This window comes from Bacillus hominis, assembly GCF_018332515.1.
GTDB lineage: Bacteria > Bacillota > Bacilli > Bacillales > Bacillaceae_G > Bacillus_A > Bacillus_A hominis.
Map to the genome: position 1 here is coordinate 1 of NZ_BOQD01000045.1, position 52,782 is coordinate 52,782.

Consider the following 52,782-nt stretch of genomic DNA (forward strand, 5'->3'; position numbering starts at 1 on the left):
CCCTCTTTCTTTATTATATATTACGCCTTATGACACTCTGGACAAACGCCATAAATTTCTAAGCGATGACTATTAATAACGAAGCCTGTCGTTTTCGCAGCTTCCTCTTCAAGCAGTTCCAAGCCTCCATAAGGAAAATCAACAATTTTACCACATTTTTCGCAAATCACATGATAATGTTGACTTGTAACATAATCAAATCTACTTGAAGCGTCTCCATAAGTTAATTCCTTTACAAGCCCAACTTCTTTAAACACACGTAAGTTGTTATAGACAGTTGCAACACTCATATTTGGAAACTTGCCTTCTAATGCTTTATAAATGTCATCCGCTGTTGGGTGCGTCATAGATTCCACAAGGTACTCTAAAATAGCATGACGCTGTGGAGTAATGCGTACACCCGTATTTTTCAGCATTTCTAGCGCTTCTTTTAATTCTTCTTTGACCACCGTCATGCACCCCGATTCTATACGGATTATTATTTTATAATTCTTATAAAGAGTGTACTCTTTTTCTTATAAATCGTCAATATTTCTACTATAAGTATGTGGTTTATTTTTGTATATAGCCTTATTCTTATGTATCTTCCCCCATTTCCTATACATTTACATAGAAAAAAGTGCGACATAATCGCACTTGGAATACTATCATCTGAGGAGGTATGCCCTACACTTTCACTTTATGTATCGCAAGAAAATATGTATAGACGCATGCCTTACATATGTATTTTTTCTCCTCATTAATATGGATGTATTTTATCCCGCTATTTGCGGGCTAATAATCAGTGGAGATAGACACCTCCTGATTAAAATTTCACTTTATATAAGAAAGAACGTCCTCAATATGTCCTTTCACTTTCACTTTACGCCATTCTTTTACAAGTTCACCATCTTTATTGATAAGGAATGTAGAACGCTCGATTCCCATGTACTCTTTCCCAAAGTTCTTTTTTAACTTCCAAACATCGTACAATTCTGCTACTTTATGATCTTCATCTACTAAAAGTACAAATGGAAGCTCATGCTTCTCGATGAATTTCATATGTCTGTTCACAGAATCAGGACTTACACCAAGGATGATCGTGTCCTTCTCTTGAAATAATCCGTATGCATCACGAAAATCACATGCTTCAGTTGTACATCCTGGAGTCATATCTTTCGGGTAAAAATATAGAACTACATTTTTACCTCGGAAGTCAGCTAAGCGAATTTGTTCTCCGGTACTTCCCTCTAATGTGAATTCCGGTGCTATTTCTCCTACTGTGATCATTGTTATCACTCCTTTTCTTTTCTATTACTATAACAAATGCTACCTTATTTTTCATTGTCCATTACAGTCCTTACCACAAAGGCAAACGGTAATGTATATCCAATTAGCGCTTCTCCAATTGCAATCCATCTTCCGATTCCAATCGGAGCTATATCACCATATCCAACGGACAATAAAGTAACCGCGCTAAAATATAAACATATTTCAACAAGTTGAAAGGAATGAGCACTTAGCCTATCCCCATCTTCTTTCAAAACTGCAAAACCCATTTCCTCTAGCACAACATAACTTAATCCAAACGCAATCAGTACCGTTGTATAAATTAAAAACAACGTAGCTAAATTGTACAGCGAAAAGAAACGATTGGAATTTGAATATGAACTCCATAATAATTGGACACTTCTCAAAATAGCAATTGCTGCAATTAATAGAATAAATCCCCATAACATGTCCTCCACCTCATTTTATATGTATGAGGACTATAGCTGATTTATCCCTTAGAAACGAACATGCTTCTATAATTAATTTCCTGCGCCACGATATCGTTTAACCCCTTGATTCCATAGGGTAATTGCAATAGTAAAACAGATAACACCAACAATTGGCGTTGCGAAAGCATAGCTATTCCACTCTGTTTTTCTTAAAAAGTATGCTGCTGGATATACCCCAACAAATGCAAACGGTAAAACAAACGTTAAAACAAAGCGAATAACACGGTTATAAATATCAACAGGGTAGCGTCCATAATTCCCTATGTTATACATAAGCGGCATAATGGAACTTTTCGCATCCGACCAAAAGCCAAGACTTGCAAGCGTAATAAATATCCCGCCATATACCAGTGCCCCTCCCGCTACCATGAATAGGAATAAGAAGAAATCATACCAGTAAAAAGATAATTGCAGCTCCATTGCTGCATAACCCATCACAATAATCCCCGTAATAGCTCCAATTAAAGATTCAAGTTCCATTCTTTCTAATATAATTTGAAATAAACTATGAATCGGTCTCGTTAATATACGGTCCATTTCCCCTTTAATAATGTAACGATCATTAAAGTCCCATATATTAAAGAAAGCTGAAAAAATGGCAAACGGTACTAAAAAGAAACCATAAATAAAGATCACTTCTTCTCGGCTCCACCCTTTTAGTGCTTGGGTATGCCCAAACACAACGAGAATGAAGATTAAATTAACAGCTTGTAGTGATAAATCTGAAAGTAATCCGACGATAAAATCGCCACGATACTCCAATTTTGTTTTTATATATTGACTTGCATATTGCAAAAATAATTTTATATATATCATCTCGTCATCCCCCTTGTACGATTAGACGTTTTCTCGCCGTTTTCCACATCAGTACAATTGGAATAATAAGTATAATTGCCCAAATCACTTGAAATAATAAAGCTTCATATAACTTACTTCCTTGTATACCTTCAGAGAAAATCATACTCGGAATATAACTAATTGCTTGAAACGGTAAAAACACCATTGCTTTTTGGGCCCATAACGGATAAAAACTAATCGGTAATAATAAACCAGAAAATAAATCGATAACAACACGTTTCGCATACATAATTCCACTATTATTAAATAAGAAGAATGTAAGCATTCCTGTCATTAAATTTATTTGTGTATTAATGATAAAACTAAATATTAAAGATAAGAAGAAATATAGCCACGTTTGAAAATTCGTTGTAATTTGTAATGAAAATAATAACGTAACAATAACCATACCCGGAATTGAAAAGAAAGCAAAACGAAATATCCCTTCTCCAAGCCCTTGCATAACTTTCATACCTAAATAGTTGTACGGACGAATTAGCTCTACCGCCACACGTCCTTCTTGAATTTCCATCGCAATTTCTCTATCTATATTATTGAAATAAAAAGCGCGTGCCATCCATGCGATCGCAATATACGTAGTCATTTGTGAAATAGATAAACTTTCAATATTCTCTTTCCCACTATAAATTGCTTGCCATAAAAAATAATACGCACCAATGTTAATCGTATAAATTAAAATCCCGCTGTAATAATTTGTACGATAAGCAAGCATCATTAAAAAGCGAATCCGAATCATCTCAATATACTTACCCATGCATAATACCTTCTTCATAAATGTTACGAATAATTTCCTCTGTAGACACTTCGTTAATTTTCAAATCTTTAATTTGAAAGGCTTGTACTACTTTAGAAATCAGCATAGAAATGATAACTTCTTCATTCGGTATTTTTGCAACCCATGCGTTTTCTTCTTTCGCTTTTGACCAAACGACATGACTATCTGGCATAACCATTGATAACTCCTGGTATGAAACTGGAGCAACAAACTGAAAATGTATTTCCTTTTCTGCTCCCCACTGTGTGCGAAGGTTATTTAAAGAACCGTCATACATAATATTTCCTTCATCAAGCATGATAACGCGTTCACATAAAGCTTCAATATCAGTAATATCATGTGTCGTTAATAAAATTGTTGTTTTATAACGTTCATTCATCTCTTTTAAGAATTCTCTTATTTTCAATTTCACAAGAACGTCCAGCCCAATTGTTGGCTCATCTAAAAATAATAACGGCGGATTATGAATTAATGCTGCTGCTAATTCACAACGCATCCTTTGACCAAGAGATAACTTTCGTACCGGTTTATCTAATAAAGGACCGATATCTAACGTTTCAATCACATGCTCCATATGCTCCTTATACTGAGCGTCTGATACACCGTACACTTTTTTGAGTAATCGAAACGATTCTTGTACAGCGATATCCCACCAAAGCTGCGAACGCTGGCCAAACACAACACCAATTGTTCTTACAAATTCTTCTCTCTGTTTGTGTGGATTCATTCCATTCACTGTAATTTGTCCTGATGTCGGAGTCAAAATCCCTGTAAGCATTTTAATCGTCGTTGATTTACCAGCACCATTCTCACCAATATAACCAACCATTTCACCTTGCTTTACAGTAAAAGAAACATCATTTACTGCTGGTACTATTTTATAATTACGATTTAATAAATCGCGAAACGCACCCTTTAAGCCCGGACGACTTGAATAGGCTGTAAACTCTTTACGTAACCCTTGTACCTCAATTACCGATTTCATAATCGGACCCCCTTCCTAAATGTCACAACGAATAGTTTACCCAACTGCTCCTTCTATCACAAACAATACGTCTTTTCAAAAAACATGTTAGAATAATACATAGATTTTTGTAAGGAGATGAATTGTAGTGAATTTCACGAAATCAGAAGCGTTACATAAAGAAGCTTTAGAACATATCGTTGGTGGTGTTAATAGTCCTTCTCGCTCTTTTAAAGCAGTTGGAGGCGGTTCCCCTGTTGCAATGGAACGCGGGAAAGGTGCTTATTTCTGGGATGTAGATGGAAATAAATATATCGACTATTTAGCAGCGTATGGCCCTATTATTACTGGACATGCTCACCCACACGTAACAGAAGCAATTAAAACAGCGGCTGAAAACGGTGTACTATACGGTACTCCAACAGCATTAGAAGTAAAATTCGCAAAAATGTTAAAAGAAGCAATGCCTGCTTTAGATAAAGTCCGCTTCGTTAACTCTGGTACAGAATCCGTTATGACAACCATTCGTGTCGCTCGCGCTTACACGGGCCGCACAAAAATTATGAAATTCGCCGGTTGTTACCACGGTCATTCCGATTTAGTACTTGTAGCAGCTGGCTCTGGTCCTTCTACTCTTGGAATTCCTGATTCAGCTGGTGTGCCACAAAGTATTGCCCAAGAAGTTATTACTATTCCATTTAATAATGTAGAAACTTTAAAAGAAGCGTTAGATAAATGGGGCCATGAAGTAGCAGCTATCCTTGTAGAACCGATCGTTGGAAACTTCGGTATTGTAGAGCCAAAACCTGGCTTCCTCGAAAAAGTAAATGAACTTGTTCACGAAGCTGGCGCACTAGTAATTTATGATGAAGTTATTACTGCTTTCCGCTTTATGTACGGTGGTGCTCAAGACTTACTTGGCGTAACACCAGATTTAACAGCACTTGGTAAAGTTATCGGCGGCGGACTTCCAATTGGTGCTTACGGTGGTAAGAAAGAAATTATGGAACAAGTTGCTCCGCTCGGCCCTGCATACCAAGCTGGTACAATGGCTGGGAACCCTGCGTCTATGGCATCAGGTATTGCCTGCCTAGAAGTACTTCAACAAGAAGGCGTATACGAGAAATTAGATGCACTTGGCGCAATGCTTGAAAAAGGAATTTTAGAACAAGCTACAAAACATAACATCGACATTACAGTAAACCGTCTAAAAGGTGCATTAACTGTATACTTCACGACAAATACAATTGAAGATTACGATGCAGCCCAAAATACAGATGGTGAAATGTTCGGGAGATTCTTCAAGCTGATGCTTCAAGAAGGTATTAATTTAGCACCTTCTAAATATGAAGCATGGTTCTTAACGACAGAACATACAAAAGAAGATATTGAATATACAATTGAAGCTGTTGGCAGAGCATTTGCTGCTTTAGCAGACAATAAATAACCCCTGTAATTAAAAGGAAAAAAGAAAGCAACCTTTCTTTTTTCCTTTTTTCTATTTCATAAATCCCTTATTAATAGTATAATTATTCATAATTATCTGTTTTATATTCTTTTATATCCTTACTATCCCTGTATACAAGGCAGTTCACGCCTTAAATAGTAAGATTATTCAAAATTCATTTTCCAGAGGGGGGATTGACGGATGCTCAATAAAAAAAATAAATGGACACCGTCTTTATTTCGGAATTATAAAAATGCAGAACATGATGCGTGTGGAATCGTTTCCGTTATGGAAAAACGAAGAATTCCTACCAAAGAAAACATCGATCTTTGTATACAATCACTAGTCAAAATGAATCATAGAGCTGGTTTCATTAATGGCGAAGGAGATGGTATCGGAATTCATATCGACATGCCAAAAGCACTTTGGAATGAAAAACTGAAAAGTAGCGGATATAATCCAACGATTGTGGATCATCCCCACTTTATCGTTGGACATTTTTTTCTAAACAAAAAAGAAAACATTGCTGAGTTAAAAGATTACATTCGTACGCAACTAAACAATGAAAACTTTACAATTGTTCTCGAAAATGATGATGTAATAAACTCAGATGCACTCGGTCCTCTTGGTAAACAAGAAGAACCTTTATTTTGGCAAATTGCCCTTATCGCCGAAAGTGAAGTTAAAAATATGGAACAAACATTATTTTCTGTAACAATAAAAATCGAAGAAAATGAAGCAATTCATGTTGCCTCATTAAGTCATGAACATGTCGTATATAAAGTTCTCGGCGCTGGTGATACACTCGTTGCTTATTACAATGATTTACAACACCCACTTATCGCTTCAACTATGACACTAGGACATAATCGCTATTCTACTAATACGTTATCTAATTTTTTTCGTGTACAACCATTTAGTATTCTCGGACATAATGGTGAAATTAACACGATTGCAAAATTACGCGATCAAGCTGAAATGATTAATGTACCACTTACTGCCGGAGGCAGCGATTCCCAAGATTTAAACCGCACCTTAGAAACCCTTCTCGTTCAGTATAACTACAGTTTATTTGAAGCAATGGATATATTATTTCCACCAATTATTAATGAAATTAAACTTTATGAAACACATTTACAAGATTTATATACGTATATACGTGAAGCATGGGGTCATTTTGCACAAGGGCCAGCTGGCATCATTTCCCGTTTTAAAGATGAAGCTGTTTTCAGCGTTGATTCCCTTGGACTACGACCAGTATGGAAAGTAGAGACAGAGAGCTCTTATATTTTCTCTTCTGAACCTGGAGTTGTATCACCAACTGAATATGTAGCAGAACCAAAACCACTCGCTCCTGGAGAAAAAGTTGGATTAAAATGGAATGAACAAGATGAACTCGTTCTCTATGAATACAATAATTATCAAATTGAAGTATACAACCGTTTTAAGAAACGAATCGATGTTACCAACTATCATGTAAACTTATCTATCCCTAAAACGAAAGAAACCCAGGGATTATGTGATTCTGTTCAAGTTGAAACGAAGCAATACGTCGCTTTCGGCTGGGATCGAGAACATATTCAACTCCTTGAACAGATGGCGACAAAAGGCGTCGAACCAATTCGGTCACTTGGGCATGACTCACCACTTGCCGCACTTGATACAGATAGACGAAATATTGCTGATTTCATTAAGGAAAGTGTAGCCGTTGTTACCAATCCAGCAATCGATCGTGATAGAGAAGTCGAACACTTCTCCACACGTACTGTACTCGGAGAGCGTCCGAGTTTATTAGATAACTCTAAACAACCATTTGTAATCGAGATGCTTTCACCCATTATTTTAGAAGGAAATTTAGCTCAATCTATCGCGGCAGACTTACACACGATTACGTACGAACAACTTATACAGCTATTCATTACTCATAGCTCTGTATCTACAATTCCTGTTACATTTAGTCCATCAGAAACTTTACAAAGCGCATTAAATCGAATTAGTTCCGAAGCGATAGCAGCCGTTAAAAATGGGGCTTCCCTATTATTATTAGATGACGCTAACTCTCATCAAAATGAACTATTATGGATTGATCCACATTTAGTTACTGCCAAAGTACATCAAGCATTAACTGAAAATAAATTACGCCGGAAATGCTCTCTCGTTATACGTTCTGGTGCCCTTCGCTCCTTACACGATATCGTCACGCTATACGGATTAGGGGCAGACGGTATTAATCCATATTTATTGTTCGCAACTGTAAATGATGGAACAAAAGCACCAATTACTAATTTGTATACCGCACTTAATAAAGGACTAGAGAAAGTAATTTCAACGATTGGAATTCATGAATTACGCGGGTATGGTCGCCTCTTCTCCTCTATTGGATTACATGAGGAAATCGCAAATATATTACAAATTACAAACTTCTTCGGTTCAAATGGTTTAGCTTTTTCACTTGAATCACTTACTGAAGATGCAAAAATTCGTGCGATTGATTATAACAATCCAAAAGTTAGAATGAGAAAATCATTTCATATATTCCCGCGGATTTGGAAAGCAATTGGTGATGTCGCAAAAGGAAACTCTTATGATGATTACCGCGAAAAGTTAAGTGAGTTAGAAAACAATAATCCGATTGCAATTAGACACCTTGTTCAAACAAAACAAACGAAGCACGTCGTTCCTACTGAAGAAGTTTCTATTAACATTCAAAATCACGATCTACCGTTTATTATTAGTTCCATGTCATTCGGTTCCCAAAATGAAATCGCCTTTCGTGCATATGCAGAAGCTGCGGATCAACTAAATATGATTAGTTTGAACGGTGAAGGCGGCGAAATTAAAGATATGATTGGTAAATACCCACATACACGCGGGCAACAAGTTGCATCTGGCCGATTTGGAGTAAACGCGGAACTACTAAATTCATCAAACTTAATTGAAATAAAAATCGGTCAAGGCGCAAAACCTGGTGAAGGCGGACATTTACCAGGTTCCAAAGTAACCGCAAAAATTGCTGAAGCACGAAACGCTACAATTGGATCGGATTTAATTTCACCTTCTAACAACCATGATATTTATTCAATTGAGGATTTAGCTCAAATGATTACAGAAATTAAAACGGCTAATCAACTTGCAAAAGTAGCTGTAAAAGTTCCTGTCGTTCCTAACATCGGAACAATTGCTGTTGGTATCGCAAAAGCTGGTGCTGATTTTATTAACATTAGCGGATTTGATGGTGGAACAGGCGCTGCACGTATTCACGCATTGCAACATGTAGGTCTTCCTGTAGAAATCGGTGTTAAAGCTGCTCACAATGCGTTACTAGAAGCAGGTATGAGACATAAAGTAGAAGTTTGGGCAGATGGTGGTATTCGAAGTGTAAATGACGCCTTAAAAATCATGCTTCTTGGAGCAAACCGAATTGGATTTGGTACATTATCAATGATTGCAATCGGCTGTACAACTTGCCGTGGTTGCCATCTAGATACTTGTCATGTTGGAATTGCAACACAAATTGAATCTGAAGCTCAAGCGAAAGAACATGGATTACGCCGCTTTGTCCCTCGCGAATTAGAAAGTGCAGTTGCGGGGCTCTTAAACCTATTCACTACTTTCGGTATAGAACTGAAACAGTTAACAGGGCAGCTCGGTTATACAAATTTACAAGAAATTGTCGGGCGTTCCGATTTATTAGAACAAGTTCGAGGCCAAGATTTGTTAGAATTATGTAATTTACTGCAAACGATAGAAAATTCAACTGTTACAACAACAGTATCTGTACAAGAAAAACAATTTGAAACAGCTCATTCTCCTCACTCAAAAGAATTAGTAGGAGTTGGTGTAGAACAACGAGTTATGGGCGGTTTAGAATCTTGTTATCGCGTTCGTAGTAAATTATACGAAGACACAAAGCTTGAACCACTTACATTAAAGTATACAAATGGCTCTGTTCCTGGAAACGGATTAGGCGCTTACAATAGCGAAAACTTATTTATACATGTAAATGGCGGTGCACAAGATGGTATCGGCAAAACTTCCTTTGGCGGTGGTATTTATATAACGAAAGCAAAAGGAAAAGATGGAGGCTATTATAACGGTTCTGTAGGAAAAGGATTTGGATACGGTGCGCAAAAAGGAGCACTATACGTGCAAGGTAACGCCGACGCTCGCGCTGGCATTCGCCTTTCTGGAGCAGATATGATAATTGGAGGCAGAATTACAAAACCACTCCGCGAAAAAGAACAAGGAAATATCGGAGTATATTCTAATATAAAAGGATTTGCTTTTGAATATATGACAAATGGTCGCGCTCTTGTTTTAGGAGATCCTGGTCCATGGATTTGTGCCGGCATGACTGGTGGTGTTGTTTATTTACGTCATGATTCAAACTTAGGTTTAACAGAACAGGCCTTAAAACGAAGAATCGCAAAAGGGGCAAATGTTACATTACAACCAATTAGTACAAATGGCAGGCAAGATGTGACTGAATTATTACTAGACTATATTCGTGTATTAAATGAGCATGAGCAATACGAGGAAGTCGCTTTGTTAACACCGTTACTCGATGATATTCAGCATCAGTTTTTTGAAATTATTCCGAAAAAAGAGCAGGCTGATCCGTCTATCTCAACAGAGTGATATGCCTAATTTTCATTTTTAAGAAAAAATTGACGAAGTACACTTCTCATAGTAATCTATAGTAACAATTTGAAACCTGCTGAAATTCAGCAGGTTTTTTCACTAAAAATTGATGTTTAAAAAGAATTAGGAAAAAGTATAAATGAATCTTAATTTCTTTTGAATGTCACTAAAATATCACTTGCTAACATATTGTAATGAATGTATAGTATCATGTTGTACATTCATTATGACAAGAGAAAGGATATTAATAAGGGTATGAAACTTGGTGCTCGCATTTTAAAAACGGGTATTGCCATTACATTAGCTTTATTTGCTTGTATTTTACTTCAATTACCGAGTCCAGTATTTGCCGGAATCTCAGCTATATTCGCTGTTCAACCGTCTGTATACCGCTCGTATTTAACTGCTCTTGAGCAAATTCAAGCAAACGTAATTGGTGCCGTATTCGCTATCGTATTTGCTACTGCTTTTGGACATAATCCTTTTATTATTGGATTAACATGTATATTAGTAATTGCTCTTACACTACAATTACGTTTAGAAAACACAATATCAATCGCTTTAGTAACAGTTATCGCCATTATGGAGTATCAAGGCGAAGACTTCTTTAGTTTTGCCTTACTTCGATTTGCGACAATTATGACCGGAATTATTGCGGCTTCACTTGTAAATTTAGTATTTATGCCGCCAAAATATGAAACAAAACTTTACCATCGCATCGTTGATAATACAGAGGAAATTGTGAAATGGATTCGTATGAACAGCAGGCAAGCTTCTGATTTTACAACGTTAAAAACTGATATTGATCGTATGAAAGAAAAAATGATTAAACTAAACCATTACTATTTGCTGTATAAAGAAGAAAGAAGCTACACGAAAAAAATACAATTCGCAAAAATTCGTAAGCTCGTTTTATTCAGACAAATGCTAGCGACAACAAGCCGTGCTTTAAGTACGTTAAAATCATTACATCGTACTGAAAATGAGCTGCGCTATATGCCAGAAGAATTTCAGGAATCTATCCAAAACGAACTTGACTCATTAACGCATTATCATGAACAAGTTTTATTAAAATTTATTGGTAAAGCAAAGAAACAACAATCCGTTGAAATGCTTGATGAAGTTGAAACAGGTAAACAAGAATTAATTGATATCTTTATGGATTATCAAAACAAAGATGATGAGGAAGCATATAAAACATGGCTGCATCTCTTCCCTCTTATTTCTGCAATTATTAACTATAGTGAAGAAGTAGAGCATTTAGATTTACTTGTGGATAGCTTCTACACATACCATAAACCAGAAACAGAACTCAAAATCGACGATAAAAAAGAAGACGAATAAAAAACAGCTCCTTTTACGCTAAAGGAGCTGTTTCTGTTATATGCTGAAGCTGATATAAATTGTAATAAAATCCTCTTTTTTTCATTAACTCTTCATGAGAACCCTTTTCTTTTATTTCACCATCTTCAACGTAAATAATTGTATCAACATGCGTAATCGTCGCTAATCGATGCGCAATAATAATTGTTGTTCGATCTGCAGCTAACATTTGCAGTGCCTCTTGAATATATCGTTCATTCTCTAAATCTAGAGCTGAAGTTGCTTCATCTAATATAAGTAACGATGGATTCTTTAGAAAAACTCGTGCGATTGCTACACGCTGTCTTTGTCCACCAGATAATTTCACACCACGTTCCCCAACGACAGTATCATAACCATCTGGCAACTCTGTAATAAAATCATGAATTTGCGCAGCTCGGGCAGCCGAAACCACTGCCTCCTTTGTAGCTTTCGGATTTCCGTATAAAATGTTAGCACCGATTGTATCACTAAATAATAAATTATCTTGTAGTACAATTCCAATATTACTACGCAAATTTCTCATATCATACTTTCTTACATCTATCCCATCTACATAAACTGCGCCTTCAGAAACATCATAGAAGCGCGGAATTAAACTAGCAAGAGACGACTTTCCTCCACCACTCGCTCCTACAAGCGCCACCTTCTCTCCCGGGCGCATAGTTAATGACAGATTATGCAATATTTCTTTTTCATCCGCATTATAACGAAAAGAAACATTATCAAATATAACTTCGCCATTTAACTTTTTAGTTTGTACCGCATTTGGCACATTAACAATATCGTATTTTTCATCTAATAATTCAAACACTCGATCCATCGAAGCGAAAGACTGCGTTAATGTTGTAGATGAATTAACGAGGCGACGAAGTGGACTATATAGACTATCCATATATCCAACAAAGGCAACCATAGTCCCGAGTGTTAACGAGCCTTGAATTACTTCATATGCTGCAAAACCAATAACAAGTAACGGTCCTAAATCCGTTAACGTATTCACTGTCGAAAACGTTCTCGCCGTCCAATTCGTATGAGTTAGTGCTTTCGTTAAAAACTCATTATTTCTCTTTTCAAACTGCCCTCTTTCATACTCTTCTAATGCAAAACTACGTGTCACTTGCATTCCTTGAATACGTTCATGTAAATACCCTTGCATTGTTGCTAACGCCTGTGAGCGCTCTTTCGTCAATTTTCGAAGACGCCCGAAAAAATATTTCACTGCAACTACATAAATCGGTAAGATTAATAAAGCAACAAAGGTTAATTTTATATTCATAGAAAACATCACAATAATGGCAATAACAATTGTCGCAGTATCTAACCAAACATTCATGAGACCAGTAATTACAAAGTCCTTCGTTTGTTCTACATCATGAATTACACGTGAAATAATCTCTCCTGTTTTTGTATTCGAATAATAACGTAAGCTCAATTTTTGCAAGTGACCAAAAATATGTTTTCTTAAATCGTATAGTATTGTATTTGCAATACGCTGCGCGAAATATTGACGATAATATTCTACCGGTGGCCTTAATACTGCAAAAATAAAAAAAGCAATCCCAATTGCGGTTATTAATTGGGACGTTTTTTCTTGAAGCGAGCCCACGCCCTGAATAACATCATCAATAATATACTTTAATAACCACGGCATAATAAGCGGGATACCGAACTTAACAAGACCAATAATAATCGTAATAGCAATGAGCCATCGATATGGTTTAACAAATTGTAAATATCTTTTTATACCCTGCACGTAATCCCCCCTCTAATAGGACAAACCTGCCGGGAAGTCCCCTGCAGGTTTGTTTTAATTTCTGTACATTAAATATCTCTCGTACCACATATCTACGAAATCAGGTGCAAATGGACCTTTTCTTTGATGAATCCACTGTGTTAAATGCGCTACATTTCGTTTTAAAATTGTATCAATAACAGGTGGATATTGCATGATTTGACTATGCTTTTCATACTCATCTTCATCTAAAAGTGTATATGTCATATCTGGATACACTTTAATATCTAAATCGTAATCAATATACTTTAATGCCTCAGAATCATATGCAAAAGGAGAGCTTAAATTACAATAATAATATACTCCCTCTTCCCTTAGCATTCCAATCACATTAAACCAATAGTTTGCATGAAAATAACAAATTGCTGGTTCACGAGTAATCCATGTTCGGCCATCTGATTCTGTAACTACTGTACGATCATTCGCTCCGATCACAAGACTCTGTGTCCCTTTTAAAATTGTTGTTTCTTCCCACATTCTATGAATGGAGCCATTATGTTTATAACTATGTATTTGCACCTTTTCTCCTTCTTTGGGAAATCCCATATATGCTCCCTTCTTTCAACTGCAAATGCCCTTCTTAAGTTGTCTTAACTACCCCTTGAACTGCATTCACTTTTTTTCTATTATAACTTTTTTGTCAAAATTTTAAAACTAAAGCGATAGGACACTTGTTTCCATGAGGAATATAATGAAGTTTGTATCATTGAATACCACATCACCAACCCTTTTAATAAAGGTAAATTTCCTATGAATTAGCAATACGTATTTCAGAAGATTAAACGAAGATATAACAAAAAGAAAAGTCCCTCTCATCTCTGTTTAAGAAAGGACTTTCCCTCTAAAATCAACAACATATCTCACCTTTAATTTTAAATTATTTTTTCGGTTTCAAAAGATTGAATCACATTACTCGTTTGCTGCTCAAATTTTTCATGCAAAAGTTTTAATGCTATTTCTGTTCTGTATATTTCTTGACGGATAAAATGCAATTCTTTTTTATCGTACGTATCCCTTCCACTCATTTCAATTTGCTGATACTTCTCTAAATGTGATTGTAACTTTAAAAGCTCATCCATTGTTTCCAACTGCTCTCCTACCAACTTATCAAAATCGTTCATCACTTACCCCCTTTTGATTCATTCGCCAGTTATAATTCCTATTACATATTTCTAATCGTGAACTTCTTTCTCCTTTGACTACATTTGTTGACTTATTAGAAGTTATGTCGTTCCTTTTATTTTCATTACAGTGACACACACAAAGAAAACACTTCTCTCGAACGGAGAAGTGTTTTTCCTTCATTACTGATTTGAGCTAGAAGATTGTGATTGTTTTGCAGCTGATTGTGCATTTTGTTTTTTCACTGCATGCACATCTGTTTCAGTTGCAAACTCTGTGCCATAACTAGCATTTGCACTTTGAGCACTAGAAGCTTGTGCTTTCTGTGCCTCTGATTGTGCGTTTGCTTGTTTTACTGCTTGTACATTCGTTTCAGTTGCAAACTCTGTACCATAGCTAGCATTTGTACTTTGAATGCTAGCACCAGAAGTTGCCTTATTATAACCTTGTTGTTTTTTACTCATCTTTCTCACCTCCACAATCAATAATGTAACCAATTCACCTAATAGTTATCCGTAATTTTCTTTTAAAAAATTCCGCATATATCTCTTATTACTCATTCAAACTACAGATGATGGAGGTGGAAATATGTACAATGGCCGTGATATGACTGCACTAACGATGATTTCAAAAAGTGAATGGAAAGAAGATGAATTAGCTCACTTTCATCATTCATTCCAGCAAATCATGCCTTATCTAAATGTAGAGGGACAAACGATATATAAAGAAATTGTGAAAGAAATTGAGTCACGGGGCGGATTATAAAAGCATGCATTTTCAGCCTCAAAATACAAATTTTCTCCAATAAAAAACGTGTTCTAAAATTCTAGAACACGTTTTTTATCATTTATCCCGCTATTCGCCGGGCAGTAAGACCCCCACCTCAAAATGCAGCGAAAGCAAAGAAGTTAGGTAGAGGTCGGGCTGCCCGTAAAAGCTCGATTGGTGAAGACTAATAATTAGTGGGGGATGAAGAAAACCCCACTGATTAAAGTTTCACTTTATTGCATTGTAATTTTCTCAACACACTTTTCGTAAATTGTACGGTGTGATTTCGAGAAAGGTAACTGTTCAAACGCTTTTTTCGATACAAATTTCAATGTATCTGTTTCGACAATATTACCTGTTACTTTTCCGTAAAATATGAATATATCCCAAGTACGATGTGTAAAAGTATGCTGTACATTCATCGCGTATTCATCAATTGAAACAGAGAGATCAAAGCTCTCCTTCATATAATCCGTAAGTTGTTGTTTCTGATTACGAATACCTTCACCGAGTTCAATATTCGGGAACTCCCACATATTAGCCAGTAATCCCGTACTTGGGCGTTTATTAATTACGTAACGGCCATCTTCAGTTTGAAGTACTCCTGCAACGAGCGGTACCATTGTAGGTGCTTTCGCTTTACTCTTCACTGGTAGTTCTTTTTGGACACCCTCAGCATAGCCTCTGCAATGTTCACGTACAGGACAAAGTAAACAAGATGGATTTTTCGGAATACAAATTAATGCCCCTAATTCCATCAAACCTTGGTTAAAATAAGATGGATTTTCTTTCGAAATAATTTCACGCACAATCTCTTCAAAAACTTTTCTCGTCTTCGGTTTTGCAATATCATCCCACACTGATAAAATACGAGATAATACGCGCATAACATTTCCATCAACCGCTGGCTCTGGTATGCCATATGCAATGCTTAAAATGGCACCTTTTGTATATGGTCCCACTCCTTTTAATTTTTCAATTTTCTTTACATCGTTCGGTACTGTCCCGCCGTATACTTCTTTTACCTCTTTTACTGCAGCATGTAAATTTCGTGCTCTAGAATAATAACCTAAGCCTTCCCATGCTTTTAATACTTCTTCATCATCAGCAGTTGCTAGCGCTTCAAGCGTAGGAAACTTCCCCATAAAATTTGCGTAATATGGTTTTACAGCCTCTACCCTTGTTTGCTGTAACATAATTTCCGAAACCCAAACACGGTATGGATCTTTATTTTTTCGCCACGGTAAATCACGTTGTTCTTTTTCAAACCAACCAATTAAATCATTTTGAAACTGTTCTATGTTAAATTCATTTAATATTTCAAGTGTCAAACTTGATCCCCCTCATTTTTTTTGCATATACGTACTATTATAAAGATTTTAGGAAAAAATTTAAGTAAGATGACATAGGAAATAGAAGGCAAAGGACTTGAGGTATCGAATAAAAAGAGTTACATTAATAAAAAACGGAGGTGGATTTCTATGGACACAGCCACTCACCTTGTTATGGGCGTTACTCTAGGAAGTTTGGCAACATTAGATCCAGCTATAGCACAAAGTGATATTGGGCCACAAGCAGTGATGCTTGCAACAATTGCCGGTTCCAATATTCCTGACATCGATACAGTTTTAAAATTGCGTAATAACGCTAAATATATAAGAAATCATCGCGGGATTACTCATTCCATTCCTGCAGTGATTCTTTGGTCACTCCTTATAAGTGGCATCTCTTTCGCCTTCTTTTCAGACGCTCCATATCTGCATCTACTACTTTGGTCATTTATTGCCGTCTTTCTTCATGTCTTTGTGGATATTTTCAATGCCTATGGTACACAGGCATTAAGGCCCTTCACAAAAAAATGGGTAGCGCTCGGTATAATTAATACGTTTGATACTGTCATTTTCTTTATCCATATACTCGCTATTGCCTGTATGCTTGTCGGAGCACATAAAGGCTATACTGCTTTAGCAGCGTATATATTAATGTTTGTTTACTACATCGGTCGTATTATGATGCATCGAAATATTAAAAGTGTAGTATACAAACGTTTCAAAAATGTAGAGAAAATAATTATCTCTCCTTCTTACAAATTTTATCATTATCATTTAGCCATCGTTACAACTGAACATTACTACGTCGCAAGATGGCACCGCGGTAACATCCTTGTATACGATAAATTTAATCGCGTACCGTTCCCGAATACCGCCATTATGCAAGCTGCTGTGCGAGATGAAAATATATCTGCTTTCTTATCTTTCTCGCCTGTATATCGCTGGGATATTTTCGATTATGATAACTATTATGAAGTTCGGTTTATTGATTTACGGTATCGAAGTAAAGATTATTATCCATTCGTCGCAATCGTTCAGCTCGATCAAAATTTTAATATTATTAGTTCATATACAGGATGGATTTTCAGTGAAGAAAAACTTCGAAAAAAACTGGAATTGCTTCCCCATTAAAAAAAGCGACCTAAGTCGCTTTTTTTAATGTTTCAAATGATCTTCTTGATTGATTAAATGGCTATACTTCGGATTATTTGTACGCATTTCATGAAGGCGCCCTCCATGATTATTAATCCATGTTCGTACCACTTGTTCAGTCATTTCCTCACCTTGATAACGACCTGATTTAGCATAAGTTGTTTGGAAGTCTTCCCACAGTAATTCAACCCATGCACGAGCTTGTGCGTAAGAAAGGTGGTCATTCTTATCTAATAATTCTTTCGTTAATGTTTCAAACATATCATTCATGTTCTATTCTCCTTTTACCTATTTATCCTTTAATTTCTAAAGGATAGTTTCTTCTATTTTGCACATTCTATAAGTGATACTTCTTAAAGAGGTATCAACTGATGATGAGGAGGGCGTTCGCAATGGGTAAACAAGCCGAATTTTGGTCTGAGTCGAAAAATAACAGCAAAATCGATGGTCAACCGAAAGCGAAATCACGCTTTGCTTCGAAAAGACCTAACGGCACCATTAACACGCACCCACAAGAACGTATGCGTGCTGCAAATCAGCAGGAAGAGTAGTACAGTAACAAACTAAATTAACTTCCTACACGAGGTGATAAAGATGAGCTACCGTGACCATTTAGATCGTCGTTCTGAATTATTTAACCATACGTGGACTCGTCCAAAACATGCGAAAGCGCAAGTTAATGGACAGACGCAACAAACCCAGTCTCTCATTATACTGGCAAACGAATGTAAAAAACGCCAATTTTAGAATCTCCTATCTCCTTTAACGCCTACCAAAGATGAAAACCAGAGAGAGATTGACTCTCTGGTTTTTATTTTTCCTGTAGCAAGGAAATTGGTATTCCAATTTCTTCATTATCATTTTGCTTATGTCCCCAAGCAAATACCCCATTGAAATACGTAATTTTAAATACCACACCAGGTTCTTCTACTAATTCATATATCTCACCAATATGGAATTTGTTTATATCAATCATATAAGCACGAGCCATAGCTATTTTTCTCATTAATACATCAAATTCATTTACGATTCCGAGTTGCTCAGCCTTTACTGCTTGCTCCTTTAAATTTCCAATTTCTGCTCGAAGCTCATGTGGTGTCATTTCACTGTAGCGTTTTGGCATATTCATCTTATTTCCCTCATCCCTCTTCACGTTTCATTTGTAAAAATATATCTATCTCATCAATAGAGAATCCTTTTCGATATAACGCTTGCTTCACCTTATTTTCGAATGTCCAACCATCATACTTCTTATATTTCTCATAATATTTATTCCCATGATAGTGTAACGCTTCTTGTTGCTGTTCGTCATCTTTTTCGTCTTTCAATTCTTCCAGACAAATTTGAATTATCTCTCTAGAATACCCTTTACGAACAAGCATTTCTTCTAATTTTTGTTTCATTTGTAAAAATGAATGCTTTTGATAAGATTTTTTTTTCTTTTCTACAAGAAATAAAGCATTCTCAATTTGCTTCTCCTTTGGATACTCTTGTAAACTATGTGTAATGATTAAATCCTGAACACCTTTACTTAATAGCCCTCTCCTAATAACAGTTGGACCTTTTTGATTCACATTACTTTGCGTTCGCACGTATGAAATAGCGTACTCTTTATCATTAATATATCGATCATGTAATAATTTCGAAACGACTTCAGAGATGATGGCCTGTCCCACTTCTTTTTTTCGTAAGAAATCTTCTATTTCTTGTTTTGTTCTCATTTGATAGGATAAATAGGAAATTGCTTGTAAATATGCTTTTTGTACCTCTTCATTGTACAAAATATTCCCTAACGCTACTTCATCAATTTCTAAGCCTTTTTGTAACCCATGTTTCATTAAGATTGCTTGATTCACACTAAACCCGTACTCTTCACCTTGACCTTTATCAATATAAATATTAAATCGTTCTTTCGATCGTTTTTGTACTTCTATTTTTGTAATGACAGCCATACTCTCACCTCTCTACTATTTTAACATAGTCGAGGAACATTTTTATTTTTCAAGAATATATATAATGAGGAGGAAATGATTGTGAAAATCGCAATTTCTGGTGGCTCTGGCTTTATAGGCAAATACCTTTCTAGTTTTTTTATTCAAAAGGGATATACTGTTTACATTCTTACTCGAAAAAAAACTGCTGAAACTTCGCCCACTAACCTTCAATACGTACAATGGACACCGGATTTACAGACCTTCCCCCTCCCCTCTATCGATGTAGTTATTAATCTAGCTGGAGAGTCTATTAATAGTAGATGGACAAAGAAACAAAAAGAAACAATTTTAAACAGTAGGATTCAAACAACAAGAGGACTCATTAAACAATTACAAGCACTCGCAACAAAACCACACACATTTATTAACGCAAGCGCTATTGGATACTATGGAACATCTGAAACAGAGTCTTTTACCGAGCAACAAGAAACTCCCGGAAATGACTTTTTAGCAGAAACAGTATTTTTATGGGAGCAAGAAGCATCTAAAGCACGTTCTCTTGGAATAAGAACAATCTACTCAAGATTTGGAGTCGTATTAGGTGCAGACGGAGGAGCTCTTCCCAAAATGCTACTTCCCTATAAATTCTATATCGGAGGTACAATTGGATCTGGAAACCAATGGTTATCATGGATTCATATAGACGATGTCGTTCGCATGATTGATTTCATCATACACAAAGAAGAAATTGATGGCCCTCTTAATATTACAGCCCCCCTACCTATAAGAATGAAGGAATTTGGAGAAACCATTGCAACTATAATGAGAAAACCTCATTGGTTACCTGTCCCTTCATTTATGCTTCACACTTTATTGGGTGAGATGAGTATCCTTGTACTAGAAGGGCAACATGTATTACCTATTAAGGCGATTGAACATGGGTATCAATACACATTTCCGACAGTAAACCATGCATTACAAAATATACTTTCGCATACAATGTAGTACTTCTAAAATACAGTTTTACGGGGAGTTTATCCTCTCCAAAATTTTCATTTTCTAGGATTCGGAGCATCGCTATACGAATAACCTTCCAGTTGCTTTGTCTTAACATTAGCATTTCAAAGTAACAGAAATGAGGTACCTATGAAAATATTGCTCAAACAAGCCATTGTATATCCTATTACATCTCAAAAATTTCAAGGGGATGTACTTGTTATAGGAGAACGAATTGCTGAGGTCAAACCTTCTATTCAGCCTACTCAAGATATGACCGTTATAGATGCGCGAGCCCTTCATCTCTTACCTGGATTTATTGATGTCCATACTCACCTTGGTCTCTATGATGAAGGCACTGGTTGGGCTGGTAATGATGCAAATGAAACATCTGAAGTCTCAACACCACATATCCGTTCTTTAGACGGGATCCATCCTTTTGATATTGCATTTCAAGACGCTGTACAAAATGGGGTTACGACTGTTCACGTTATGCCCGGAAGCCAAAATATTATCGGCGGTACTACTTGTGTAATAAAAACTGCTGGAACTTGTATTGATCATATGATTATTCAGGAACCTGCTGGTTTAAAAATTGCCTTTGGAGAAAACCCTAAAAAGGTCCATAGCAACGGTACAAAAGAATCAATAACACGTATGGGAATTATGGGCTTACTTCGTGAATCATTCTATGATGCACAGCACTACGGGCATGAAGCAGATTTTCGAATGCTTCCTATTCTAAAAGCACTACGCCGCGAAATACCGGTACGTATTCACGCTCACCGTGCTGACGATATTAGTTCTGCTTTACGCTTTGCAACAGAATTCAATCTTGATTTACGTATTGAGCATTGTACAGAAGGACACTTTATTGTTGAAGAGCTTTCGAAACACAATTTGAAGGTTTCAGTTGGTCCCACTCTTACACGCCGTTCTAAAATCGAACTAAAAAATAAAACATGGGATACTTACCATATATTATCGAAGAATGGAGTGGAAGTTTCTATAACAACAGATCACCCTTATACACCAATTCAATATTTAAATATTTGTGCTGCTGTCGCAGTAAGGGAAGGATTAGACGAGAAAACTGCATTGGAAGGAATCACTATATTTCCAGCGCGAAATTTACGTTTAGAGGATAGAATTGGAAGCATTGAAGTTGGAAAAGATGCTGATCTCGTGTTATGGACTCACCATCCTTTCCATTATTTAGCCAAGCCTGTACTCACCATGATTGACGGAAAAATAATTTACAAAAAAAATAAAAAAAACTAGTTTATTTTTTTGACTAGATAAAGTATTATACGATTATAAACTGAATGAAACCATAATCAATTTGTGTCGTGATTCTCATTTTCAAATTGATGAATGGGGAAGGCAAATGGTGCGCCACCAGCGTTATAAACTGGTTCTAGTGGGTTCGATTCCCACCCCGAAATTTTTTAAAGATTGATATAAAAATTTCGAGGGTGGGTGTTTTTTCGTCATGCTACCCTCGTGTGAGGAGGAGTTAGTGTGTTGAAAAAACGCGACTTACACGACAGCCACGTTCTATACGAGTTAATGGTGGATCCTGCTGTCTTCCCTTTTGTGCGTCAAAAGGCTTATTCTTATGAAGAATATTTATTTTTAACGAAACAAACAATTGAAGCCGAAGAGCGTGGAGAATTAATCTCACGCACAATTTTAGATGAATGGGGTAACCCTATCGGTACAATTACTTTATTTGATGTGCAAGAAAAAGCCGGATTCCTCGGAACCTGGCTTGGCAAACCCTATCATGGTAAAGGATATAATAAATTAGCGAAAGATTCATTTTTTAGTGAACTTTTCTACGAATTAGATATTGAAACGATCTTTATGCGTATTCGTAAAATAAATATCCGGTCTATTAAAGCTGCCGAAAAACTACAATATGTAAATCTAGCAAATGAAACAAGAAAAGCCGTTTATGATGAAATTAACGCGCATGAAGAAGTATATAATTTATATGAAATTCCAAAAGATCAATATACACTTGCAACAATGCGAGATACAACATTCCAAGAAGCACACCAATTAAAAGAAGCGTAATCTAAAAATTCAGAAATGATAATTAATCAATGCTAGTTTGACATATATGTATATCACCCCATGTCTTTGGAAACGATAGATAGTGACTTTAGGACACGAGGTGATTTGTAATGGATAAAAAGAAACGTGATAAAGCAAAAAATACATTATCTAGTACACAAGAAGTTCTCTATCAACGAGAATTTCGAAAAGCAGATCGTGCAGCGGGCTATCGCTCAAAAAGCATTTAAAGTGAAACTGAATAATTAGAAGGTTTCCCCCCTAATTATTCAGTTTCATTACATAAGACTTTCCAATGGATTTGCAAAAAAGGTTCCTTATAAATAAGGAACCTTTTTTGTGGACAACTTTATCCACAAAAACCGTAGAATTGTGCATAAATTCCAAAAGTATTTTACGAATTCATTTATTAAAATGAATTCTAAATGTGAGAATTGTGGATAATTTTCTAAAAATTGTGGACAATGTGGATATAGTTGTTAATATTCCGACTTTACTGTCTAATGAAAGCGTAATTTTTTGTGGATAAGTTAATAACCCTCGTTTATTTTTGTTAAAATAATAAAAAACCCTCTTTAAAAGTTTAAAAGAGGGGTTTCATATTAAGTAAAAGATTCGGCAAGAGCTGGTGATTTAATAGGTATATGATTCGGCTCTGCATGATTTTCTGCCAAAATTGTATCCACAATATGACCAGCTGGCTCAGGACGATAAATACTTTTCATTGCTTCTTTCATTTGAAGAAGCTTCATATCATCTTGCAATAACGCCTCTGTTTTTGCAAAAACTTCACTATCATCACGAATTACAACTGCCGCCCCTTTTTTTTCAAAATACAACGCATTTTCATTTTCTTGTCCTGGGACAGGTTTATATAAAATGACAGGTACTTGTAATGCTGCTGCTTCGCTTAATGTAATACCACCTGGCTTCGTAATCATACAGGAAGTAACACGGAACAACTCATCAATGTTTTCAACATAACCAAATACTTTTAAAGCATCAGAACTTTGTTCCTGTAGTCCCATTAAATCCTGCTTTAAAGCTTCGTTTTTCCCACAAACGACAACTACTTGTAAGTTTGGTACTGACATAAATGACTGGCATAGCTCTTTTACACTCCCTAGCACACCATGAGCACCTGCTACAATTAGTAAAATCTTTTTATCCTTACATAACTGATATTTATTATATATAATTGCTGGATTTATCTTTACCTCAAAACTGCTACGAATCGGAATCCCTGTTTCAACAATTTGCTCTGCAGGTACACCGATATCAACCATCACTTTTTTCACATGATCGGTTGCTACAAAATAACGATCTACTTCTCGATGGATCCATATTTTATGCACGCAAAAATCCGTTAATACGTTATAAACAGGAATAGAAATACCTATTTGCTTTTTTAATTCTGGTACAGCGATGATTGGAAAGGTATTAATAACAATATCCGGTTTCTCCACCTGTAATAGCGCCTTCAAACGCTTTCTCCCAAAATTCGCATACCAAGATGCTATTTTTTTATCATAAATTTTCTCTACACCATAATAAAACAAACGATATAATTCTTTTCCTACCGTATAGCTTTTTAAATATAAATATTTTGTAATATCGGTTATAACTGGATGGGATTCTCCAAACAAGTCGCATACAATTACATCTTTGATTCCTTTTTGACGAAAGGTTTGTTCTAATGTTTTCGCTACTTGCACATGACCGTTACCGTAATGTGCAGTTAATATTAAAACCTTGGGGTTTTTTATCAAACAAATCCACTCCTAGCTTTTTGTTTCTCCATATTGCATATACGACAATAGGAAAAACATTTTCCTTAAACATTACATACTCGGATTCCAATATTCCCCTGTTAGCTATGTACCTGTCGTGGATATGCAAAGCATATAAGATTGACCCCTTAATCCTATCTGTGCTCATATCTTTACATTATACTTTCCTATAAGAGCTTTCGCAATAACTTACAAATGTTCTATATTCCATGATACTCACCCTTTTACTTCTTAATTCTTTTTACTATTTTGATTTCCCTTTACAATTATGTAAATTTCTCCGCTGATTCTTTACAAAAATATGGATATTCTCTCTTCAGTATACTCTGTTCTGAATATATACTCTAGATTTTATTATAAAGTGAAGGCTAATAATCAGTAGGGTTTATGGGCAGCAGGGCTTCCACCTAACTTCTTTGCTCCAGCTGAATTTTGAGGTGGGAGTTTTACTGTCCGGCAAATAGCGGGATAAAGAAACAAAAAGTCTAATCCAATATTTGGATTAGACTGCTTTTAAAATATGTTTCGCATGCTCAACATTTTCTTCTGTCGGTGGATTCACATCCGCAAGTGGATACTTATGTCCAAGTGCCTCCCATTTATAAACACCGAGTTTATGATATGGCAACACTTCTACCTTCTTAACATTAGATAGACTTTGAATAAAGCTTGATAATTTTTGTAGATCCTCTTCACCATCGGTAACACCGGGAACCAATACGTGTCGTACCCAAATCGGTTTATTTTTATCCGATAAATAACGAGCAAATTGTAAAATATGTTCATTTGGTTTTCCTGTTAATTTACGATGCTTTTTGGAATCGATATGCTTCAAATCCAATAAAACTAAATCTGTATACTCCATTAAAATATCTAGCTTATTTTGGAATTCTGGTTCCTCAGAATAACAACCGCCAGAAGAATCGATTGTTGTATGGATACCAGCTTCTTTGCACTTTTTAAACAAATCAATTAAGAAGTCTAGCTGTAATAGTGGCTCTCCACCGCTAACTGTTATACCGCCTCCAGAAGCTTCAATAAATGGAAGGTAACATGTCACATCCTGCATCACTTCTTCAACTGTTATTTCTTTACCTTTACCGATCTCCCATGTATCAGCATTATGACAATATTGACAACGTAATAAACACCCTTGTGTAAATATGACATAACGAATACCTGGGCCATCAACAGTACCACAAGACTCTACAGAATGTATTCTTCCTTTTACCATGTTACTTCCTCCTTTATTGAAACAGCCTCCCTCCGCTATATATTAAAAGCGGAGGGACACTTTTTTCACTTACATGCTTTCATGCATTGTACGGTTAATTACATCAATTTGTTGTTCACGAGTTAATTTAATAAAGTTAACAGCGTAACCAGATACACGAATTGTTAATTGTGGATATTTTTCAGGGTGCTCCATTGCATCCATTAATGTTTCACGGTTAAATACGTTAATATTTAAGTGGTGTCCTTCTTTTATTGCATATCCATCAAGCATAGATACTAAGTTGCGTACTTGTACATCATCTTCTTTACCAAGTGCTTTTGGAATAATAGAGAATGTATTTGAAATACCATCTTGTGCATCTTCATATGGTAATTTAGCTACAGATAATAATGACGCTAATGCACCTTTTGTATCACGGCCATGCATTGGGTTTGCACCCGGTGCAAATGGTTCTCCAGTACGACGTCCATCTGGAGTGTTACCAGTTTTCTTACCATATACAACGTTAGATGTGATTGTTAAGATTGACATTGTATGAACAGAATTACGGTATGTTTTATGTTTGCGAATCTTGTTCATAAATGTTTTCACAAGATTTACTGCGATTTCATCTACACGATCATCATTGTTACCGTATTTAGGGAAATCTCCTTCGATTTCAAAGTCCACGGCAATACCATTCTCATCACGAATCGGTTTTACTTTTGCGTATTTAATCGCACTTAATGAGTCTGCTACTACAGACAATCCAGCGATACCTGTTGCCATTGTACGAAGAACATTTGTATCATGAAGTGCCATTTCAATACGTTCGTAGCTATATTTATCGTGCATGTAGTGGATAACATTTAATGTGTTTAAGTATAGACCCGCTAACCATTCCATTGTCATATCGAATTTGCGCATAACTTCTTCATAATCTAATACTTCAGAAGTAATTGGTGCGTACTCAGGACCAACTTGTGCTTTTGATTTTTCATCTTTACCACCGTTAACCGCATATAGTAATGCTTTCGCTAAGTTTGCACGTGCTCCGAAGAACTGCATTTGTTTACCAATTCTCATTGCAGATACACAACAAGCAATACCGTAGTCATCACCGTAGTCAGGACGCATAATGTCATCATTTTCGTATTGAATTGCTGATGTTTTAATAGACATTTTCGCACAATAGTTTTTAAAGTTTTGCGGTAATTGTTTAGACCAAAGAACTGTTAAGTTTGGTTCTGGTGCTGGTCCTAAATTATCTAATGTATGCAAGAAACGGAATGAGTTTTTTGTTACTAACGGACGACCGTCTAACGCCATACCACCGATAGATTCAGTTACCCAAGTTGGATCTCCAGAGAATAGTTCATTGTAATCAGGTGTTCTTGCAAATTTCACAAGACGTAATTTCATAATGAAATGGTCAACAATTTCTTGTGCTTCTTCTTCTGTTAAAGTACCATTTGCTAAATCTCTTTCAATGTAAACATCTAAGAATGTAGATGTGCGTCCAAGACTCATTGCTGCCCCGTTTTGCTCTTTAATTGCAGCTAGATATGCGAAATATAACCATTGGAATGCTTCTTGCGTATTTGTTGCTGGCTTAGAAATATCGAAGCCATGAGAAGCAGCCATTTGTTTTAACTCTTGAAGGGCACGCATTTGCTCAGATAATTCTTCGCGTAAACGCATTGTCTCTTCGCTCATTACACCACCAGTTAAATTAAAATCAGCTTTTTTCGCTTCAATTAAATGATCTATACCATATAACGCTACGCGGCGATAATCACCAATAATACGTCCACGTCCATATGCATCTGGAAGACCAGTAATAACACCTGATTTACGAGCCGCTTTCATTTCTGGTGTATATGCATCAAATACACCTTGGTTATGAGTTTTACGCCAGTCTCTGAAAATCTTACTAAGTTCTTTATCCATTTCGTATCCATAAGATTCACAAGCTTGTTCCGCCATACGAATACCACCATATGGTTGTAAAGAACGTTTAAATGGTTTATCTGTTTGGAAACCGACTACTTTTTCAATATCTTTATTTAAATATCCTGGTTCATGTGATGTAATAGAAGAAACAATTTTTGTATCCATATCAAGAACGCCACCGTTTTCACGTTCTTTCGTTGTTAAATCCATTACTTGATCCCAAAGTTGTTTCGTTGCTTCAGTTGCTTCCGCTAAGAAAGATTCGTCTCCTTCAAAAACGTTTACATTATTTAAAATGAAATCGCGAACATCAATCTCTGCTTTCCATTTTTCACCTTTAAAGTTTTCCCATGCGTTTTTAACATTTTCTAATACTTGAGTCATCCTAATCTCCTCCATTTTTGATTAGTACAGGACTAAGATTTTTTATATAACAGCTTACACACTTAGAATACTACTTTTTTGCGAAAGTGAACGAAATAGTTGTGACATGTTTGTGAAACGTTGAGCAAACTACTATATGCATAGTATTAACTTAATTTAAAAGTCTTGAAAATTAACCCTTTTCTTAATTGTATTTTTTGGGTCCCCTTATATACGAGTCCTATTTTGTAATATAAGAATGATACCCATTGTAGAGCTGTAACACTCTTATTTCCTAATCTGTTATAGTTTTTATAACAGAACAAAAAAGTGTACATATGTTGTACACTTTTTTTGTTACCCTATAAAGTGAAGGCTAATAATCAATGGGAGTTTTGTTCATTCTCCACTGATTATTAGCCTTCACCAATCGAGCGTTTACGAGCAGCAGGGCTTCCACCTAACTTCTTGCTCCAGCCGAATTTTGAGGTGGGAGTCTTACTGCCCGTTAAAGCCGGATAAAACATCCCTTTTTCTATTTCCATCATGGAATCCACCACGACTTCCTTCGTTCCATCTGTTGATCCATTATCTACTACAATAATTTCATAAGGCTCGAGCTTCTCCACTTCTACTAAAACTTGTGATAAAGTACTTGCTTCATTATGCGCTGGAATAACAACTGATATTCTCATACTTGTATCACGCTTACCCTTCCAAGCGAACATAAGCAATAATAGGAGTACGCACAACTACATCTTCCGGTGATCCATAAGAAGGAGATGTACGAACGGTTACTGCCCCATCCGTCACAGATAAAAGAATGCCCGCAACAATTTCAACAGCTGTCACAACTTGCACTAGTTCACCAACATGGTTACGCAATTCATCAGTAAATAACATATATAAGTCTCCTTTCTTACGCTTCTTTAATTGATATAATACTTGTAAATGGTAATAAAACTTCTGTTCCTATTCCTTCTTGCAGTGTTAAGAAATCGTCACCAACTGCTACAATAACACCTGTTAACTGTCCAACTGTCACAGTAATCTCCACGTTTTTACCTAAATACTGCTTTGCAATTTCTTTAAAAGGTGACGTATTACATTCTTTTAGAATGTTACAAATAATTGATTGAAATTGATTTGATTCAATAAACTCTTCCGTAACTTGCTTAGAATTTCTTTGAATAAATCTCGCGAAGTTTTGTGAAAATAAAAGTCGTTCCACGGCAGGCAGTAACTTGTCATCTAAAAAATAACCTAATTGTCTATTGAACAATTCAGATAATTTATACCAATATTTTCTGAACAGATACATATGCTTCTTCTCCTCCTATTAATATTACAGTATATAAATTTACATCCATACATCTTAATGTATACAAAGCAGGCTTTTTTTGTGATAGGTAAGACATACATTTTTCAAAGAAACAATATTTTCTAATCACATAAAAAAGATAGATGGTGTCCCACCTATCTTTTTTATATATTTAATTGTAATAATGGCAGCTGCACTGTAATAAAAAAATTCGTTTCGCATTACGCGCATGATACTTATGTATACTCACCTTCCTTTTCTCACTTATTTTATTGCCACATTATATATACGTTCTCAATACAAAAAAGACTATCCAAAAGGGATAGTCTCTTACACTTCAATATTTCGTAACATCGTATAAATGTCGTTATTCACTTTACCAAATGATTTAATGTTGTTTTGAATGTTAGATAATAAAACAACATACACACCACCATTTTTACTAAATCCATTTAAGCAATTCCAACCTGGCATTACACCATGATTTGAATAACTGCCTGGATCCACGTACCAGCCAAATCCGTAATCCTTTTTCACAGCTGTAAACATTTGATCATAACTCTCTTTTGAAATTAACTTTCCAGAAAAGAGTGCTTCATTAAATAAATATAAATCATGTGCACTTGTATATATATCACCACAACCATATAGTTGTGACATACTTGGAATATTAGGTGTTGTCATATTGTTATTCACTATTTTATAACCTGTCGATGGAAACCTTGTTTGTTCTAACGCTTTACCAAAACCAGAATGTTTCATACCCGCAGTAGCAAAAATATGTTGTTTAATATATTCTTCGAGCGGTTGTCCACTTACCTTCTCGGCAATGTAAGCAAGTATAGAGTAGTTCGAATCTGAATACTTCCATTTCTCTCCTGGACCTGCAACACGCTTTTGGTTTCCTATTCGTTTTATCAATTCTTCATGAGAAATGTCCTCTGTTCCTTGCTCATATTCTGGAATCCCTGATGTATGTGTTAATAGATGTTTTAGCTGAATGCTATTACCTTGAGGAAAATCTGGAATATACTTTGCAACCGTATCCTCTACTTGTAACTTATTTTGATCTTTTAATTGCATAATAGCGGTCGCTACAAACGCCTTTGAAATAGAGCCAATATAAAAAGTCGTCTCTGAATTATTCGGTACTTGCTTCTCTTTATTCGCCATACCGTACCCTTTATTCAAAAGAACTTTCCCGTTCTTCACAATAACAGCTGTCCCACTAAATCCTGCGCTCTGTAAATATTGATCCAATTGAGCGTTTTCATTAATTTCTTGAGGTGGTCCTTCAGCAGGCTGCTCTGCAACTTGCGCTTGCTTCACTTGTTCTTCCAGCTCTTTTTGTTTTTGTGCTTCTTGTTTCTTTTTTTCTTCTTCCATTTTTAGCTCTTCTTGTTTCTTCATTTCTGCTGCCGCTTTTAAAGTTTCTTCTTTCTTATTATGCGCAACAATTTTTGTATACATGAAATATACAATTGAAAATAGTAAGACGAGAATGATTGTTCTTTTTATGTATACAATCGGCCGACGTGCTTTCCCATTCGCATTATTTTTTTCCTGATCCATGATTGCCTTTTTCCCCTTACTCACCAATAATTTACTTCCTCTACTAAAGATTTATTTTAGTAGATTATAGATACTCCATTCTATATCATCACTACTTTATCACGCACTGAACATATAACCAACCTATATGTACAAAAAAGAAAAAGAAAATTTACAAAAGTAAGATTCCCGTTAAATTTTTAACATAAAAAAAGAGGATATCCCCTAAAAAACTGATGTTATCAATCTTTTGGGATACCCTCTTATCTAATTATTTATACGTGTTTTTTCATATCATCGGCAACAGATTCAACATTTGTACCTACGATAACTTGTACACTTGTGTTACTTAATTTCATAACACCTTTTGCACCAGCACGCTTTAATGCCGCTTCATTTACTTGACCAGCATCTTTCACTTGTAGGCGTAGACGTGTTGCACAGTTATCAATAACTGTTAAGTTTTCTTTTCCACCTAAAGCTGCTACGTAAGTTTCACCAATTGAACCTGCAACTGGTGCATCACCCTCTTCAGCTAACTCATCGTCATCTTCACGACCAGGAGTTTTCAAGTCGAACTTCTTAATTAAGAAGTAGAATACTCCAAAGTAAATTGCTGCGTAAATTAAACCTATTCCCGCTAGCAATACTGGTTTTGTTGCAATACCAAAGTTTAAAACGTAATCGATTGCACCGGCACTAAATGAGAAACCATCATGAATGCCAAGTGTTGTTGTAATGAATAAAGAAAGACCAGTTAATACAGCATGAATACCATATAGTACTGGAGATAAGAACATGAATGAGAATTCAATCGGTTCTGTAATACCAGTTAAGAATGAAGTTAATGCTAGACCACCTAACATACCTGTAACCATTTTACGTTTTTCTGGTTTAGCAGCTGCAATCATTGCGAAACATGCTGCTGGTAAACCGAACATCATAATTGGGAAGAAACCAGTCATAAACATACCTGCTGATGGATCTTTTGCAAAGAAGCGTGCGATATCACCATGAACGATATCACCAGCTGCGTTTGTAAAGTCACCAAGTACAAACCAGAAGTATGTGTTCATTACATGGTGTAAACCGATTGGAATTAATAAACGGTTTAATAATCCGAATAAACCAGCACCAACTGAACCTAAGTTCACGATGCCGTGTGCTACCGCATCAATACCACTTTGAATTGTTGGCCAAATTTGACCAAATACTAATCCTAAAAGAAGCATTACAATAGAAGTAATGATTGGTACGAAACGTTTCCCCGCAAAGAAACCTAACCATTCTGGTAATTTGATCTTATGGAATTTGTTATATAGTAATCCGGCAACAACCCCAGCAATAATACCACCAAGTATGGCCATATTTATTTTTGGCGTTAACGCCGCTGCTTTTGAAACTTTTGTCATTGTATCTGCTAATTTAGTTGGATCTGCTGAACCGACTAAATCCTGAACACTTTTTAATTTATCATTCAGCTCTGCTGCTGAATATGCCTTACTTAGAGCGTTCGTTGTATTTTGTAAAACAAGATATCCGATTGCCCCAGCAAGTCCTGCTGCTCCACTACCATCAATAGACAAACCGATTGCAACACCAATTGCAAAAATAAGTGCTAAATTATCAAAAATTGCTGCACCGGCCTGTGCCATAACAGGAATATTAAATACATCTTCTTGTCCTAAACGAAGCAATAATCCTGCTGCTGGTAGTACTGCGATTGGAAGCATTAACGCTTTACCAATACGTTGTAAAAACTGCAACATTTTAATTCCCCCTATCAAATTTATGAAATCGTTATCATTATAAGTACGCTTTAGAAAACGCTTTCTATTACATAACCATAATAACATATAGTTGTATAGATGTGTAGTTTTTATTTCCGAACTTTTTATGGATAAAATTTCTATTTCCAAACTGTTATATAAAAGGAAATTTTTCCTTGCTAACTACACAATATACAGACAAAAAAACCTATTATAGCACAAATAACTTTCGTTTTATCATTCCACTTTTTCATGTTATTATTTATTTCCGAGCATATCGGGAAAAGTAAACTTAGTTAATTCGAAATAGGAGCGTTGGTACTATGCAGTGCATTGAAACAAACAACTTACAGCAGTTGTTAGAACAAGTAAAACCATATACGAAAAAAGGAAAACTTGCTACTTATATCCCCGAACTAGGAAATGCAGATCCAGATGATTTAGGGATTGCCATTTTCCATAAAGAAACAGAATATATCCATGCTGGCAACTCACAAACACTATTTACTCTTCAAAGTATTTCCAAAGTAATTACACTTGCACTTGCACTTTTAGATCGTGGTGAAGAATATGTATTTTCTAAAGTTGGAATGGAGCCAACTGGTGACCCTTTCAATTCTATTATTAAGTTAGAAACTACAAGTCCTTCCAAACCTCTTAATCCAATGATTAATGCAGGAGCACTAGCAATTACAAGCATGTTAGCAGGAAAAGATAACGAAGAAAAAATGGAGCATATACTTCATTTTGTACGTGAAATAACAGATAATCCTACTATTAATTATTCTTCTAAAGTTGCTAATTCAGAGTTAGAGACTGCTTACTTAAACCGTTCCCTTTGTTATTATATGAAACAAAACGGAATTATCGATTGTGATATTGAAGAGCTTATGGATTTATACACTCGTCAATGTGCAGTTGAAGTAAACTGTATCGATTTAGCACGTATTGGCTTAATTTTTGCAATGGATGGATATGATCCATATAAAAAGAAACAGATCATCCCTAAACATATTACGAAAATTTGTAAAACATTTATGGTTACTTGCGGGATGTATAATGAATCTGGTGAATTTGCAATTCGTGTTGGAATCCCTGCAAAAAGTGGTGTAGCGGGCGGCATTTTCGGCTGCGTAAAAGGCGAAATGGGAATCGGGATTTTCGGACCAGCTTTAGATGCAAACGGAAATAGTATCGCTGGTTTTAAAATTCTTGAATTACTTTCTGCCCAAGAAGGTTGGAGTATGTTTTAATTTAGAAGTTATCCTGCTATATTGGCAGGATTTTTTATTTTACAAAAAAATTCGTTCTACTAGGCATCAACACAATTCAAAAAAACAGTAGTGAAAGTTCTCTTTATTATGCATATTTGCTCCCCCCTCCTGAATAATATAGTACAACCTAGCGCTTTATGTGGAGGTGTAAAAGATGAAACTCATATTTCAAATGGAGAAACAACCTGTTCTCGAAAAAACAATCCTTCTTTTCATATTGAGTATTGTAGAAAGTTTGAAACTAAAAGTTGTTTCACTCGATGAAGCTCACCGATACATATTCAATTTAGAAGTGCTTGAACTATTAATGGATCGGAACATCGATGATCAAGTACTAGAACTTATTCATTTCGGAATGGGACTTGAAGACATTTACCATGTACTTCCCGAAGAACTTGAGCATAGTATTGAAGAACTGAAATGGCTTTGTATTCAAGTTTTAAGTGAGTACAGTATGCATGATGAAGAATGTGCACAACTAATTGAAGATATACGCTAAAAAGCACCTATACAGGTGCTTTTACTTTTTTAAACCTTTTACACTCAAAAATTCGGATAACACTTACAAACTTTCATTACCTTGAAAAGATTTCACGTCGATATATGCAATTTCTTAGTGTATTTCCAAGGAAATACTCGAATACTGTTTTCTCTATCCTTCTTACAACAATTGATCAATTCCAATAAGAATTAATAACACACCTGCAATTATAGTTGCCCATTTCCCTAAGTATTCAGCTAAAAATCTTTTACCAACATACGCAAAACCACTAATACAAATAAAACTAAACGCCCCAGAAATACATGCCGTAAGCCAAAGATTTAAATTTGTTACTCCAGCATCAAATCCACCTGCAATATTATTTATGGATAATGCAACTCCTAATACAATTGCTTCAGAAAAACTAATTGTTTTAGAACCATCAAAATCTGCTTTTTCTGGATCACGCAAAACCCCCATAAGTACACTACCATCTTTAGATCCTAAGGTGTCTTTTTGACTCAAGAAAGGCTGACATAAAATAAACACCCCGATTATCCCTAAAACAATTGCCCCAACAAGGTTTGCTGTAAACTCCGAAATATATAATGCAATCCAATTTCCAAAAAATCCAGCTAGTAAAGTAAATAAAAATCCAAAAAATGCGATAGTAAAATTATTAAACCATGAAATTCGAATTTTACGAATACCATACGCAATCCCAACACCTGCATTATCTAAATTAGACGCAATTCCGATTAAAAAAATTGAAAATAAACTTGCCGTACTCATCGTACAGTCACCCCTTTTCTCACTTTTCAATGTATATTATGAAAATGTTGAGCAACTGTGCCTGTCTGTTTCATATACTTGTAATAAATGCTCAACATTTTTTCAACGATAGACAACAGAAAAGGAGTGCCTACATTATGCCCAATGAAAATCCAAATGAGCGGCTCGGTAAATTAATAAAGAAACTGTTAAAGGAGCGCGCTCTATCTATGCGCCAACTAGGAACACTGACAAACATTGATCCCGCAACAATTTCAAGAATAATTAATGGCAAACAACAACCGAAGCAAAACCATTTACAAAAATTCGCAAAATGTCTACAAGTTCCACCGCAATTATTACTTGATGAAATGTACCCTGACTCTCCACACATAAATAAGGAAAAAGCAGATATGTACACATCTCTCGATACAATTCAGCAAACATTACAATCCTCTAACCTATTCGACTTCGAGTACACAACAACTCGTGTGAAACAAGAACTTGAAAATTACGAGCGCTATGCTCAAACTACTGAAGGCGAAAAACGTATTCACGAGAGTTTCAAAAGTAAACTAGAACAAATTGATAGTGCCGGCCCTTTCATTGAACAATTAACAAGTATGTACCAACAATTTTGTACAGAAACCATTTCAAACGAAGAACGTGCAATTATTGGGGGTGCCTTACTATATTTCATTTTATCAACAGACATTATCCCCGATTATCTTTTTCCGATTGGCTATTTAGACGATGCAATTGCCGTTGAATTAGCTAAAGAGAAATTAATTAAAGTCAAACGAAGAACATAAAAAGCATAACAAGCTATTTCAGATATTGAATTTATCCACCTCTGAAATAGTTACAAAAAAATCGTACAAGCATACTTACTCGCACGATTCAAAAATCAAACTATTTTCTTATTTTTTCGTATGACACCATTCATATATGAACGCTGTTATTACTTTTGTAAATTCAATTAACTGTTCAACTTCAACTTTCTCATTTATTGAATGAGCTTCTTCTAATGTACCTGGTCCGTAAATAACAGCTGGAATGTTAAACTCACTAAACCAGCCACCATCAGTTACTGTAGCAGACATATCTAAAGTTGCGACTTTCTGTAATATAGATTCATGTACAGAACTTAGCTTCTGAATAGCTGTATGATTACTATCTACTTCTAAAGAAGGAAAAATCTCACCTCGATCAACAATCATTGATTCTCCGCCCCACTTAAATTGTGGTGGGTTCTCGCTTAACCATGGATCTGCTGCTGCCACTTTTCCTAAATACTCTTCTATTTCTTCTATTATTTGTTCATGTGTTTCATTCGGATAGAAGTGTACTGTTATCCATAAACGGCACTCATCCGCAATAAATGCTGCATGACGTCCGCCTTCAATGACAGCAGGATTAATTGTTGTTGTTCCAGATGGATAGCCTTCATATGTTTTCATGACTGCCCAATGACGCTCTAACTCCTGTAAACTTTGAACAATTTTCATCATTTTCTCAATAGCACTCGCTCCAAATAAACGTCCTCCAGCATGGATCATTTGTCTACGTGTTGCATCATGAAACGTTTGCGGGCTTTTCACAGTAATCCATCCAGTAATTACGCCGCCCTGTCCTTGCATATGTAAATCACTCGTATCCACTACTACCGCAAAATCAGCATCATAACCTCTTTTGCAACATTGAAGTGTACCAGCTTCCCCAACTTCTTCCCCAATTACCGATTGAAATATTAAATCTCCTGGTAATTCAATGCCAGCTTCTTGTAAAAGCTGAATAGCAAATAACGCTCCAGCTAGTCCACCTTTCATATCTGCCGCGCCTCTCCCAACTAACCAACCGTCTTTTATAAACGGCTCAAACGGATTTGTTTCCCACACCTCATCTACCGATACTTCAGCTACATCCATATGGCCATTAATAATTAAACTTTTGTAGGACTCACTTTCTACTCCTTTTTTGACTCCAACAACATTCGGATCATTCGGATATACATCCCATTTATCAATACTAAAATTTCGTTTTTTTAGAAACTCTGCAACAAATTCTTGCGCTTCATTGGTATTTCTCGCTGGTGGTGCTGGTGTTTCAAAACAAATTAATGCTTTTGTAAGTTCTAGTAGCTCATCTTTTCGTAAGTCAATCTGTTCTAATAGCCGCGAAACTTCTTGATTCATTACTAATTCCCCTTTACATACGTAGTATGTTTCCAGCTTTATTTTCACAAAAAAAGAGACTGTTTACAATTTTACAGTCTCCAAATTAATCAATATTATAAAGTGAAACTATCATCATTGGGGGGTTCATCCCCCAATGATGATTAGTTGAACCAACCGGATTTTGAAGTGGGAGTTTTACTGCCCGTTAATGCTGGGTAAACTTTCTACTTCTGCTGTATTTGTCTTTTCAATACGTTCTACTTTACTTCCCTTATTTCTTGTAGCACGGTAAAACAGTAAACAAACAATCATAAATGGAATACCACAATACAATGCCATTCTTTGTTCCGGAATAAAAGCCATGCCAACAATTACTGTTAAATTTAATACTAACGCAAGAAGTGGAACATATGGATACAATGGTGTTTTAAATTTTAAGTCCTTAATATCCCCGCCCTGCTTCAAATATGTCCTTCTAGCCAATAAATTAGAAAGAGCAATAGATGCCCAAACTAATATTGCTCCGAACCCTGCAATTGAAAGAAGCCATAAATAAACTGTATCTTCCGCATAAATACCTGATAGTAATGAGAGACACCCGACAATTGTGCTTACAATCAACGCATAAATAGGAACACCGTTTTTAGATAGCTTACCAAAAATCGGACTAATCATTCCTTGATTAGACATGGACCATAGCATACGGGAAGTTGCATATAATCCTGAATTTGCAACTGATAGTACCGCTGTAATAATAACGAAATTTATAATATCAGCCGCATAAGGAATACCAATTTTATCAAATACGACTACGAATGGGCTTTCTATCACGCCTGCTTGCTGCCAAGGAAATAGTCCAGCAAGAATAAAAATAGACAGTACAAAGAAAATAAGTATGCGCCAAACTGTATTATTAATTGCCTTCGGAATAGTTTTCTCTGGATTTTCGCTCTCACCAGCTGCAATACCAACTAGTTCTGTTCCTTGGAAGGAAAAATTAACTGCAATCATCGTAATTAAAATGGCTGATAATCCATTTGGGAACAATCCACCATAATCAGTAAAGCTAGAAAACATCGGTGCTGGTTCATTTCCTTTCATATCTAGGAAGCCAAACATTGCTGCCCCGCCCAAAATAATAAATGCAATGATTGTAATTACTTTAATACTTGCAAACCAAAATTCAACCTCCGCAAAACTTTTTGAAGATAATGCATTAATAGCAAAAAGTAACGCCGCAAATACTACACACCAAATCCATGATGGTACGTCTGGAAACCAGCGTTTCATTAAAATACTAACTGCAATTAATTCAATACCTATCGTAGCGGACCAGTTTAACCAGGACATCCATCCGACTACATAACCCGCTGCAGGAGAAATGTGCTTTGTAGCATATGTTTGATAAGATCCTGCATCTGGCATCGCAACCGCTAACTCTCCTAGACAGAGCATCGTTAAATACATAACAAATCCTCCGACAAGATACGCTAAAATTGCCCCTCCAGGTCCAGCTTCATGAATTGTATAACTAGAACCTAAAAAAAGTCCTGTACCAATAACCCCTCCGAGTGCAATCATAAATATGTGCCTGCTTTTCAATTCTCTTTTTAATCCTTGGTTTTGATCCATCATATAAATCCCCCCTTTTCACTTTGTAAACCCATTTAATGTAAGCGTTTTTATTTTTGTAGTAAAAAATAACGATTTAAAAGAGCAAAATACATATCACTTATATTAATCACTACCTGTTATCAAAAGGTCATCCCTTACTGTTATTAATAGTTTTTGATCAGCGATAGCTTGGCCTTCTATCACTTCTAACGATTCGATATAACCACTGATTCCTATCTTAATTTCTACTTTCTGTTTATCTATTGTTTCAATTAAGGCTAATTTCTCCCACTCATATACGTAAGAACTTTCAGTAACAAATAATTTCTCTACTTTCCCGTAACAAGGACTATACACGCCTTCTATAACCGTCTTCACTTAATAAATTCCTCCTCTTAATTAATTTGCACTGAAATGTCGCATACCCTATGAAAAGTTCTAATCCATCCACTCCTTCAATTTAGAGATTTCAATTACTATTTATGCAAGATACGTACCAATCCCAATATCTATGTGAAAATTAAGATTTCGTACAAAAAAATCTACATAACCGCAAAATTTTTCTATCGTTTGAAAAGTTTTAAAAGAAAAATAGCAAAAAAATTTTGCGATTTTGTTAGAATTTTAATAAAATTATAAAGAGTCAGTCTTCATAGGGTGAAACGAGGAGAAGATGATACATGCATACAGAAGAAATTAATTTTAAACAAATTATTGAAATGAATATGTTATATGAAACTTTACTCAATGAACTCGATATCGGGATTCATATTATTAATGAGGAAAGTAAAACGATTATCTATAACCGCAAAATGATGGAAATTGAATCAATGGACCGCTTAGATGTACTATATAAAAGTCCTTTAGACGTATTTGCATTTGAAGAAAATAAAAATAGTACTCTTATAGAGGCATTAAAACTTGGAAAAACAAACAAAAATATAAAACAAACGTATTTTAACAATAAAGGGCAAGAAATTACGACGATTAACGATACTTTCCCTATAATAGAAAATGGAAAAATTAAAGGCGCTATTGAAATTTCAAAAGAGATTAGTCACTTAAAGCAACCAATAAGAATGAATACTTCTCGAAAACAAAATACTAAATTTACCTTTGATCACATAATTGGTGATTCTGGAGCCATTCAATCCATCATTGCAGAAGGAAAGAGAGTAGTTCGTACATCCTCATCTATACTCATCGTAGGAGAAACGGGGACTGGCAAAGAACTATTTGCACAAAGCATCCATAACGAAAGTCAGCGTTCAACAAAACCATTTATTTCACAAAACTGTGCAGCTATACCTGATACCCTAATGGAAAGCTTATTATTTGGTACGAATCGAGGTGCCTTTACAGGGGCAATAGATAAACCTGGTTTATTTGAAGAAGCAAACGGTGGGACTTTGTTGTTAGATGAAATCAACTCATTAAGCCCAACGCTTCAAGCTAAGTTACTACGGGCTATACAAGAAAAAACAATACGACGAATCGGGGGCGCACAAGAAAAAGAAATTGATGTTCGTATTATAGCAACTATTAATGAAGACCCTCTTGAAGCTATTGCACATAATCGATTAAGGGAAGACTTATATTACCGATTAAGCGTCGTTACTTTATGCCTTCCACCTTTACGGGAACGAAAAGAAGATATTGCATATCTTGTTCAGCACTTTATCGAAAAGTATAACATTCAATTTGGGCTCGGCGTAACGGATGTAGATGTAAATGTAAAAGAATTCTTTTATGCATACGCTTGGCCCGGAAACGTACGAGAATTGGAACATATAATTGAAGGTTCAATGAACTTAATAGAAGATGAGAACATCATTACAGCTTTTCATATACCAACTCGCTTTCGCGAACTAATAAAAAAAGAATTCAATATGCAACCTTCACTAACTACTCACAATACGGATACACCTAAAACTTTAAAATACACAATAGAAGAAATGGAAAAGAACTACATCAATCGAATTCTTAAAGAGAATAATGGTAATATTTCACAAGCTGCAAAATTTTTAGGACTAAGTAGACAAAATTTACAATATCGAATTAAAAAACTGCATTTACACATATGAAATGAATCTTTCTCCAAGTGCAAATAATCACTTGGAAGAATACGCTAAAAAATACATGTAACATGCTAGAAAGGGGCTATATATATGAGTGATGATAAAAAATTAAAGTTATTACACTACTTATACCTTCTCCCTGCCGTTCTATGTATGATGTTATTCATTAATGGTGATATGAGTAGCTTCCCTTATGCAAAGCTATTAGGAACAATTAGCGGTTCCTTTGCAGCTATTATGCTTGCCGCTTTTTGGAATTTGAAGTTGCGTATGAAAAGAGAAAAATCTTCTTAAACGAACAAAGTTAATTATCATAAAAAACACGAGACGTTTACCGCTCTCGTGTTTTTTCATTCTACTTTCTTTATCTCAATGATTTGAAATTCAGCTCAAAATTAGTTATATACTGAAAAAATACACTTTAGTAAAACCGACAAATTTCGACATTATATTTTCATTATATTTGTTATCATGTAAGTTCTAAATCTGACATTTCAACATCTCTGAAGATTGTTTATATAAAGTGAAACTTTAATCAGTGGGAGTTTTACTGCCCGGCAAATAGCAGGATAAACTTCACTTATGTTAATAACATGTAGTTCATTTTGTTTGAACTAACAAATTGTGAGTCGGATGAAAAAGCTAATAAATATTTTCTAAAAGGTGGTTACTATGAAAAGAACAGCAGAATTTGTATTAGGATTAATCGGTGGTATATTCGGGATTTTATGTGCATTCATCGCTTTATTTATCGGAGGCATAGGAGCAGCAGTTGAAGCTGACGGAGCTAATCAAATTATTGGATTAGGCTGGGCTGCTGTAGCTCTTTCAATATTGGGGATTGTTGGATGTGTTATGGTTAAGAGCAAAGCTAAAGTAGGTGGCATTATGATGACTATCGCTGCCATTGGTGGATTTATTTGTATTTCTATTGTTTACTTATTACCAGGTGTTTTATTATTAATCGGCGGATTAATGGGGATTTTCCGAAAAGATAAGACTACTGCATCAGCATAAAAGAAAAAGCACTCAAATGAGTGCTTTTTTCTTATCCATATCTTTTCTAAAACTCAACATTCTCCAAATACAATCCACTCGCCTCAGCAAGGCAATTAATTTGATTTCTCTGTTTATCCTCTAAAATTTGCGGGATTGCGTCCGCATCTAATTGTCCTAATCCAACTTCAATTAATGCTCCAACAATTTTTCGGACCATATTATGAAGGAATCCGTTACCACTTACTCTAATTTGTACGAATCCTGCTTCTTCCATCACTTCAAGTGTATATACTTCTCGAACCATAGACTTTTTCTTTGATTTCGCATTCGAAAAAGCAGTAAAGTCATGTGAACCAACTAAATGTTTCGCAGCTTCTTTCATGCTTTTCACATTTAATTTTTTATTCACATGCATGCTGTATTTACGCATAAATGGATTTGTATGCTCTTCATTCCAAATCTTATAAAGATATGTTTTTGCTTTAGAATTGTAACGAGCATGGAAGCGATCTTGTACTTCTTCTACATTCGTAATACTAATATCGTTGGGTAAATATTGATTTAAATATTTCTTCACTTTATGTTCTACTAACTTCTCATCACTTTGGAAGTTAGCAACTTGATTTAAAGCATGTACACCAGCATCTGTTCTGCTGCAGCCGATAATTTCAATTTCTTTTCCGATCATTTCAGATATTACGCTTTCAATTTTCCCTTGAATCGTATTGTCGTTATTACCAAGACGCTGCCACCCTTTATAACGCGCACCGTCATACTGAATCGTTACTTTATAATTGTGCATAGTATTCTCCTTCATAGAAAATATTCCCTCATACCATGAGGGAATATTAATAAACTTTACTTTCTAACAAGCTTCACTACATTTTCTACATGAGCTGTATGCGGGAACATATCAACCGGCTGTACATACTCCACGTCATAACTCTTCATTAATGCTTGTACATCACGTGCTAATGAAGAAGGATTACAAGATACGTAAACAACTTGTTTCGGTTTCACTTTTAAAATTGTTTCCAATAATTTATCGTCGCAACCTGTACGTGGTGGATCGACAACAATTACATCTGGACGCCATCCTTCTTTTACCCATTTCGGTAACCACTGTTCAGCTTTACCCGCTTCATATTTCGTATTTGTAAATCCGTGACGCTTCGCATTTTTTCTTGCATCTTCAATCGCTTCTGGAATTACATCCATACCACGTACTTCCGCTGCATCATTTGCAAGCCACAGTCCGATTGTACCAACACCACAATACGCATCTACAATTTTCTCATCGCCTGTTAAAGCAGCTGCTTTTTTCGCTTCATCGTATAAAACAACTGTTTGTTCTGGATTTAACTGGAAGAATGCACGTGCTGATAATTCAAATGATAAATCACCTAGTGTTTCTTGAATTACTTCTTTTCCAGCTAATTTAAATGTTTTATCACCGAAAATAACAGATGTTTTACGCCAGTTTACGTTTTGCATAATTGATTTCACACTTGGCATCTGTTTTTGTACTTCTGCTATAAATTGATCTTTATTTGGTAATTCTTCTTTTGTTGTGATAAGTGTAACTTGTACTTCCCCTGTTTGAACTGCAGTACGTGTCACAATTGTACGTACTAAACCTTTTTGTTTTTTCTCATTGTAAATAGAAACATTTAATTTTTCTAATATACGTCTTACAACTTTTGTCGCTTCATTCGTTGCTTTATGCTGAATCATACAATGAGAAATATCAATTAACTGATGTGAGTTTTGTTTATATAACCCTGTAATAACCTTTTCGTCTTTACGTCCTACTTGTAGTTGACTCTTATTACGATAATGCCATGGATTTCCCATACCAAGCGTTGGACGAATTTTCTCTTCTAAACTGTTGTTCATATACTTCTCGAATGCTTGTACAACGATATCACGTTTTTGATTTAATTGTTCTTTATAATCTAAATGCTGCAATTGACAGCCACCGCATTCCTCATATACTGGACACGGTGCTTTCACACGATGTGGTGATGATTTACGAACTTTTTTCACTTTCGCTTCAGCGAAGCCACGCTGGATTTTCGTTGCTTCAGCAACAACTTCTTCTCCTGGTAATGCCCCTGGAATGAAAACAACTTGTCTCTTAAAATAACCAACGCCTTCTCCGTTAATCCCAAGACGTTTAATTGTCACAGGAAACGTTTGACCAACTTCCAACTTACTCTCATGTTGCTTTTGTATCATTATTACACCTCTACTCTATACTTTTCCATAAATATAACGCTGCATAACTGCAGTATGGTTCACACTCTTGTTTCACTTTTTCTAAAAATACATCATCAGGTTTATCCTCTAATCGAAATATCCCTTGCACCGCACGCTGAATCCCAATGTCAGTTTTCGGAAACATATTTTTCCGTCCAAGCCCAAACATTAAAAAGTTTTGCACTGTCCATGCACCAATCCCCCTAATCGGTAACAATTGTGCCGAAACCTCTTCTTCCGCCCTGGTTTCTATACTCGCTAAGTCTAATGTACCGCTAACAATACTTTGACCTAATCCTACTATATATTCAGCCTTTCGTTGACTAAACTTCTGCTCTCTCAATTCCTCTATTGAAATATTTGCTACTATTTCCGGAGTGGGGAAAAAGAATACACCATTCTTCTCTGTTCCATATCGTTTTACAAATTGTTCTGTTAACACAGTAGCAAATTTCAAATTTATTTGTTGATGAATGATACAGCGAAGAAGACAAGCGAAATAATCAAATTCTAAAATAATTGGAGTATAAGCATATGTTTCAAATAGTGGACGTAATGATGTGTTTAAAAAATGATTTTGTATATCTTGAAACGGTTCATTCCAATGAAAAATGGCTCTCATTCGTTTCATGACTTTCTCCGGATCTCCTGTTTGACTAGAAATCCAAAACTGTGGATTTTGAACAGTACCAATCCCTTGCAAGCGAACAACAACCTGTTCCTCATCTATACAAAGCGGGACATAAATGACTTTCTCATCTAATTGAATGACGTTAAGAGGATCAAAAGATAACCGTTTTAATACCTCTTCAAAATGATACGGATACTCTAACGTAACATGTTCGCTCCACATACGTTTCCCCATCCTTTTTACACATCATTATAGCATGAGAAAACCGCAAGCATACATGCTTACGGTTGATTGCTTTTTACTAAGTCATCTAGACTTTTAAAATGATACCCTTTCTCGCGCAAATCATCAATGATTTTCGCAAGTGCTTCTGCATTATCTTTCGAGATTGCATGAAGTAATAAAACAGATCCTGGATGAATCATCGTCATTACATTGTTATGCGCATATTGCCATCCTCTTTGCTGATCCACTTTCCAATCAAGAAATGCAAGTGACCAAAATACATTATAGTAGCCCATTTCTTTCGTAAGAGCTAATGTTCTTTCACTAAATACGCCGCGCGGAGGACGTACATATTTCACTTCTTTTTGCCCAGTTACTTTTTTTATTTCCTCTGTCACACTCGTTAATTCTTCACGAAGTTTTACATCATTGACTGTTGTAAAATCAGGGTGACTCCACGAATGATTTCCAATAATATGTCCTTCATCCTTCATTCGTAATAACAAATCTTTTTGTGTTTTAATATAATGCCCTGTTACAAAGAAAGTTGCCGGTACTTTTTTCTCTTTTAATACATCTAAGATTTTCCCTGTGTATCCATTCTCATATCCATTATCGAATGTTAAATAAATATCTTTTTTCTTCGTGTCCCCTAAATAAAACCCACCATTTTTTTGTAGTAAATCCGTATATAGTTTCCCTGCATCTGGTACTGTTTCATTTTTAGGACGCGGAATCCCCCAGTTATGTGGAGTATTTGTATAAGCCAATGTTGAAACTGGAACAAGTGCCATCATAATTGAAAAAATGAGACCTATATATAACCATTTATATTTCATAAATAGTCTCCTTTCCATATATAATCGTACCTGTAGTTTCTGTTGCTGTGCATTCTTTCATGCTAAACATGTTTTTCTATATATACCAAAAAAATGCACCTCGAATGATTCGAGGTGCATTTTTGTTTACTTAAATACTGGCTCTTTAAAGCTCGCTAATTTTTCAAGTGATGTTTTATCAACATCAGCATGCAAACTATTACCATGAGAGTCCATCGTTACAACTGCTTTAAATCCTTCAATACGTAAGTGCCACATTGCTTCTGGGATACCAAATTGTAAGAAATCAACATCTTTCACTTCTTTAATACATTCAGCATAATATTGCGCTGCACCACCAATTGCATTTAAGTACACACCACCGTGTTCTTCTAAAGCAGCTAATGTTTTCGCACCCATTCCACCTTTACCAATTACAGCACGGATACCGAACTTTTTCATAATATCGCCTTGGTATGGTTCTTCACGAATACTTGTCGTTGGACCTGCCGCTTTAATTTGCCAGTTGTCATTCTCATCTTTTACTACAACTGGACCACAGTGATAAATAACTTGTCCATTTAAGTCTACTGGACAATCATTATCCATTAAATGCTTATGGATTGCGTCACGGCCTGTATACATCATGCCATTAATTGTTACAACATCACCAACGCGAAGTTCACGAATTTGTTCTTCTGTAATTGGTGCTTGCAATACGATTTCGCGCTGCTCTGTTTTTTCTTGTACTTCGTGCTGAAGTGTATCGTCACCTTCTTGATATAGCCAATCCATAATTTCTCCTGTTTCAGGATGGATTTTCACACCAAGGCGGCGATATGCCCAGCAATTATACGCAACAGATACGTAAAAGCTAGCTGGCAAACGATTATATACGCCAATTTTACAACCAAGTAAAGTTGTTTCTCCGCCAAATCCCATCGTACCAATGCCAAGCTTATTCGCATTTTCTAATACGTACTCTTCAAGTTTTTGTAACTCTGGTACTGGATTAACATCATCTAATGTACGGAATAATTGATTTTTTGCTAATTCGTAACCTGATGTGCGGTCTCCCCCGATACCAACACCAATTACACCTGCACTACAACCTTGACCTTGCGCTTGATATACTGCATGAAGAAGGCATTTACGAATTCCTTCTAAATCACGACCTGCGCGTCCAAGTCCTTCTAATTCACACGGTAAGCTATACTGAATATTTTTATTCTCACAGCCGCCGCCCTTTAAAATTAAACGTGCATCAATATAATCTTTTTCCCATTGCTCAAACTTAATAACTGGTGTACCTGGCCCTAAATTGTTTCCGCTATTATCTCCAAAAAGAGAATCAACAGAGTTAGGACGGAGTTTACCATCTTTTGTCGCCCGCTCAAGCGCACTATAGATAGCTTCCTTCAGTTTTAATTGATTCACACCAACCGGTGTATAAATTTTAAACGTTGGCATCCCTGTATCTTGGCAAATCGGCGAGATATTATCATCTGCCATTTTAATGTTATTCGTAATTGTGCCAAGTGCCATCGCAGAACGAGTCCCTGCATTTTCTCGTTCCTTTGCTTGTTGAATTGCACGACGAACATCTTTCGGTAAGTTCGTTGACGTTTCAACAACTAGTTGATACATGCTTTCTTGAAGCTTTTCCATTGTTACTTCCCCCTCAATTGTGAACGCTACCAAAACGTTATGAGATGAAAATTCCATCGTTATGCTCTTCAGCTTTTTATTTATCACGCTATTAAAGTATAAATGAAATTTTTCACAACTTGATTATACCTTTTTTTCTATATTCCTTCTATTATCCGTACAGAAAAAGGCTACCAATTTTGTATTGGCAGCCTTTTTAATATATTATTCGTCTTTTTTAAATTGCTCACATTTTAATTCTAATTCATCTAACATCGCAAGAAGACGATCTACATCTTCTAACTCTACTTCTTCAGGTTCAATTGTATCAATTACTTCAATGAACATATTTAAACGCTCTTTTAAATATACTAATTGTGTATCTTTATCTTGAATTGCTTTTCCCATGAAGGCACTCTCCTTTTAATTCGAGTTGCTTTTATTATACCGCAAAAATGATTGCTATGGGCATGAAATTTCATCAATTTTGTCACGGTCATCCGCTATAATGTAAGCCTTCTCTCTTTTTCCGCCAAAAAGTTTCACTTTATAAAAAGTACATATTCTTCTATTATAGAGAATGGACAAATTGTTATTTCAATAGTCAAAGGAGTATTTCATATGACGATATCACAAAAAATGAAGCCGATTACTCCTTCTTACGATCCATGGGAAGCGTATATGGACCTTGAAGAGTACGGCAAACTACTATTAACAAACGTTGAGTTTACAACGACGACATTATGCAATATGCGTTGCGAGCATTGCGCTGTTGGTTACACATTACAGCCGAAAGATCCAAATCCGCTTCCGATGGAGCTTTTATTAAAACGATTAGATGAGATTCCTCATTTACGTTCTTTAAGTATTACTGGCGGAGAACCTATGCTTTCAAAGAAATCCGTCGACAACTATGTAACACCACTCTTAAAATATGCCCATGAACGAGGCGTTCGCACTCAAATTAACTCAAACTTAACTATAGATTTAGCACGTTACGAACAAATTATTCCCTACTTAGATGTATTGCATATTTCACATAACTGGGGAACAATTGATGACTTCGTTGAAGGCGGATTTGCAATGATGGAGCGTAAACCTACGTATGAACAACGTGCAAAATTATTCGAACGAATGATTACAAATAGTAAAGCTCTATCAGATGCAGGTGTACTCGTATCAGCCGAAACGATGCTAAATAAACGAACTCTACCACATATCGAACATATTCATCGTCAAATCGTTGAAGAAATGGGTTGTAAACGTCATGAAGTGCATCCGATGTATCCAAGTGACTTCGCTAGCACACTTGAAATTTTAACAAAAGACGAAATTCGAAAAGCAATTGAACATTTATTAGAAATTCGTGATGAAAATGTATGGATGTTATTTGGAACATTACCTTTCTATGCATGTAGTGATGATGAACGCGATTTAGCTACATTTAAGAAATTACATGAAAGTAAAAATGTAACTGTACGTAATGATCCAGATGGCCGTTCTCGTTTAAATGTAAACATTTTCGATGGAAATATTATTGTGACGGACTTTGGTGATGTTCCACTTCTAGGAAACATACAAACACACACATTACAAGAAGCATATGAAAAATGGTGCGCTTCAAAAACAGCAAAATCATTAAGCTGTCATTGCCCTGCTGTGAAATGTCTTGGACCGAATGTTCTTGTAAAAAACAGCTACTATCCAACAGAAGATTTCTTATCAAAAAAATCAAACCTTATGTTATAAATAAAAACGTCAGCTTATATGGGCTGACGTTTTTTAATTTCATTGTGAATGCGACGAGGAAATAAATTTAAAAAACAAATGATCATGAATTGGAATAGCTGCCCCAATTCCTTGAGAAGTAACATTTTTTACAACAAGCCTTTTTTGATTTCCCTTTAAAACAAGGTACACTTCTCCAAACGTTACTTTTCCTTTTTCATTTACTGCTGGCGTATAAGCGTATAAATATCCTAGTTGACTTGGACTAATATTATATACTCGCTCATGTCCAGTACCATAACCAATGGTTGTTTTAAATGAAAGTGGCAATTGTACTTTTTCAAGTGCTTTTAGTAGCATCATTTTTTTCACATCTGTAGCATCTTTCATATCTGCTGTTAAATCGCCTTCGATTGTCTTTTGAGTTTCTTGTTTATAGCGAAGTGGATATAAGCGATCTCCTCCGCGATTATCATACACATTTCGATTCACTTGTTTATATTCCCAATTAATCGATGTATCTATTGATTCATAATTTAATGCCCATTGACCTAAATAAATTTTCGCCCGGTACCCTACCGCAAGCGGTGCATTCGAAATTGTTGTTTCATTAAACATTCGAATTAAATCGGGATTTTCAATTTTGATATTTGCCGTTTTCAATAATTCCTGAGCAAACTTACTTGGCTGCAAGCGCGGCAAATCTTGTGCATCATTTGGAAACGTATTATCTTTTGAAATATTTAAAACAGATGAAGGCATTTTTGTTCCTACTGTTGTCTTTGCAAAACTCATGTTAGGAAATAATAAAATAAACGAGACCATAGTTGAAAGACATATGCTGTATACTCGTTTCACCTGTCTGGCTCCTTCCTATGTAAAGGTATATATACTACTTCATTTATTGTTTTCTCTGAGCACAATTGTTATGCCTATTTTTCATAATAAATAAAAACCAATTCCCATAATGACATACGCCGCTAGTAAAGTGCCGCCTTCAAACCAGTTTGTATCTCCATCATTGGAAATCGCAATCGTTAAGAAAACGGCTGTAATCATAGACACAAGTTCTGGTATGGTAAATACTAAAGGCATCCTCTGCGCGAAGAACATAGATAGCAATACTAATACAGGAGCAACAAACATGGCGATTTGTAATGTAGAGCCTATTGCAATTTCGACTGCAATATTTACTTTATTTTTATAAGCCATAATAATTGCAGATGCATGTTCCGCTGCATTTCCAACAATTGCAACGATAATAACCCCTATAAATAACTCTGACCAACCAAATGATTTTGCAACAGTTTCAAAAGTATGCACGAGCGCCTCTGATACATAAGCTACCGCCAGTGTTGCTATCGCTAAAATAAGGAGTGCCTTCCCTTTCGACCACTCTGGCTCTTCTTCATGCGCTACTTCGTCACTTTTATGTTGATATACACCACGGTGCGTAACTAACTTAAATAGCAATGCAGCAAGGTACATAATAATCATGATGATAGAAACACCAATACTTAATTGATACGTCTTTCCAGCATCCATCTTCATTGAAAAAATCTCCGGAATAACAAAGGCTACGACAACAGCAAATATTAATAAAGCTGAATTATGTCTTGCATCATAAACATTGAAACTTTGTCTTTTATACTTAAGGCCACCTATAAAGAAGGATAACCCTCCTACCAGTAATAAGTTTCCAAGTACAGAACCAGTTAAGGAAGCTAAAACAACTTCTGTTAATCCTGCCTGAAGTGCAAAAATTGAAATGATAAGTTCAACCGCATTACCGAAAGTTGCATTTAATAAACCACCTATCCGAGGCCCAGAAACGATTGCTAAACTTTCTGTCGCCCTCCCCATAAAACCAGCTAATGCAATAATAGTAATGCAGTATACAACAAACATAATGGTTTGTGGCCAATGAAGTGTTTTTCCGATTACAGAAAGTGGTACACCTATAAGCGCTACTATAAGAAATATTTTATTAAACATGCTTTTCATCCTTCCATCGTATGTATTTCTCCTCGATATTATTATTATTCATCTCCTAACTTGTCCGATTTCATCACAATTACGTTTAAAAAATTGGAATGAAGAAAACAGTATAAAAGATATTGAAATCATCTTGTTTGAGCAGAGAGAATTATAAATTATGAAAAGAGGTTAAAAATATGCACTTAAAAGAAAAAATCGCAACGATTATTCAAGGACAAAGAACTGGTGTGTTATCTACTGTACGTAACGAGAAGCCGCATAGTGCCTTTATGATGTTTTTCCATGAAGATTTTGTACTATACGTTGCAACAGATCGAAAATCAAAAAAGATAACAGATATTGAAAATAATCCAAATGTACATGTACTACTCGGACGAGAAGGAAAAAAATTAGATGAAGATTATATAGAGGTTGAAGGCTTAGCTTCAATCGAAGAAGATTCAACATTAAAAAACAAGTTTTGGAATAATAGCTTAAAACGCTGGTTACTTGGTGCCGAAGACCCTAATTACGTGCTGATAAAAATCAATCCAGACACAATTTATTACATCGATAGTGCTGGTGCGACTGAGCCCGAGTTTTTACGACTATAAAATAAAACAAGCCCCCTTAGGTGGGCTTGTTTTGTCGAAAGGTTCTTCTGAAAAAAATAATAAAATAGGTGGAACTTTCTAAAGATTCTGTTATATAATAGCAGTAACTTAAATAAACTGTATTAAAACAGATTGAGAGGGGAAATAAAATTGATGAAAAGAGAAGAACGAAAAAATATGATTGAGTTTATTGAAAAGAAAAAAGGGATTGAACGTGACGAATTATTATTTATGACGGATGATGAAGTAGAACATATTTATAATGTAACGTACTTTTTATATGAAGAAATAGCAGAGTAGTATAATAAACCCCCACCTTATTAAAAATATAGGGCGGGGGTTTATTTCGTTATTTATCCCGCTATTTGCGGGCAGTAAAACTCCCACCTCAAAATTCAGGTGGAGCAAAGAAGTTAGGTGGGAGTCGGGCTAATAATCAGCGGGGGATGAACCACCACCCCCACTGATTAAAAGTTCACACTATACATGACAATGAGAATGATTTTCATGTATAATAATGTAAGATTGGAGGAATTTTACTA

53 protein-coding genes and 1 pseudogene are annotated in these 52,782 nt (G+C 35.6%); 20 read left to right on the forward strand and 34 right to left on the reverse strand.

Annotation, left to right across the window (positions count from 1 at the left end):
• Positions 1-20: 20 nt before the first annotated feature.
• The 6 genes from perR to KI356_RS06430 form a co-directional block, all read right to left on the reverse strand.
• The gene (gene perR, locus KI356_RS06405) at positions 21-449 is read right to left on the reverse strand and encodes a peroxide-responsive transcriptional repressor PerR (protein ID WP_164881593.1); all 429 of its coding nucleotides are present in this window, start codon (positions 447-449) and stop codon (positions 21-23) included.
• Positions 450-813: 364 nt separating this feature from the next.
• Complete coding sequence (bcp, locus tag KI356_RS06410; protein WP_002115971.1) at positions 814-1,269, reverse strand: thioredoxin-dependent thiol peroxidase; 456 nt, start codon at positions 1,267-1,269, stop codon at positions 814-816.
• Positions 1,270-1,313: 44 nt separating this feature from the next.
• Complete coding sequence (locus KI356_RS06415) at positions 1,314-1,718, reverse strand: potassium channel family protein (RefSeq protein WP_002091112.1); 405 nt, start codon at positions 1,716-1,718, stop codon at positions 1,314-1,316.
• Between the two features lie 72 nt (positions 1,719-1,790).
• Positions 1,791-2,576: an ABC transporter permease gene (locus KI356_RS06420; protein WP_128282501.1), complete on the reverse strand. Its 786-nt coding sequence runs from the start codon at positions 2,574-2,576 to the stop codon at positions 1,791-1,793.
• 4 nt (positions 2,577-2,580) lie between these two features.
• Positions 2,581-3,372 carry an ABC transporter permease gene (locus tag KI356_RS06425; RefSeq protein WP_000521522.1) on the reverse strand — a complete coding sequence of 264 codons (792 nt, stop codon included), beginning with the start codon at positions 3,370-3,372 and terminating at the stop codon, positions 2,581-2,583.
• On the reverse strand, positions 3,365-4,378 hold the full coding sequence (locus tag KI356_RS06430; protein ID WP_128282502.1) for an ABC transporter ATP-binding protein: 1,014 nt from the start codon (positions 4,376-4,378) through the stop codon (positions 3,365-3,367). Before KI356_RS06430 ends, KI356_RS06425 begins: the two co-directional genes overlap by 8 nt.
• A 127-nt stretch (positions 4,379-4,505) precedes the next feature.
• Here KI356_RS06430 and hemL point away from each other — a divergent pair, with 127 nt between their 5' ends.
• The 3 genes from hemL (at position 4,506) to KI356_RS06445 (ending at position 11,789) form a co-directional block, all read left to right on the forward strand.
• Positions 4,506-5,804, forward strand: a complete 1,299-nt coding sequence (gene hemL / locus KI356_RS06435) for a glutamate-1-semialdehyde-2,1-aminomutase (RefSeq protein WP_212935075.1) — start codon at positions 4,506-4,508, stop codon at positions 5,802-5,804.
• Between the two features lie 201 nt (positions 5,805-6,005).
• Positions 6,006-10,442 carry a glutamate synthase-related protein gene (locus KI356_RS06440; RefSeq protein WP_212935076.1) on the forward strand — a complete coding sequence of 1,479 codons (4,437 nt, stop codon included), beginning with the start codon at positions 6,006-6,008 and terminating at the stop codon, positions 10,440-10,442.
• Between the two features lie 258 nt (positions 10,443-10,700).
• Complete coding sequence (locus KI356_RS06445; RefSeq protein ID WP_002115960.1) at positions 10,701-11,789, forward strand: aromatic acid exporter family protein; 1,089 nt, start codon at positions 10,701-10,703, stop codon at positions 11,787-11,789.
• Positions 11,790-11,802: 13 nt separating this feature from the next.
• On the opposite strand, the gene KI356_RS06450 is transcribed toward KI356_RS06445, so the two are convergent.
• The 4 genes from KI356_RS06450 to KI356_RS06465 all read right to left on the reverse strand — a co-directional run bounded on the left by KI356_RS06450 (position 11,803) and on the right by KI356_RS06465 (position 15,188).
• Entirely contained in the window at positions 11,803-13,563 is a 1,761-nt protein-coding gene (locus tag KI356_RS06450; RefSeq protein ID WP_212935077.1) for an ABC transporter ATP-binding protein, read from the reverse strand.
• A 54-nt stretch (positions 13,564-13,617) separates the two neighbouring features.
• Positions 13,618-14,148 carry a nucleoside tri-diphosphate phosphatase gene (gene ntdP, locus KI356_RS06455; RefSeq protein ID WP_000506627.1) on the reverse strand — a complete coding sequence of 177 codons (531 nt, stop codon included), beginning with the start codon at positions 14,146-14,148 and terminating at the stop codon, positions 13,618-13,620.
• A gap of 326 nt (positions 14,149-14,474) precedes the next feature.
• Positions 14,475-14,723: a YgaB family protein gene (locus KI356_RS06460; RefSeq protein WP_128282507.1), complete on the reverse strand. Its 249-nt coding sequence runs from the start codon at positions 14,721-14,723 to the stop codon at positions 14,475-14,477.
• Between the two features lie 183 nt (positions 14,724-14,906).
• Positions 14,907-15,188 (reverse strand): gamma-type small acid-soluble spore protein, encoded by a 282-nt coding sequence (locus tag KI356_RS06465; RefSeq protein WP_128282509.1) that lies wholly within the window; start codon positions 15,186-15,188, stop codon positions 14,907-14,909.
• Positions 15,189-15,312: 124 nt separating this feature from the next.
• On the opposite strand from KI356_RS06465, the gene yfhS reads away from it, so the two are divergent.
• Complete coding sequence (yfhS, locus tag KI356_RS06470; protein ID WP_164881594.1) at positions 15,313-15,489, forward strand: mother cell protein YfhS; 177 nt, start codon at positions 15,313-15,315, stop codon at positions 15,487-15,489.
• A gap of 236 nt (positions 15,490-15,725) precedes the next feature.
• Here the strand turns inward: yfhS and mutY are convergent, their stop codons facing one another.
• On the reverse strand, positions 15,726-16,823 hold the full coding sequence (gene mutY, locus KI356_RS06475) for an A/G-specific adenine glycosylase (protein WP_212935078.1): 1,098 nt from the start codon (positions 16,821-16,823) through the stop codon (positions 15,726-15,728).
• A 150-nt stretch (positions 16,824-16,973) separates the two neighbouring features.
• On the opposite strand from mutY, the gene KI356_RS06480 reads away from it, so the two are divergent.
• Entirely contained in the window at positions 16,974-17,954 is a 981-nt protein-coding gene (locus KI356_RS06480; RefSeq protein ID WP_212935079.1) for a metal-dependent hydrolase, read from the forward strand.
• Positions 17,955-17,978: 24 nt separating this feature from the next.
• On the opposite strand, the gene KI356_RS06485 is transcribed toward KI356_RS06480, so the two are convergent.
• Positions 17,979-18,245, reverse strand: a complete 267-nt coding sequence (locus KI356_RS06485; RefSeq protein ID WP_002115948.1) for a YfhJ family protein — start codon at positions 18,243-18,245, stop codon at positions 17,979-17,981.
• Between the two features lie 122 nt (positions 18,246-18,367).
• On the opposite strand from KI356_RS06485, the gene KI356_RS06490 reads away from it, so the two are divergent.
• On the forward strand, positions 18,368-18,526 hold the full coding sequence (locus KI356_RS06490; RefSeq protein WP_000517891.1) for a small, acid-soluble spore protein K: 159 nt from the start codon (positions 18,368-18,370) through the stop codon (positions 18,524-18,526).
• A gap of 43 nt (positions 18,527-18,569) precedes the next feature.
• Positions 18,570-18,722: a YpzG family protein gene (locus KI356_RS06495; RefSeq protein ID WP_002010325.1), complete on the forward strand. Its 153-nt coding sequence runs from the start codon at positions 18,570-18,572 to the stop codon at positions 18,720-18,722.
• Between the two features lie 64 nt (positions 18,723-18,786).
• Here KI356_RS06495 and KI356_RS06500 read toward each other — a convergent pair whose 3' ends face one another.
• The gene (locus tag KI356_RS06500; RefSeq protein WP_128282512.1) at positions 18,787-19,104 is read right to left on the reverse strand and encodes a YfhH family protein; all 318 of its coding nucleotides are present in this window, start codon (positions 19,102-19,104) and stop codon (positions 18,787-18,789) included.
• Positions 19,105-19,114: 10 nt separating this feature from the next.
• On the reverse strand, positions 19,115-19,927 hold the full coding sequence (gene recX / locus KI356_RS06505) for a recombination regulator RecX (protein WP_212935080.1): 813 nt from the start codon (positions 19,925-19,927) through the stop codon (positions 19,115-19,117).
• Positions 19,928-20,008: 81 nt separating this feature from the next.
• Between recX and KI356_RS06510 the strand changes: the two genes are divergently transcribed.
• The 4 genes from KI356_RS06510 (at position 20,009) to KI356_RS06525 (ending at position 23,214) form a co-directional block, all read left to right on the forward strand.
• Complete coding sequence (locus tag KI356_RS06510; protein WP_212935081.1) at positions 20,009-20,914, forward strand: TIGR01777 family oxidoreductase; 906 nt, start codon at positions 20,009-20,011, stop codon at positions 20,912-20,914.
• Between the two features lie 141 nt (positions 20,915-21,055).
• The gene (locus KI356_RS06515; protein WP_002115941.1) at positions 21,056-22,186 is read left to right on the forward strand and encodes an amidohydrolase; all 1,131 of its coding nucleotides are present in this window, start codon (positions 21,056-21,058) and stop codon (positions 22,184-22,186) included.
• A gap of 240 nt (positions 22,187-22,426) precedes the next feature.
• Positions 22,427-22,984, forward strand: coding sequence for a GNAT family N-acetyltransferase (locus KI356_RS06520; RefSeq protein WP_002091129.1), 558 nt, complete (start codon positions 22,427-22,429; stop codon positions 22,982-22,984).
• Positions 22,985-23,094: 110 nt separating this feature from the next.
• Positions 23,095-23,214: a YfhE family protein gene (locus KI356_RS06525; RefSeq protein WP_000358484.1), complete on the forward strand. Its 120-nt coding sequence runs from the start codon at positions 23,095-23,097 to the stop codon at positions 23,212-23,214.
• Between the two features lie 372 nt (positions 23,215-23,586).
• On the opposite strand, the gene KI356_RS06530 is transcribed toward KI356_RS06525, so the two are convergent.
• The 8 genes and pseudogenes from KI356_RS06530 to nagE all read right to left on the reverse strand — a co-directional run bounded on the left by KI356_RS06530 (position 23,587) and on the right by nagE (position 32,947).
• Positions 23,587-24,753 carry a diglucosyl diacylglycerol synthase gene (locus tag KI356_RS06530; RefSeq protein ID WP_212935082.1) on the reverse strand — a complete coding sequence of 389 codons (1,167 nt, stop codon included), beginning with the start codon at positions 24,751-24,753 and terminating at the stop codon, positions 23,587-23,589.
• A 523-nt stretch (positions 24,754-25,276) separates the two neighbouring features.
• Positions 25,277-26,008, reverse strand: coding sequence for a pyruvate formate-lyase-activating protein (gene pflA, locus KI356_RS06535; RefSeq protein WP_212935083.1), 732 nt, complete (start codon positions 26,006-26,008; stop codon positions 25,277-25,279).
• Between the two features lie 69 nt (positions 26,009-26,077).
• Positions 26,078-28,327: a formate C-acetyltransferase gene (gene pflB / locus KI356_RS06540; protein ID WP_128282517.1), complete on the reverse strand. Its 2,250-nt coding sequence runs from the start codon at positions 28,325-28,327 to the stop codon at positions 26,078-26,080.
• A 533-nt stretch (positions 28,328-28,860) separates the two neighbouring features.
• Positions 28,861-29,034, reverse strand: a pseudogene (locus KI356_RS06545) (glycosyltransferase family 2 protein); the annotation flags it as partial.
• Positions 29,015-29,209 (reverse strand): LSm family protein, encoded by a 195-nt coding sequence (locus KI356_RS06550; RefSeq protein ID WP_212935084.1) that lies wholly within the window; start codon positions 29,207-29,209, stop codon positions 29,015-29,017. The pseudogene KI356_RS06545 and the gene KI356_RS06550, both read right to left, overlap by 20 nt.
• A 16-nt stretch (positions 29,210-29,225) precedes the next feature.
• Complete coding sequence (locus KI356_RS06555; RefSeq protein WP_212935085.1) at positions 29,226-29,627, reverse strand: LSm family protein; 402 nt, start codon at positions 29,625-29,627, stop codon at positions 29,226-29,228.
• Positions 29,628-29,957: 330 nt separating this feature from the next.
• The gene (locus tag KI356_RS06560; protein WP_128282520.1) at positions 29,958-31,226 is read right to left on the reverse strand and encodes a serine hydrolase domain-containing protein; all 1,269 of its coding nucleotides are present in this window, start codon (positions 31,224-31,226) and stop codon (positions 29,958-29,960) included.
• A gap of 227 nt (positions 31,227-31,453) precedes the next feature.
• Positions 31,454-32,947, reverse strand: coding sequence for an N-acetylglucosamine-specific PTS transporter subunit IIBC (nagE, locus tag KI356_RS06565; protein ID WP_128282521.1), 1,494 nt, complete (start codon positions 32,945-32,947; stop codon positions 31,454-31,456).
• A gap of 323 nt (positions 32,948-33,270) precedes the next feature.
• On the opposite strand from nagE, the gene glsA reads away from it, so the two are divergent.
• Both glsA and KI356_RS06575 read left to right on the forward strand, forming a co-directional pair.
• Positions 33,271-34,200, forward strand: a complete 930-nt coding sequence (glsA, locus tag KI356_RS06570) for a glutaminase A (RefSeq protein ID WP_128282522.1) — start codon at positions 33,271-33,273, stop codon at positions 34,198-34,200.
• Positions 34,201-34,375: 175 nt separating this feature from the next.
• Positions 34,376-34,720, forward strand: a complete 345-nt coding sequence (locus tag KI356_RS06575; RefSeq protein ID WP_016103267.1) for a DUF3969 family protein — start codon at positions 34,376-34,378, stop codon at positions 34,718-34,720.
• Positions 34,721-34,882: 162 nt separating this feature from the next.
• Here KI356_RS06575 and KI356_RS06580 read toward each other — a convergent pair whose 3' ends face one another.
• Positions 34,883-35,494 (reverse strand): manganese efflux pump, encoded by a 612-nt coding sequence (locus tag KI356_RS06580; protein WP_238486180.1) that lies wholly within the window; start codon positions 35,492-35,494, stop codon positions 34,883-34,885.
• Positions 35,495-35,631: 137 nt separating this feature from the next.
• Between KI356_RS06580 and KI356_RS06585 the strand changes: the two genes are divergently transcribed.
• Positions 35,632-36,285, forward strand: coding sequence for a helix-turn-helix domain-containing protein (locus tag KI356_RS06585; RefSeq protein WP_128282524.1), 654 nt, complete (start codon positions 35,632-35,634; stop codon positions 36,283-36,285).
• A gap of 108 nt (positions 36,286-36,393) precedes the next feature.
• Here KI356_RS06585 and KI356_RS06590 read toward each other — a convergent pair whose 3' ends face one another.
• The 3 genes from KI356_RS06590 to KI356_RS06600 all read right to left on the reverse strand — a co-directional run bounded on the left by KI356_RS06590 (position 36,394) and on the right by KI356_RS06600 (position 39,642).
• On the reverse strand, positions 36,394-37,668 hold the full coding sequence (locus KI356_RS06590) for an acetylornithine deacetylase (RefSeq protein WP_212935087.1): 1,275 nt from the start codon (positions 37,666-37,668) through the stop codon (positions 36,394-36,396).
• A gap of 177 nt (positions 37,669-37,845) precedes the next feature.
• Complete coding sequence (locus KI356_RS06595) at positions 37,846-39,285, reverse strand: amino acid permease (RefSeq protein WP_212935088.1); 1,440 nt, start codon at positions 39,283-39,285, stop codon at positions 37,846-37,848.
• A gap of 102 nt (positions 39,286-39,387) precedes the next feature.
• Positions 39,388-39,642 (reverse strand): biotin/lipoyl attachment domain-containing protein, encoded by a 255-nt coding sequence (locus KI356_RS06600; protein ID WP_128282527.1) that lies wholly within the window; start codon positions 39,640-39,642, stop codon positions 39,388-39,390.
• A 302-nt stretch (positions 39,643-39,944) separates the two neighbouring features.
• On the opposite strand from KI356_RS06600, the gene KI356_RS06605 reads away from it, so the two are divergent.
• The 3 genes from KI356_RS06605 (at position 39,945) to KI356_RS06615 (ending at position 42,359) form a co-directional block, all read left to right on the forward strand.
• Positions 39,945-41,348: a sigma-54 interaction domain-containing protein gene (locus KI356_RS06605; protein ID WP_212935089.1), complete on the forward strand. Its 1,404-nt coding sequence runs from the start codon at positions 39,945-39,947 to the stop codon at positions 41,346-41,348.
• An 84-nt stretch (positions 41,349-41,432) separates the two neighbouring features.
• The gene (locus tag KI356_RS06610; protein WP_128282529.1) at positions 41,433-41,636 is read left to right on the forward strand and encodes a hypothetical protein; all 204 of its coding nucleotides are present in this window, start codon (positions 41,433-41,435) and stop codon (positions 41,634-41,636) included.
• A gap of 378 nt (positions 41,637-42,014) precedes the next feature.
• The gene (locus KI356_RS06615) at positions 42,015-42,359 is read left to right on the forward strand and encodes a DUF4064 domain-containing protein (protein ID WP_002091161.1); all 345 of its coding nucleotides are present in this window, start codon (positions 42,015-42,017) and stop codon (positions 42,357-42,359) included.
• Positions 42,360-42,405: 46 nt separating this feature from the next.
• Here KI356_RS06615 and truA read toward each other — a convergent pair whose 3' ends face one another.
• The 6 genes from truA to KI356_RS06645 all read right to left on the reverse strand — a co-directional run bounded on the left by truA (position 42,406) and on the right by KI356_RS06645 (position 48,329).
• Complete coding sequence (gene truA / locus KI356_RS06620) at positions 42,406-43,143, reverse strand: tRNA pseudouridine(38-40) synthase TruA (RefSeq protein WP_128282531.1); 738 nt, start codon at positions 43,141-43,143, stop codon at positions 42,406-42,408.
• Positions 43,144-43,199: 56 nt separating this feature from the next.
• Complete coding sequence (gene rlmD / locus KI356_RS06625; RefSeq protein WP_212935090.1) at positions 43,200-44,579, reverse strand: 23S rRNA (uracil(1939)-C(5))-methyltransferase RlmD; 1,380 nt, start codon at positions 44,577-44,579, stop codon at positions 43,200-43,202.
• A 10-nt stretch (positions 44,580-44,589) separates the two neighbouring features.
• Positions 44,590-45,453, reverse strand: coding sequence for a DNA-3-methyladenine glycosylase family protein (locus KI356_RS06630; protein ID WP_212935091.1), 864 nt, complete (start codon positions 45,451-45,453; stop codon positions 44,590-44,592).
• A 59-nt stretch (positions 45,454-45,512) separates the two neighbouring features.
• Positions 45,513-46,295, reverse strand: coding sequence for a delta-lactam-biosynthetic de-N-acetylase (pdaA, locus tag KI356_RS06635; protein ID WP_128282581.1), 783 nt, complete (start codon positions 46,293-46,295; stop codon positions 45,513-45,515).
• A 126-nt stretch (positions 46,296-46,421) separates the two neighbouring features.
• Complete coding sequence (fumA, locus tag KI356_RS06640) at positions 46,422-47,942, reverse strand: fumarate hydratase (protein WP_205685979.1); 1,521 nt, start codon at positions 47,940-47,942, stop codon at positions 46,422-46,424.
• Between the two features lie 204 nt (positions 47,943-48,146).
• The gene (locus tag KI356_RS06645) at positions 48,147-48,329 is read right to left on the reverse strand and encodes an SE1561 family protein (RefSeq protein ID WP_000513558.1); all 183 of its coding nucleotides are present in this window, start codon (positions 48,327-48,329) and stop codon (positions 48,147-48,149) included.
• Positions 48,330-48,542: 213 nt separating this feature from the next.
• On the opposite strand from KI356_RS06645, the gene yfkAB reads away from it, so the two are divergent.
• Positions 48,543-49,670 (forward strand): radical SAM/CxCxxxxC motif protein YfkAB, encoded by a 1,128-nt coding sequence (gene yfkAB, locus KI356_RS06650; protein ID WP_212935092.1) that lies wholly within the window; start codon positions 48,543-48,545, stop codon positions 49,668-49,670.
• A 39-nt stretch (positions 49,671-49,709) separates the two neighbouring features.
• Here the strand turns inward: yfkAB and KI356_RS06655 are convergent, their stop codons facing one another.
• Both KI356_RS06655 and cax read right to left on the reverse strand, forming a co-directional pair.
• Positions 49,710-50,507, reverse strand: coding sequence for a YfkD famly protein (locus KI356_RS06655; protein ID WP_128282583.1), 798 nt, complete (start codon positions 50,505-50,507; stop codon positions 49,710-49,712).
• Positions 50,508-50,588: 81 nt separating this feature from the next.
• Positions 50,589-51,644: a calcium/proton exchanger gene (gene cax / locus KI356_RS06660; protein ID WP_212935093.1), complete on the reverse strand. Its 1,056-nt coding sequence runs from the start codon at positions 51,642-51,644 to the stop codon at positions 50,589-50,591.
• 179 nt (positions 51,645-51,823) lie between these two features.
• Between cax and KI356_RS06665 the strand changes: the two genes are divergently transcribed.
• Both KI356_RS06665 and KI356_RS06670 read left to right on the forward strand, forming a co-directional pair.
• Entirely contained in the window at positions 51,824-52,240 is a 417-nt protein-coding gene (locus KI356_RS06665; RefSeq protein ID WP_088057414.1) for a pyridoxamine 5'-phosphate oxidase family protein, read from the forward strand.
• Between the two features lie 153 nt (positions 52,241-52,393).
• Positions 52,394-52,540, forward strand: coding sequence for a BH0509 family protein (locus tag KI356_RS06670; RefSeq protein ID WP_000817786.1), 147 nt, complete (start codon positions 52,394-52,396; stop codon positions 52,538-52,540).
• The last annotated feature ends 242 nt before the right edge of the window (positions 52,541-52,782 follow it).

What these genes read in the sequence shown, in the direction of transcription:
- fumA (WP_205685979.1), bottom strand. Translation starts at nt 47,942, where the DNA reads ATGGAAAAGCTTCAAGAAAGCATGTATCAACTAGTTGTTGAAACGTCA.
- KI356_RS06425 (WP_000521522.1), bottom strand. Translation starts at nt 3,372, where the DNA reads ATGGGTAAGTATATTGAGATGATTCGGATTCGCTTTTTAATGATGCTT.
- KI356_RS06490 (WP_000517891.1), top strand. Translation starts at nt 18,368, where the DNA reads ATGGGTAAACAAGCCGAATTTTGGTCTGAGTCGAAAAATAACAGCAAA.
- rlmD (WP_212935090.1), bottom strand. Translation starts at nt 44,579, where the DNA reads ATGATACAAAAGCAACATGAGAGTAAGTTGGAAGTTGGTCAAACGTTT.
- truA (WP_128282531.1), bottom strand. Translation starts at nt 43,143, where the DNA reads ATGCACAATTATAAAGTAACGATTCAGTATGACGGTGCGCGTTATAAA.
- cax (WP_212935093.1), bottom strand. Translation starts at nt 51,644, where the DNA reads ATGTTTAATAAAATATTTCTTATAGTAGCGCTTATAGGTGTACCACTT.
- pflA (WP_212935083.1), bottom strand. Translation starts at nt 26,008, where the DNA reads ATGGTAAAAGGAAGAATACATTCTGTAGAGTCTTGTGGTACTGTTGAT.
- KI356_RS06495 (WP_002010325.1), top strand. Translation starts at nt 18,570, where the DNA reads ATGAGCTACCGTGACCATTTAGATCGTCGTTCTGAATTATTTAACCAT.
- yfkAB (WP_212935092.1), top strand. Translation starts at nt 48,543, where the DNA reads ATGACGATATCACAAAAAATGAAGCCGATTACTCCTTCTTACGATCCA.
- KI356_RS06440 (WP_212935076.1), top strand. Translation starts at nt 6,006, where the DNA reads ATGCTCAATAAAAAAAATAAATGGACACCGTCTTTATTTCGGAATTAT.
- KI356_RS06630 (WP_212935091.1), bottom strand. Translation starts at nt 45,453, where the DNA reads ATGTGGAGCGAACATGTTACGTTAGAGTATCCGTATCATTTTGAAGAG.
- yfhS (WP_164881594.1), top strand. Translation starts at nt 15,313, where the DNA reads ATGTACAATGGCCGTGATATGACTGCACTAACGATGATTTCAAAAAGT.
- KI356_RS06465 (WP_128282509.1), bottom strand. Translation starts at nt 15,188, where the DNA reads ATGAGTAAAAAACAACAAGGTTATAATAAGGCAACTTCTGGTGCTAGC.
- KI356_RS06515 (WP_002115941.1), top strand. Translation starts at nt 21,056, where the DNA reads ATGAAAATATTGCTCAAACAAGCCATTGTATATCCTATTACATCTCAA.
- KI356_RS06605 (WP_212935089.1), top strand. Translation starts at nt 39,945, where the DNA reads ATGCATACAGAAGAAATTAATTTTAAACAAATTATTGAAATGAATATG.
- nagE (WP_128282521.1), bottom strand. Translation starts at nt 32,947, where the DNA reads ATGTTGCAGTTTTTACAACGTATTGGTAAAGCGTTAATGCTTCCAATC.
- KI356_RS06590 (WP_212935087.1), bottom strand. Translation starts at nt 37,668, where the DNA reads ATGAATCAAGAAGTTTCGCGGCTATTAGAACAGATTGACTTACGAAAA.
- KI356_RS06670 (WP_000817786.1), top strand. Translation starts at nt 52,394, where the DNA reads ATGAAAAGAGAAGAACGAAAAAATATGATTGAGTTTATTGAAAAGAAA.
- KI356_RS06485 (WP_002115948.1), bottom strand. Translation starts at nt 18,245, where the DNA reads ATGAATGATATGTTTGAAACATTAACGAAAGAATTATTAGATAAGAAT.
- KI356_RS06500 (WP_128282512.1), bottom strand. Translation starts at nt 19,104, where the DNA reads ATGAATATGCCAAAACGCTACAGTGAAATGACACCACATGAGCTTCGA.
- recX (WP_212935080.1), bottom strand. Translation starts at nt 19,927, where the DNA reads ATGGCTGTCATTACAAAAATAGAAGTACAAAAACGATCGAAAGAACGA.
- KI356_RS06460 (WP_128282507.1), bottom strand. Translation starts at nt 14,723, where the DNA reads ATGAACGATTTTGATAAGTTGGTAGGAGAGCAGTTGGAAACAATGGAT.
- KI356_RS06580 (WP_238486180.1), bottom strand. Translation starts at nt 35,494, where the DNA reads ATGAGTACGGCAAGTTTATTTTCAATTTTTTTAATCGGAATTGCGTCT.
- KI356_RS06480 (WP_212935079.1), top strand. Translation starts at nt 16,974, where the DNA reads ATGGACACAGCCACTCACCTTGTTATGGGCGTTACTCTAGGAAGTTTG.
- KI356_RS06415 (WP_002091112.1), bottom strand. Translation starts at nt 1,718, where the DNA reads ATGTTATGGGGATTTATTCTATTAATTGCAGCAATTGCTATTTTGAGA.
- KI356_RS06555 (WP_212935085.1), bottom strand. Translation starts at nt 29,627, where the DNA reads ATGTATCTGTTCAGAAAATATTGGTATAAATTATCTGAATTGTTCAAT.
- KI356_RS06525 (WP_000358484.1), top strand. Translation starts at nt 23,095, where the DNA reads ATGGATAAAAAGAAACGTGATAAAGCAAAAAATACATTATCTAGTACA.
- KI356_RS06585 (WP_128282524.1), top strand. Translation starts at nt 35,632, where the DNA reads ATGCCCAATGAAAATCCAAATGAGCGGCTCGGTAAATTAATAAAGAAA.
- KI356_RS06665 (WP_088057414.1), top strand. Translation starts at nt 51,824, where the DNA reads ATGCACTTAAAAGAAAAAATCGCAACGATTATTCAAGGACAAAGAACT.
- KI356_RS06610 (WP_128282529.1), top strand. Translation starts at nt 41,433, where the DNA reads ATGAGTGATGATAAAAAATTAAAGTTATTACACTACTTATACCTTCTC.
- glsA (WP_128282522.1), top strand. Translation starts at nt 33,271, where the DNA reads ATGCAGTGCATTGAAACAAACAACTTACAGCAGTTGTTAGAACAAGTA.
- pflB (WP_128282517.1), bottom strand. Translation starts at nt 28,327, where the DNA reads ATGACTCAAGTATTAGAAAATGTTAAAAACGCATGGGAAAACTTTAAA.
- bcp (WP_002115971.1), bottom strand. Translation starts at nt 1,269, where the DNA reads ATGATCACAGTAGGAGAAATAGCACCGGAATTCACATTAGAGGGAAGT.
- pdaA (WP_128282581.1), bottom strand. Translation starts at nt 46,295, where the DNA reads ATGAAATATAAATGGTTATATATAGGTCTCATTTTTTCAATTATGATG.
- ntdP (WP_000506627.1), bottom strand. Translation starts at nt 14,148, where the DNA reads ATGGGATTTCCCAAAGAAGGAGAAAAGGTGCAAATACATAGTTATAAA.
- KI356_RS06420 (WP_128282501.1), bottom strand. Translation starts at nt 2,576, where the DNA reads ATGATATATATAAAATTATTTTTGCAATATGCAAGTCAATATATAAAA.
- KI356_RS06575 (WP_016103267.1), top strand. Translation starts at nt 34,376, where the DNA reads ATGAAACTCATATTTCAAATGGAGAAACAACCTGTTCTCGAAAAAACA.
- KI356_RS06645 (WP_000513558.1), bottom strand. Translation starts at nt 48,329, where the DNA reads ATGGGAAAAGCAATTCAAGATAAAGATACACAATTAGTATATTTAAAA.
- KI356_RS06430 (WP_128282502.1), bottom strand. Translation starts at nt 4,378, where the DNA reads ATGAAATCGGTAATTGAGGTACAAGGGTTACGTAAAGAGTTTACAGCC.
- KI356_RS06595 (WP_212935088.1), bottom strand. Translation starts at nt 39,285, where the DNA reads ATGATGGATCAAAACCAAGGATTAAAAAGAGAATTGAAAAGCAGGCAC.
- KI356_RS06615 (WP_002091161.1), top strand. Translation starts at nt 42,015, where the DNA reads ATGAAAAGAACAGCAGAATTTGTATTAGGATTAATCGGTGGTATATTC.
- KI356_RS06550 (WP_212935084.1), bottom strand. Translation starts at nt 29,209, where the DNA reads ATGTTATTTACTGATGAATTGCGTAACCATGTTGGTGAACTAGTGCAA.
- KI356_RS06445 (WP_002115960.1), top strand. Translation starts at nt 10,701, where the DNA reads ATGAAACTTGGTGCTCGCATTTTAAAAACGGGTATTGCCATTACATTA.